This window comes from Glutamicibacter sp. ZJUTW, from assembly GCF_008370855.1.
GTDB classification, from domain to species: domain Bacteria; phylum Actinomycetota; class Actinomycetes; order Actinomycetales; family Micrococcaceae; genus Glutamicibacter; species Glutamicibacter nicotianae.
Genome location: NZ_CP043624.1, coordinates 2291458 through 2347900, shown reverse-complemented (window position 1 = coordinate 2347900; position 56443 = coordinate 2291458). Strand labels below are relative to the sequence as shown.

At 62.1% G+C, this 56443-nt stretch carries 60 protein-coding genes and 1 riboswitch (2 of these 61 running past the window's edge); of the genes, 35 read left to right on the top strand and 25 right to left on the bottom strand.

Annotated elements, in window-relative coordinates; all coding sequences use genetic code 11:
- Together F0M17_RS11020 and F0M17_RS11015 are read left to right on the top strand one after the other, a co-directional pair.
- Positions 1-152, top strand: the final stretch of a protein-coding gene (locus F0M17_RS11020; RefSeq protein ID WP_149597116.1) for a tellurite resistance/C4-dicarboxylate transporter family protein. The gene continues 928 nt to the left of window position 1, outside the view; the window shows 152 of its 1080 coding nt (coding positions 929-1080); the start codon falls outside the window, past its left edge; its stop codon occupies positions 150-152.
- 334 nt (positions 153-486) lie between these two features.
- Positions 487-1191 carry a hypothetical protein gene (locus F0M17_RS11015; RefSeq protein ID WP_149597115.1) on the top strand — a complete coding sequence of 235 codons (705 nt, stop codon included), beginning with the start codon at positions 487-489 and terminating at the stop codon, positions 1189-1191.
- On the opposite strand, the gene F0M17_RS11010 is transcribed toward F0M17_RS11015, so the two are convergent.
- Together F0M17_RS11010 and F0M17_RS17465 are read right to left on the bottom strand one after the other, a co-directional pair.
- Positions 1188-1682: a DinB family protein gene (locus F0M17_RS11010; RefSeq protein ID WP_149597114.1), complete on the bottom strand. Its 495-nt coding sequence runs from the start codon at positions 1680-1682 to the stop codon at positions 1188-1190. The two genes, F0M17_RS11015 and F0M17_RS11010, sit on opposite strands and share 4 nt — an antisense overlap.
- The gene (locus tag F0M17_RS17465; RefSeq protein WP_168202007.1) at positions 1679-3778 is read right to left on the bottom strand and encodes a GNAT family N-acetyltransferase; all 2100 of its coding nucleotides are present in this window, start codon (positions 3776-3778) and stop codon (positions 1679-1681) included. The genes F0M17_RS11010 and F0M17_RS17465 overlap by 4 nt, the downstream gene beginning before the upstream one ends.
- A gap of 325 nt (positions 3779-4103) precedes the next feature.
- Here F0M17_RS17465 and F0M17_RS17460 point away from each other — a divergent pair, with 325 nt between their 5' ends.
- The 6 genes from F0M17_RS17460 to F0M17_RS10975 all read left to right on the top strand — a co-directional run bounded on the left by F0M17_RS17460 (position 4104) and on the right by F0M17_RS10975 (position 8888).
- On the top strand, positions 4104-4793 hold the full coding sequence (locus F0M17_RS17460; protein WP_168202006.1) for a VOC family protein: 690 nt from the start codon (positions 4104-4106) through the stop codon (positions 4791-4793).
- A gap of 55 nt (positions 4794-4848) precedes the next feature.
- Entirely contained in the window at positions 4849-5568 is a 720-nt protein-coding gene (locus tag F0M17_RS10995) for a lysoplasmalogenase (RefSeq protein WP_158024639.1), read from the top strand.
- Positions 5559-6353, top strand: coding sequence for an alpha/beta fold hydrolase (locus F0M17_RS10990; protein ID WP_073705952.1), 795 nt, complete (start codon positions 5559-5561; stop codon positions 6351-6353). Before F0M17_RS10995 ends, F0M17_RS10990 begins: the two co-directional genes overlap by 10 nt.
- Before the next feature lie 5 nt (positions 6354-6358).
- Complete coding sequence (locus tag F0M17_RS10985; protein ID WP_246857187.1) at positions 6359-6937, top strand: GNAT family N-acetyltransferase; 579 nt, start codon at positions 6359-6361, stop codon at positions 6935-6937.
- 4 nt (positions 6938-6941) lie between these two features.
- Positions 6942-7379: an OsmC family protein gene (locus F0M17_RS10980; protein ID WP_066140532.1), complete on the top strand. Its 438-nt coding sequence runs from the start codon at positions 6942-6944 to the stop codon at positions 7377-7379.
- Between the two features lie 288 nt (positions 7380-7667).
- Entirely contained in the window at positions 7668-8888 is a 1221-nt protein-coding gene (locus F0M17_RS10975) for a mechanosensitive ion channel (protein ID WP_073705954.1), read from the top strand.
- Positions 8889-8969: 81 nt separating this feature from the next.
- Here F0M17_RS10975 and F0M17_RS10970 read toward each other — a convergent pair whose 3' ends face one another.
- The gene (locus F0M17_RS10970) at positions 8970-9929 is read right to left on the bottom strand and encodes a GNAT family N-acetyltransferase (protein ID WP_168202005.1); all 960 of its coding nucleotides are present in this window, start codon (positions 9927-9929) and stop codon (positions 8970-8972) included.
- A 79-nt stretch (positions 9930-10008) separates the two neighbouring features.
- A riboswitch (TPP riboswitch) is annotated at positions 10009-10113 on the top strand.
- Here F0M17_RS10970 and thiO point away from each other — a divergent pair.
- From thiO to F0M17_RS10935, 7 genes are all read left to right on the top strand, one after another.
- Positions 10111-11238, top strand: coding sequence for a glycine oxidase ThiO (gene thiO, locus F0M17_RS10965; RefSeq protein WP_168202004.1), 1128 nt, complete (start codon positions 10111-10113; stop codon positions 11236-11238). (Overlaps the previous riboswitch by 3 nt.)
- Entirely contained in the window at positions 11235-11480 is a 246-nt protein-coding gene (gene thiS, locus F0M17_RS10960; protein ID WP_052253651.1) for a sulfur carrier protein ThiS, read from the top strand. The genes thiO and thiS overlap by 4 nt, the downstream gene beginning before the upstream one ends.
- A 2-nt stretch (positions 11481-11482) precedes the next feature.
- Entirely contained in the window at positions 11483-12304 is an 822-nt protein-coding gene (locus F0M17_RS10955; protein WP_073705957.1) for a thiazole synthase, read from the top strand.
- Positions 12301-13446, top strand: coding sequence for a ThiF family adenylyltransferase (locus F0M17_RS10950; RefSeq protein WP_149597108.1), 1146 nt, complete (start codon positions 12301-12303; stop codon positions 13444-13446). Before F0M17_RS10955 ends, F0M17_RS10950 begins: the two co-directional genes overlap by 4 nt.
- 93 nt (positions 13447-13539) lie before the next feature.
- Positions 13540-14049, top strand: a complete 510-nt coding sequence (locus tag F0M17_RS10945) for a GNAT family N-acetyltransferase (protein WP_210416635.1) — start codon at positions 13540-13542, stop codon at positions 14047-14049.
- Between the two features lie 147 nt (positions 14050-14196).
- Positions 14197-16104 (top strand): translational GTPase TypA, encoded by a 1908-nt coding sequence (gene typA, locus F0M17_RS10940; RefSeq protein ID WP_066140514.1) that lies wholly within the window; start codon positions 14197-14199, stop codon positions 16102-16104.
- The gene (locus F0M17_RS10935) at positions 16085-16522 is read left to right on the top strand and encodes a hypothetical protein (protein WP_038990620.1); all 438 of its coding nucleotides are present in this window, start codon (positions 16085-16087) and stop codon (positions 16520-16522) included. Before typA ends, F0M17_RS10935 begins: the two co-directional genes overlap by 20 nt.
- Positions 16523-16598: 76 nt before the next feature.
- On the opposite strand, the gene F0M17_RS10930 is transcribed toward F0M17_RS10935, so the two are convergent.
- A complete protein-coding gene (locus F0M17_RS10930) occupies positions 16599-17108 on the bottom strand; it encodes a helix-turn-helix domain-containing protein (protein ID WP_073705959.1) in 510 nt (169 codons plus the stop codon).
- 126 nt (positions 17109-17234) lie between these two features.
- On the bottom strand, positions 17235-17477 hold the full coding sequence (locus F0M17_RS10925; RefSeq protein ID WP_066140506.1) for a hypothetical protein: 243 nt from the start codon (positions 17475-17477) through the stop codon (positions 17235-17237).
- Positions 17478-17691: 214 nt separating this feature from the next.
- Here F0M17_RS10925 and fdxA point away from each other — a divergent pair, with 214 nt between their 5' ends.
- The 4 genes from fdxA (at position 17692) to F0M17_RS10905 (ending at position 21277) form a co-directional block, all read left to right on the top strand.
- A complete protein-coding gene (gene fdxA, locus F0M17_RS10920) occupies positions 17692-18015 on the top strand; it encodes a ferredoxin (protein WP_013349521.1) in 324 nt (107 codons plus the stop codon).
- A gap of 12 nt (positions 18016-18027) precedes the next feature.
- Positions 18028-19143, top strand: a complete 1116-nt coding sequence (gene dapC / locus F0M17_RS10915; protein ID WP_038990616.1) for a succinyldiaminopimelate transaminase — start codon at positions 18028-18030, stop codon at positions 19141-19143.
- A gap of 98 nt (positions 19144-19241) precedes the next feature.
- On the top strand, positions 19242-20528 hold the full coding sequence (locus F0M17_RS10910; protein ID WP_038990615.1) for a citrate synthase: 1287 nt from the start codon (positions 19242-19244) through the stop codon (positions 20526-20528).
- Between the two features lie 140 nt (positions 20529-20668).
- The gene (locus tag F0M17_RS10905) at positions 20669-21277 is read left to right on the top strand and encodes a hypothetical protein (protein WP_149597107.1); all 609 of its coding nucleotides are present in this window, start codon (positions 20669-20671) and stop codon (positions 21275-21277) included.
- A 76-nt stretch (positions 21278-21353) separates the two neighbouring features.
- On the opposite strand, the gene dapD is transcribed toward F0M17_RS10905, so the two are convergent.
- The gene (gene dapD, locus F0M17_RS10900; protein WP_038990612.1) at positions 21354-22307 is read right to left on the bottom strand and encodes a 2,3,4,5-tetrahydropyridine-2,6-dicarboxylate N-succinyltransferase; all 954 of its coding nucleotides are present in this window, start codon (positions 22305-22307) and stop codon (positions 21354-21356) included.
- A gap of 82 nt (positions 22308-22389) precedes the next feature.
- On the opposite strand from dapD, the gene dapE reads away from it, so the two are divergent.
- The gene (gene dapE, locus F0M17_RS10895) at positions 22390-23466 is read left to right on the top strand and encodes a succinyl-diaminopimelate desuccinylase (protein WP_149597106.1); all 1077 of its coding nucleotides are present in this window, start codon (positions 22390-22392) and stop codon (positions 23464-23466) included.
- 96 nt (positions 23467-23562) lie between these two features.
- On the opposite strand, the gene F0M17_RS10890 is transcribed toward dapE, so the two are convergent.
- From F0M17_RS10890 to F0M17_RS10875, 4 genes are all read right to left on the bottom strand, one after another.
- The gene (locus F0M17_RS10890) at positions 23563-24471 is read right to left on the bottom strand and encodes an amino acid ABC transporter permease (RefSeq protein ID WP_141356692.1); all 909 of its coding nucleotides are present in this window, start codon (positions 24469-24471) and stop codon (positions 23563-23565) included.
- Complete coding sequence (locus tag F0M17_RS10885; RefSeq protein WP_038990609.1) at positions 24468-25145, bottom strand: amino acid ABC transporter permease; 678 nt, start codon at positions 25143-25145, stop codon at positions 24468-24470. The genes F0M17_RS10890 and F0M17_RS10885 overlap by 4 nt, the downstream gene beginning before the upstream one ends.
- A 140-nt stretch (positions 25146-25285) precedes the next feature.
- Positions 25286-26116 (bottom strand): glutamate ABC transporter substrate-binding protein, encoded by an 831-nt coding sequence (locus tag F0M17_RS10880; protein WP_149597105.1) that lies wholly within the window; start codon positions 26114-26116, stop codon positions 25286-25288.
- 31 nt (positions 26117-26147) lie between these two features.
- Positions 26148-26879 carry an amino acid ABC transporter ATP-binding protein gene (locus F0M17_RS10875; protein ID WP_190265201.1) on the bottom strand — a complete coding sequence of 244 codons (732 nt, stop codon included), beginning with the start codon at positions 26877-26879 and terminating at the stop codon, positions 26148-26150.
- Positions 26880-27056: 177 nt separating this feature from the next.
- Between F0M17_RS10875 and F0M17_RS10870 the strand changes: the two genes are divergently transcribed.
- The 3 genes from F0M17_RS10870 (at position 27057) to F0M17_RS10860 (ending at position 28481) form a co-directional block, all read left to right on the top strand.
- A complete protein-coding gene (locus tag F0M17_RS10870) occupies positions 27057-27842 on the top strand; it encodes a TIGR00730 family Rossman fold protein (protein WP_128469961.1) in 786 nt (261 codons plus the stop codon).
- A 3-nt stretch (positions 27843-27845) separates the two neighbouring features.
- Positions 27846-28190 (top strand): DivIVA domain-containing protein, encoded by a 345-nt coding sequence (locus tag F0M17_RS10865; protein WP_038990606.1) that lies wholly within the window; start codon positions 27846-27848, stop codon positions 28188-28190.
- A gap of 123 nt (positions 28191-28313) precedes the next feature.
- Complete coding sequence (locus F0M17_RS10860) at positions 28314-28481, top strand: DUF3117 domain-containing protein (protein WP_149597103.1); 168 nt, start codon at positions 28314-28316, stop codon at positions 28479-28481.
- Positions 28482-28576: 95 nt separating this feature from the next.
- On the opposite strand, the gene F0M17_RS10855 is transcribed toward F0M17_RS10860, so the two are convergent.
- The gene (locus F0M17_RS10855; RefSeq protein ID WP_149597102.1) at positions 28577-29242 is read right to left on the bottom strand and encodes an O-methyltransferase; all 666 of its coding nucleotides are present in this window, start codon (positions 29240-29242) and stop codon (positions 28577-28579) included.
- Between the two features lie 138 nt (positions 29243-29380).
- On the opposite strand from F0M17_RS10855, the gene sigE reads away from it, so the two are divergent.
- The gene (sigE, locus tag F0M17_RS10850; protein ID WP_038990605.1) at positions 29381-29998 is read left to right on the top strand and encodes an RNA polymerase sigma factor SigE; all 618 of its coding nucleotides are present in this window, start codon (positions 29381-29383) and stop codon (positions 29996-29998) included.
- 77 nt (positions 29999-30075) lie between these two features.
- A complete protein-coding gene (locus F0M17_RS10845) occupies positions 30076-30477 on the top strand; it encodes a sec-independent translocase (RefSeq protein WP_038990604.1) in 402 nt (133 codons plus the stop codon).
- 14 nt (positions 30478-30491) lie between these two features.
- Here the strand turns inward: F0M17_RS10845 and F0M17_RS10840 are convergent, their stop codons facing one another.
- Genes F0M17_RS10840 through F0M17_RS10830 form a run of 3 tightly spaced genes read right to left on the bottom strand, consistent with a single transcriptional unit; the run spans position 30492 to position 33500 of the window.
- A complete protein-coding gene (locus tag F0M17_RS10840; protein ID WP_121867065.1) occupies positions 30492-31595 on the bottom strand; it encodes an Mrp/NBP35 family ATP-binding protein in 1104 nt (367 codons plus the stop codon).
- 3 nt (positions 31596-31598) lie between these two features.
- Complete coding sequence (locus tag F0M17_RS10835) at positions 31599-32207, bottom strand: DUF1003 domain-containing protein (RefSeq protein ID WP_073705968.1); 609 nt, start codon at positions 32205-32207, stop codon at positions 31599-31601.
- 42 nt (positions 32208-32249) lie between these two features.
- On the bottom strand, positions 32250-33500 hold the full coding sequence (locus F0M17_RS10830) for a magnesium transporter MgtE N-terminal domain-containing protein (protein WP_038990601.1): 1251 nt from the start codon (positions 33498-33500) through the stop codon (positions 32250-32252).
- Between the two features lie 117 nt (positions 33501-33617).
- Between F0M17_RS10830 and F0M17_RS10825 the strand changes: the two genes are divergently transcribed.
- A complete protein-coding gene (locus tag F0M17_RS10825; RefSeq protein ID WP_208644098.1) occupies positions 33618-34496 on the top strand; it encodes a general stress protein in 879 nt (292 codons plus the stop codon).
- An 85-nt stretch (positions 34497-34581) separates the two neighbouring features.
- On the opposite strand, the gene F0M17_RS10820 is transcribed toward F0M17_RS10825, so the two are convergent.
- The gene (locus tag F0M17_RS10820) at positions 34582-36129 is read right to left on the bottom strand and encodes an aminopeptidase P family protein (RefSeq protein WP_121867064.1); all 1548 of its coding nucleotides are present in this window, start codon (positions 36127-36129) and stop codon (positions 34582-34584) included.
- Between the two features lie 65 nt (positions 36130-36194).
- Here F0M17_RS10820 and F0M17_RS10815 point away from each other — a divergent pair, with 65 nt between their 5' ends.
- Positions 36195-37040 (top strand): PHP domain-containing protein, encoded by an 846-nt coding sequence (locus tag F0M17_RS10815; RefSeq protein WP_149597101.1) that lies wholly within the window; start codon positions 36195-36197, stop codon positions 37038-37040.
- Here the strand turns inward: F0M17_RS10815 and F0M17_RS10810 are convergent.
- From F0M17_RS10810 to F0M17_RS10785, 6 genes are all read right to left on the bottom strand, one after another.
- Positions 37025-37909: a site-specific DNA-methyltransferase gene (locus tag F0M17_RS10810; RefSeq protein WP_052253645.1), complete on the bottom strand. Its 885-nt coding sequence runs from the start codon at positions 37907-37909 to the stop codon at positions 37025-37027. The genes F0M17_RS10815 and F0M17_RS10810 overlap by 16 nt on opposite strands.
- 77 nt (positions 37910-37986) lie before the next feature.
- Positions 37987-39612, bottom strand: coding sequence for a DEAD/DEAH box helicase (locus F0M17_RS10805; protein WP_038990597.1), 1626 nt, complete (start codon positions 39610-39612; stop codon positions 37987-37989).
- Positions 39613-39868: 256 nt separating this feature from the next.
- On the bottom strand, positions 39869-41323 hold the full coding sequence (locus F0M17_RS10800) for an RNB domain-containing ribonuclease (RefSeq protein ID WP_149597100.1): 1455 nt from the start codon (positions 41321-41323) through the stop codon (positions 39869-39871).
- A gap of 121 nt (positions 41324-41444) precedes the next feature.
- A complete protein-coding gene (locus tag F0M17_RS10795) occupies positions 41445-41666 on the bottom strand; it encodes a DUF3107 domain-containing protein (protein ID WP_038990596.1) in 222 nt (73 codons plus the stop codon).
- A gap of 64 nt (positions 41667-41730) precedes the next feature.
- Entirely contained in the window at positions 41731-42354 is a 624-nt protein-coding gene (locus F0M17_RS10790; RefSeq protein ID WP_052253668.1) for a TetR/AcrR family transcriptional regulator, read from the bottom strand.
- 138 nt (positions 42355-42492) lie between these two features.
- Positions 42493-43812 (bottom strand): glutamyl-tRNA reductase, encoded by a 1320-nt coding sequence (locus F0M17_RS10785; protein ID WP_073705973.1) that lies wholly within the window; start codon positions 43810-43812, stop codon positions 42493-42495.
- Between the two features lie 148 nt (positions 43813-43960).
- Here F0M17_RS10785 and hemE point away from each other — a divergent pair, with 148 nt between their 5' ends.
- The 8 genes from hemE (at position 43961) to hemL (ending at position 52827) form a co-directional block, all read left to right on the top strand.
- The gene (gene hemE / locus F0M17_RS10780) at positions 43961-45016 is read left to right on the top strand and encodes a uroporphyrinogen decarboxylase (RefSeq protein ID WP_073705974.1); all 1056 of its coding nucleotides are present in this window, start codon (positions 43961-43963) and stop codon (positions 45014-45016) included.
- An 82-nt stretch (positions 45017-45098) separates the two neighbouring features.
- Positions 45099-46715 carry a protoporphyrinogen oxidase gene (hemG, locus tag F0M17_RS10775; protein ID WP_371737245.1) on the top strand — a complete coding sequence of 539 codons (1617 nt, stop codon included), beginning with the start codon at positions 45099-45101 and terminating at the stop codon, positions 46713-46715.
- 92 nt (positions 46716-46807) lie between these two features.
- Positions 46808-47494, top strand: a complete 687-nt coding sequence (gene hemQ / locus F0M17_RS10770; RefSeq protein ID WP_073706427.1) for a hydrogen peroxide-dependent heme synthase — start codon at positions 46808-46810, stop codon at positions 47492-47494.
- The gene (locus F0M17_RS10765) at positions 47491-48696 is read left to right on the top strand and encodes a ferrochelatase (RefSeq protein WP_083586585.1); all 1206 of its coding nucleotides are present in this window, start codon (positions 47491-47493) and stop codon (positions 48694-48696) included. The genes hemQ and F0M17_RS10765 overlap by 4 nt, the downstream gene beginning before the upstream one ends.
- Positions 48693-49667 carry a hydroxymethylbilane synthase gene (hemC, locus tag F0M17_RS10760; protein ID WP_149597099.1) on the top strand — a complete coding sequence of 325 codons (975 nt, stop codon included), beginning with the start codon at positions 48693-48695 and terminating at the stop codon, positions 49665-49667. The genes F0M17_RS10765 and hemC overlap by 4 nt, the downstream gene beginning before the upstream one ends.
- A 9-nt stretch (positions 49668-49676) precedes the next feature.
- Positions 49677-50501 (top strand): uroporphyrinogen-III synthase, encoded by an 825-nt coding sequence (locus tag F0M17_RS10755; RefSeq protein ID WP_073705976.1) that lies wholly within the window; start codon positions 49677-49679, stop codon positions 50499-50501.
- 31 nt (positions 50502-50532) lie between these two features.
- A complete protein-coding gene (gene hemB, locus F0M17_RS10750) occupies positions 50533-51516 on the top strand; it encodes a porphobilinogen synthase (protein WP_038990587.1) in 984 nt (327 codons plus the stop codon).
- Positions 51517-51519: 3 nt separating this feature from the next.
- Positions 51520-52827 carry a glutamate-1-semialdehyde 2,1-aminomutase gene (gene hemL, locus F0M17_RS10745; protein ID WP_038990586.1) on the top strand — a complete coding sequence of 436 codons (1308 nt, stop codon included), beginning with the start codon at positions 51520-51522 and terminating at the stop codon, positions 52825-52827.
- A gap of 185 nt (positions 52828-53012) precedes the next feature.
- Here the strand turns inward: hemL and F0M17_RS10740 are convergent, their stop codons facing one another.
- The 4 genes from F0M17_RS10740 to F0M17_RS10725 form a co-directional block, all read right to left on the bottom strand.
- A complete protein-coding gene (locus F0M17_RS10740; RefSeq protein WP_038990585.1) occupies positions 53013-53861 on the bottom strand; it encodes a MetQ/NlpA family ABC transporter substrate-binding protein in 849 nt (282 codons plus the stop codon).
- A 102-nt stretch (positions 53862-53963) separates the two neighbouring features.
- Positions 53964-54629: a methionine ABC transporter permease gene (locus F0M17_RS10735; RefSeq protein WP_073705979.1), complete on the bottom strand. Its 666-nt coding sequence runs from the start codon at positions 54627-54629 to the stop codon at positions 53964-53966.
- Positions 54630-54632: 3 nt separating this feature from the next.
- Positions 54633-55625, bottom strand: a complete 993-nt coding sequence (locus F0M17_RS10730; protein ID WP_038990582.1) for a methionine ABC transporter ATP-binding protein — start codon at positions 55623-55625, stop codon at positions 54633-54635.
- Between the two features lie 246 nt (positions 55626-55871).
- Positions 55872-56443: the 3' portion of a 3'-5' exonuclease gene (locus tag F0M17_RS10725; protein WP_038990580.1), read on the bottom strand. 112 nt of this gene lie beyond the right edge of the window; the window shows 572 of its 684 coding nt (coding positions 113-684); the start codon falls outside the window, past its right edge; it ends in the stop codon at positions 55872-55874.

Genomic DNA, 56443 nt, shown 5'->3' with positions numbered 1-56443 from the left:
CGATCAACCTTGGACGGGTCGACTCGTTGCCGGTGGTGGAAAGCATCGGCCACGGGTCGCTGATCGCCGCGGTGCTGGTGTGGGCTGTGGTCTTCGTTGCGATGATCCGCCACTATGTGCTGCTCGCGTGGCGCAGCCGCACCCGCAGCTAATTACTGATTCCTTAGGCCTTGCCGATGCTCTGGGTGTCCTCAATGGTTGCAGCATGAACGCGGACAGATCGGCACGCGGTATGGTTCCGCCCAACCGGCCGGGTTCGCCATGCCGTGTGCGACCGTTTCGCGGCCGCTGCTGGGGCAGCGGGGATCGAACCGAGCAGCTGCCCCGACAGGCCGAAAATCATTCTCCGCATTCCCCGTACCCGTTAAGCATTATTCATGGTCGGCGAGTTGATGAAATGCTAACTTAGGCCACAGGCGGCTATATCAACCCAAAGCACCGAGGCGCGTCATAATGAATGATTTTCCTGCTCAATCTCCATCTGGCATGAAGCAACGTCGAAGAGCATTCGCGTGGCAACCCGAATCCGATACGCTCATTGCTCTGGCCACCTTGCTGGCGTTTTCCCTGTGCTACTCCGCGGGAACCTCGATCAACAGCCTTTTCCTCTGGCTTGGCATTCTGGTCTTCGGCACCGCCATCCCACTGTGGACGGTGCTGTGCCAGCGGCGTGAAACCTTGGCCGGGGTGGGGATCACGAGAAAATTCCTGCTGACGTCCCTGGCTGTCTCTCTGGTTCTGGGTGCCGGATCCGCCTACCAATTGTTTGCCTTGTCCAATGCCATGGGTGCCGATTTTGCAAGCCACCTGGTGGCGAACTTCCTGGTCCTGTGGGAACCATTCTTCGTCTTCGGCTGGCTGTATCTGCGGTGGGAACGCGCCTTCGGATGGTTGCCCGCTATTGTGCTGACCGGACTTGGCTTCATGATCCAGCACCTCGGATCGGTCCAGTTGGAAGCGGCAGCAGGCTTCGGTGTTTTCGCAATCATGTTCGCGATTGCTTTCTCCCTGGTGCGCAATCTGGCCGTGCTGTGGCCGCTGTTCTATCCTGTAGCCAGCGGGATCGGGACCTTGCAGGCGGGGTTCGTGATGGGATGGGGCGATGCCGGCATTTCGGCCATTGTCCTGGTGCTCCAGCTAGCGATTTTCTGGTGGATCAACAAGAAGGCCAAGAGTCTGCCTGCGGCTTAGATCATCGTGCCGGCAGCGTAGGCTGCCTGCCCGACATGCACGGACGCATCGTCCATGATCGATACCAAGCGCACCGCACGCGTTACTGCTGGATTCCAGCTGCGATCGATGATTTCGTCCAGTTCTTCTTCGCCCAGCGTGGCGGCGTAGCCGCTGAGCGCGGACAGGCACGCGGCCAAGTAGTCCACGAGCAGCTGCTGGTCGCTCACGGTAATCTGGCGGGCCTGTTCGGCACTATGCCCGTAGCCCATCGAATCACCGAGCTCGCCTAGGTTGAAGCGTGCACGGAACTGCGCCCAGAGTTCGGGTTGGCCGCTCAGCGCCGAGAGCTGGGTATCGGCTTCGCGTCCGGCATGCCACAGCAGCCAGGCAATCGAGTTGGGATGGTTTCCCGGATGGGCATTGAGCTGTTCGGCGCTCAGCTGCGGCAGGGCCTGCGCCGCGTCAATTGGGCGCTGGGCCAGATCGGCCAGAATCTCGGAGGCGTTCATGATTCCACCGGTTCCTCTTCCCCGCGATGCCAGTCGCGGTCTTCGGTATCGGCAACGAACCCGGCGGCGAGATAGGTGGCAACGGCTGCGCGGTTCTCGCTGGGCGTGCACACCAAGGCACTGGACGCACCCATTGACCGCAGCTCTGCGGCGGCGGCCAGGCTGATCGCCGTGCCGAACCCCTGGCCGCGAAAAGCCGGGTGCACCGCAATGGGTTCCAGCAGTCCTGGCCGCCCGGAACCAGCGGACCAGACCCCTGCGACGGCCAGCGGGTTCATCTCCCCGTCGTAGGCGGTGAGGCATTGGCCCTGATCATAGATGGGAGTGCTGGCCATGGTGTGCCAGCGCTGCAGCGCCCGGGCCAGATCCTCCTGCGTGAAATCGCTGCCGCGAAAGGCGTTGAGGTGCACTTCCATCCACTGGCCGGCCAGGGAAGCATCAATCCGCCGGAAGGCCAGTTCAGGCAGCTGCACCGGAGCATCCAGGGCACGGCGCAGGGGAGTCCAGGCTTCACCGGGCATCCAGCCATGGTCCTGCAGGATCTTGCCCAGTGCCGTTGCGCCGCGGGCTTCGATGCTGGCGCTTTCGGCCGGGAAGATCTGGTTTTCCGCAGAGCTGAGGTCGGCATGGATCTGCTCGGCCAGGGGCTGGATGTCGACAAAGTCGGGATGCAGCGCCATGCGAATCAGGTTCGGTCCATCGAGCAGGCCGATGGCATAGATGGATTCGCGGTCCGCCCAGGCCCGCAGGCCTTGTGCGGCGGCTTCCATGCCCCGCATGGCGTACCAGCCCACATCGCCTGGATGAAGTTGCACCGGCAGGCCGTCACGTTGCCAGCTGGCGAGCTCGTCAACGAGGTCGGCAACCTGCGCCGCGGCTGGAGTATGCATTCGAAGGCCCATTGGCCAATTCAAGCACTGGGCCTGCCCGGCGGACAAGGGTACGCAAAGGGCAGCGGGATGGCAGCTTCCCCAGGATGCTGCGCTCCCGCTGCCCATGCGTGCGAGTGCCTCCGGCCTACAGTTCGACGGTGGCTTCCCAGGCCGAGTGGATGGCGCCGTGGATGTGCCCTCGCGCAGCTTGTTCGGCAGTTCCGGGTCGGCCAGCAGCTGGCGGCCCATGGCGGCGAAGTCGACCTTGTTCTCGGCAATGGCCTTCTCCGAGATTTCCGGAAGCATGCGGCCCACGGCGATGACCGGGATGGAGACGTGCTTCTTGATTTCGGCGGCGTTTTCCAGGTAGGCGCCGACCTTGTTTGGCAGCGGGCCGTCGGTGAAGTTGTCGAACGGGTTGCGGCCCCAGCCGGTGACATGGATGGCATCCGCGCCGGCGGCTTCGAACAGCTTGGAAGCTTCGATGGACTCCTGCAGGCTCAACGCGCCTTCCTGGCCGTATTCCTCGCCGGCCACGCGCACCAAAATCGCCAGCTTGTCGCCGACGCGTTCCTTGACCGCGGAAATGACTTGGCAGGCCAGGCGGGCGCGGTTCTCCAGCGATCCGCCGTATTCGTCGGTGCGCAGGTTGTCGCGCTGGTTCAGGAACACACTCAGGATGTAGCCGTGGGCCACTTGGATCTCGATGGCGTCGGCCCCGCCCTTGGCCACGCGCTCGGCGGCGTCGGCCCAAGAGGTGATCAGCCAGTCGATGTCTTCCTTGGTCATCGTGTGGTAGGTGGTCTGCTTGCCCGCGGTGGCGGCGCCCATCTTGGCGAGCTCTTCCGGGGTGCAATCGGCCAGTGCGTCCATCGAGTAGCGGTAGTCCGGCTCATTCGGGGCGAGGACCGGGCGGTCATTGGCGGTGTCGACTCGGGCCACCTTGCCGTGGTGGGTCGACTGGATGCACAGTTTGGAGCCGGCAGCGTGGATGGCGTCGGCCAGTGCCTTGATGCCGGGGATGAACTTGTCGTCAGACAGTCCCGGTTCCTTCATCGACGCGGCGCCGTAGGGGACGGCGATGGCGCAGGCGCCGGTGATGATCAGGCCGGCGCCGCCAGCGGCGCGAGCGGCGTAGTGATCGATTTCGGACTGCTCAATCTCGCCGCCTTCGGACACATTCATGTCCATCGCCGGAAGCACGATGCGGTTCGGGGTGCTCATGGGCCCGATCCGGCCTTCTGACATTAGATGGGAAATTCCTTGTTGCTCATGACAACATGGTACCGGTGGAAAACACTCCGATTTGCGTGAGGGTACCAGATTGACTGCGATAAAAGCAGGTAAAATTAATGACTAGCGTAAATACAATCAGTCCACCTAAGTAATCTAATCTTTGGTTCGATCTACTATCGACAGAGAATTACTGAAAAGAATTCTATTTATATTGCCTAAGTCAACGATAATTAATTTCCATATGCGGAGATTAAATGTGCGCACCAATCCCATTGCAAAGTGATGGGCATCACTGTCGCGGTAGGCCTGAAGCATGTACTGGGAAAATATCGTCTTCGATGCCGAGAACCCGCGGCGGCATGGGGAATTCTGGGAGGCTGCACTCAAATGCCAGATGCTCACCGATAACCAAGGGGGCTACGAAACACGCTTGCAGTTGCCTGGGGAGCGTTACCTGGATCTGTGTTTCCCAATCGTCCGTGATCCGGATCGTGCCCGGCAGCGCGCGCACCTGATCCTCCGCAGCGGCGCCCCTCCTGCCGAAGACCTTGGTGCGGAGCTGCTGGATGCTCTGGAAACCCGGCTCGACGCCGCAGGAAACGAGTATCTGCTCCGAGCCGACGGCAAGCCGGCAAGTGGCTTGGTGCTCGAAGCCTTCCAACTTGCCTGCGCTGACCCGGCAGGTGATGCAGAATTCTGGAAGCAGCTGCTTGGCTGGGAAATCGTAGCGCGATCCCCGATGGTGCTGGCCGACCCAACCGGCGTGGGCCCGCGTCTGGTTCTCGTCCGCGAAGCGTCGCCCAAGACAGCGGCGAAGAATGCGATCCACCTTGATTTGCGTCTTGAGCAGGCGGAGAGCATGGATGACGCGCTTGCTGCGATCTGCGCATCGGGTGGAGCTGAGCTGGATGGGCCGTGGGAGGGATTGCCATGGCGGGTATTCCAGGACCGCTCAGGAAACGAATTCTGCGTCTTGGCGCCGTCGGCTTCCTCTGATGACTGATCCGGAGACGTCCGGGGTGGCCAGCCGGAAGCATCGATTCTACGCAAGGAAAAACGTGCAGCTGCATCTCGGTACAGAGCACTCCCACGCAATGGTCCCAGGACGGCCACGTCGTGGAATCGTGGTGCTGGCGCTGCTGCTGGCCACTTTGGCTCATTTGCTGGCCCAGCTGTTCTGGCCTTCCGGGTTGCTGGCCAATGCCACGCAGATCCTGCTGATGCCGCTTTTGGCAGGAGCGGTTATCTCCTTCACCACTTCGCCGCGCGGCAGGCTGATCCGGCTGGTGCTGGCAGCGCTGTTCTTCTCCTGGGTCGGTGATGCCCTGCCGCGGTTCATGGATGGAGACCCGGCATTCCTGGCCATGGTGGGCGCGTTCCTGGTCGCGCAGTTCTTCTACATTGGCGCTCTGGCAAGATACTGGAAATCTTCGATACTGCGCCGATGGTGGATGCTGTTTCCCTATCTTGCGGCATTCGCAGTGCTGCTGATCCTTTGCTCACCCGGTGCCGGAGCGCTGCTTGCCCCGGTGATCATCTACGGCTTGGCATTGATGGTGATGGCCATCCTCAGCACTGGGCTGGGACCCGTCGCGGGTTCCGGCGGCGCAATTTTCTTCCTTTCCGATTCCTTGATCGCACTGCGCTCATTTACGGACATTGGCATTCCCGCGATGGGATTCTGGATTATGCTCACCTATGTGGCCGGGCAGGCCATGATCAGCTATGCCGCGAGCCAGCGCGATGCACAGGAGAAAAGCACGACGACATGCAGGTAAACCACCTCAGCAGAATCCCGTTGTTCATGGTGCATGGCAACGGCGTAGACCACCGGATTCTCAAGCCGCTAGAAGCAACGCTGGAGAAAATGCGGATTTTCGACTTGCACTACATCGACTTGCCTGGCTTCGGCACCTGCCCGCCGCTTGAAAATTCCGGTGGCCTGCCAGAACTGGCAAGCTGGTTGGAAGCGCTGATCCGGCAAACCGCGGGCGAGGGAAGATTTGCGCTGCTGGGCAATTCCCTTGGCGCCTTGCTCTGCCAAGAGATGGCCGACAGGTTTCTTGGCCAAGCTCAAGGGCTTTTCCTCCTGGCGCCAGTAGTCTTTCCTGATGCCGCTCGGCGTACCGTGCCAGAGCAGCAGGTGTCAGTAGCAGACCCTCTGCTTCTGGCTGAGCTTGATCCACACCATGCGCAATTATTCTCTGACGTAGCAGTGGTTCAATCACCAGAAGCATGGCGGAAGTTCGCGCAGTGGGTGCTGCCCGGGTTGGACTGCGCGAACTTGCGAGCCATGGCTAAGCTGTCACGGCGGTACTTCCTGGACCCGCTGCCCGTCGAGCGTGGAAACCAGCTGGATATTCCGGTCACGATCGTGTGCGGGAAGCAGGACCATGTCACCGGATACCTGGATCCCGAGCGGCTCGTCCACCGGTATCCCCTGATGAAGCTCTGCGTGCTTGAACCAGCGGGCCATAACGTGCACCTTGAGCAGCCCGAACAGGTCTTGGCCGAATTGCGGGACTGGGCGCAACGTACCGGCGGCCTGCAGGAACGATCTTGATCCGGATGGAAAGGTCCTATCCGATGACGCGCAACGCTCGATTGGGACTTGAGGAAATGCCGGCATCCGGCTACATTTCGAAGCAGCAACTACGGTTTTGCCTGAGCAAGAAAGAACTTGGCATGGACGAAGCTCTCGTGCTGCGCGAGTTGGCGAGCATTGATGAAGTGCCTGACCTATTGGATATCTGGCGCAGTTCGGTGGAACGCCGGAGGGACTTCCTCTCAGCTGCTGACATTGATGCAGTGGCAATCGCCCTGGAAGCAATCTATAGCCAGTCGGTGACCGTCAGAATCGCCCAGCAAGGCCAGCGCATCATGGGCTTCGCAGCCTGGAGCGATACACGCATTGAGCTGCTCTGGGTGCGGCACAGCGATCGCCACAAGGGTGTGGGCCGTGTTCTGCTGGAAGCAATCGTCGCGCACACTCCCGGCATCAGCGTGCATCTGGATTGCCAGCGACAGCCTGCCATTTCATTCTTTGGCGACTGCGGATTCTTGGCAGTCGACGGAGGTCCAGAACTGGTGCCACAACGGATCACGTTGCGCCACACAGAATCTTTGCCCCGAATCGTGGCACCATAGTTCCATGAGTGAAAATAGCCGTGAAATACGGGAAGTCAGCATCAAACGCGTCGAATCACGCAAGTACCAGGCCACCAGCCTGGAATCCGGCGCCAGCCTGGAATTCGGCCAGGGCGAAGGGCTGCTGACGCCGGTGGAGCTTCTGCTGGCTGCCATTGCCGGGTGCTCAGCGATCGATGTTGATGTGGCGACTACCCGCAGAAGCGAGCCTGAGAACTTCGAAGTCAAGGCGAGCGGCTACAAGGTCTCCGAGGACTCGGCTAGCCGAATGGAAGACATCCGCCTTGGCTTTGATTTGAAGTTCCCCGATACCGAGGAGGGGCGCAAAGCGGCCGGCATGGTTGAACGCATCGTCAAGCTATCCCATGACAAGTACTGCACGGTTTCTCGCACCGTTGAGCTAGGTGCCTCAGTGCAGAGCGAAGTCCTCAACCAGGCCTGATGCATTTCGTGCGGATCCCAGATTGCTAATGGCCAATGGCTGACTCCGCAACAGCTTCCAAGGCAATTCACGGATTCGAGCGCGACACGAATTTCCCAACATTGCGTGAATCAGTTGTCGTTATGGCTTGATTGTTCGAAAAACGTTGAATCCAGTGTGAATGAATCATGCATCCGCAATTCGGGGTATGAAAGTCCATCGATTCAAGCTGGCAGTACGGGTCTTTGCCCTAGTCAGCGGAGAACCTTCATCGTAGGGTCAGATTGTCCCTACGTTGAAGGAGCAGCAATGCAGTCTGAGAACGTTTTAGGCAATATCGACTGGGCGTCGATGCTACAAAAGGTTGGCATCGCGCTAATCATCCTCATCATTACGTGGCTTCTCGCGCGCATCGTTCGGTGGGCTGCCGCCAAATTGGTGACCAGGGTGAAGTTCCTGCAGAAGCAGGGCAATGACGGAGAGCAAATAGGCCAATCTCTGGGCAAGGTTGCGGGACTTATCGTCTGGCTGTTCGGCCTCGTGGCAATCCTGCAAGTATTCGCGCTATCTGAAGTGCTATCGCCGGTGCAGGGCCTGCTCGGCGGCGTCATGGCCTTCATCCCCAACCTCATCGGTGCGGGCTTCATCTTCTTCATCGGCTACGTGATCGCCAATATCGTTCGCCAGCTGCTGAAGACCGGTTTGGGAACTGTCGACTTCAGCGGGCTGGTCCGCAAATTGACCCCAGGCGATGAACCGGTTGACGAAGTCCAGTCTCGCGAGTCCCAAGCGAAGATCGTTGACATCATTGCCAATATCGTCTTCGCCTTGATCCTGCTCGTCGTTGCCATTTCGGCACTGCAGGTCTTGGGCATCGCGGCAATTTCGGACCCTGCCCAGCAGATGCTGCAGCTTGTCTTCACCGCAATACCGCAGGTCATCATGGCCTTGGTGCTCTTGGCCGTCGGTATTCTGATTGCCAAGTTCGTCGGCCAGCTGCTTGAATCAACCCTTCACGGGGTGGGCACCGACTCCGTTGTTGCCCAATGGGGTGTTGTTCCCGAAGGCAAGAGCGCTTCGGGAATCATCGCTGGCATCGTCAAGATTGCCATCGTTCTGTTCTTCGGCGTGATGGCGGCCCAGATGCTGAACTTCCCGGCGATCACCAACATCCTCAATGAAATCCTGGCCTTGGGCGGCAAGATTCTCTTCGGCGCAGCAATTATCGCCGCAGGTTTCGTCATCGCCAACGTCATCGGCCGTTTCTTGGGCGACACCACCGCTTCAAAGATCATCCGCTACACGGCAATCGCGTTGTTCGTGGCAATGGGCTTGAAGTACATGGGTATCGCTGATTCGATCATCAATATGGCCTTCGGTGCAATCGTCATTGGCGCGGCTTTGGCCGCGGCGCTGGCCTTTGGACTTGGTGGTCGCGATGCTGCGGCTCGCACGCTGAAAAAGATCGAGGCCAATCAGGCCACCGACGGCCCGGATTCGACGCCGCCGGCATCAACTCCAGGCATCTAGCCAATATCACTAAACCTGAGGGACAGATAAAAAGTCGCGGAACCCGAAACCGGATTCCGCGACTTTTTGTTGCCCGCCAAGCTACGGCTGCGTGCTCCACGGCAACGGCACTACGTCGGGGACCTGATCAGTCCGCAACCGCGCGTAGGCGTACACGTCAACGCGTTCTCCAGCAACCAGGAACTTACCGCGCTCGACACCCTCTCGCAGGAACCCGTTGCATTCGGCAACACGCTTCGATCCAGGATTGTTCGCCCGAAGACCTAGTTCCAAACGGTACAAACCGAGCTCGCCAAACAGGTGGTTCACCAAAGTAGCCACTGCGCGAGTGGCCAGAGACCTCCCGCGGTAGTCCTGGTTCATCCAATACCAAACCCATGCGTTCTGATTGGCTGGATCGACAGTACCGCAGACCAAACCGACCAGCCGGTCTCGATAGGCGACGGCCAAAGCCTGCTGCCGTTCGCCGGCCTCCATCAGGGCACGCACGTACGATGCGGCCTTTTCCGGAGTGTCGGCATCTCCTTGGCGATCCATATCGGCATTGGAGGAAAAGGCTTCGAAAACAGCTTCGGCATCCGATTGGCGCAGCCTGCGAACCGAGAAATCGTCGTCGACTAATGCGGCCTTGTTCGGTTCTGCAAAAGAAAGCTGCCGCGCAGCGGGCGTGCCCTGATGGAAGAACAGCTGCCAGCGATCCTGCTCATGGATCCACAGCGAACTGCGCTCGCTGGCGGATCCCGATAGCAACCTCCAGCGCAGAAGCACCGCTTGATCGGCAACCTGGATTGCCACGGGGCTGCCGACTTCCCGAGATCCGGAATCCCGTTCCGGCTCCTGGGCCAGCTGGGCAATGATCGACTCGCGATCGTAGACACGGCCGCTGGCACCCACTTCGGAGAACTGCGGATGCAAGTACCGTTCCAATTGCCCTCGGCTATGGCGCTGGCTGGTTTCCAAGAGCTCCTGCTCCAACGAAATGATCGTGTTGGACAACGCAGATCCCTGGGGAAGCACGCGGGGGAAGTCATGAGATGCCATGTCAACTAGTACATCACAGAAGATGACGGAGCTGCGGTTGCTCCAGTTCGACTTTATGAGCTGGATCATGCCTATAATCGCAGTACTCCGCGGGAGCCTGAATCGACCAGGCTGAGAGGGCACCGAGCCGACCGCTACACCTGATGCGGGTCATGCCGCCGTAGGAAGGATGCGTGCTCTCGTGCATGTGAATATTGTTGGCGCCGGAATCATCGGCCTGTCAGTTGCGTTCGAACTGGAATCACGGGGACATACTGCCACCCTCATCGATCCAGCACCAGGCCAAGGTGCAAGCTACGCGGCAGCCGGAATGCTGGCCCCGGCAGCTGAAACGGTCTGGGGCCATGGCCCGCTTCACGAGCTGCTTGCCGCCTCGAATGCCGCCTATCCAAAGTTCATTGAGCGCATCGAATCCGTGACCGGGCAACGCCCGGACTACCTGCAGAACTCAACCCTCGTCGTCGCGGCCGAACCGGCTGACCGCGAAGCCCTGCATGAGCTGGCCGAACTGCAAGCTTCCCTCGGCCTGTCAGCGGAAAAGCTCTTGCCCAGCCAAGCCCGCAAACTCGAACCAGCCTTGGCCGCGAATATAGCAGGCGCAGTCCTATGCCAAGATGACCACCAAGTCGACCCACGGTCAGTCGTCAAAATCCTGCTTGATCACCTGCGTGGCCGCCTGATCGAGGAGCGGGCGCAGGCGCTGGTGGGCGACGGGAGCCGAACCAACGCGGTACGCACCGCATCGGGCAAGATCCTCGAAGCGGATCAAACCATCGTGGCCACCGGACTGGGCACCATTGACGGCCTGGACCGGGTGCCGGTGCGCCCCGTATACGGAGATATTCTCCGGATCCAGGGGCCAGCCGGTCCGCCATTGATCACCCGGACCATCCGCGGCATCGTGCACCGGGAGCCGGTGTATCTCGTGCCGAGAAAGGACGGCAGCCTCGTGCTCGGAGCCAGCGTCCGGGAAGACCGCCAGCCTGCAGTGAACATCGGAGCCATGCATTTGCTGCTGGACAATGCGCGAAAGCTCATACCCGGCATCAGCGACTGCACGCTGAACGAGGCAACTGCCCGGGCCCGTCCCGCCACTCCCGATGACCGTCCGCTGCTGGGGCGCATTGACCCGGGCCTGGTGCTTAGCACCGGATACTCCCGGCACGGAGTGCTGCTGGCTCCGCTGGGCGCAACACTCACCGCTGATCTCATTCACGGCCCTGAAACCCATCCGTTGCATCAGGCTGTGAATCCACACCGCTTCGCCACAGCAACCCAGACCACCCACCGAACGGAGCAGCACCCATGAAAAGCATTGGCATCAAGTTCAATTCCCGGGAACTGAACCTGGACGAAGGAATCACCCTTCGCGAATTCATCAGCATGCAGATCGGCAAGGATCTGGATAGCAACTCGGCGGCCGTGGACGGCAGCAAGCTTGGAATAGCCGCCGCGGTCAATGGCGCTGTCATCCCGCGCAGCGCCTGGAACAGCTACACGCTGGCCGAAGGGCACAGCATCGAACTCGTTACCGCAGCCCAGGGAGGCTAGGCGTGGACACGCAAAACATCACCGAACTGGACATCAACAGCGATCCATTCCAGGTTGCAGGACGCACCTTGTCTTCGCGCTTGATCCTCGGCACCGGGGGAGCGAGTTCGCTGACCACCCTGGAAAGCGCATTGCAGGCCTCTGGAACCGAACTGACTACCGTGGCCATCCGACACTTTTCGGCGGCAGGCGAGTCCAACGTGTATGACTTGCTGCAGCGCAACAACGTGATTGCGCTGCCGAATACCGCTGGATGCTTCACCGCCCGCGACGCGATCCTCACCGCGCACCTGGCCCGCGAAGCGCTGGAAACGAACTGGATCAAGCTCGAAGTGATTGCGGACGAGCACACGTTGCTGCCTGATCCGCTGGAGCTGCACGCTGCCACCGAACAGCTGGTCGCCGACGGATTCCAGGTCTTCGCCTACACCAACGATGATCCTGCCCTTGCCCAGCGCCTCCAGGACGCCGGTGTTGCGGCCATCATGCCAGCCGGCGCACCAATCGGATCCGGCCTGGGCATCTTGAACCCGCACAATATTTCCACCATCGTCTCCCGGGCCCAGGTGCCGGTCATCCTGGATGCCGGAGTCGGCACCGCCTCTGACGCCGCCCTGGCCATGGAGCTCGGCTGCGATGCCGTGCTGCTGGCCAGTGCGGTGACCCGGGCGCACAACGCGCCGCTGATGGCGATGGCCATGAAGGATGCGGTGCGTGCAGGACGAGCCGCACGGCTCGCGGGCCGGATCCCGCGCCGCGACACCGCCCTGGCATCCTCGCCCACCGAAGGCATGATGCAGACCCTGGTCGGTGACTTCTCGTGAACCAGTCAGCATTGGTAGCCCCGGGGCCGGAGCTGGCACCGGAAGAATTGGCGCGTTATTCCCGGCATCTGTCGCTTCCCGGCGTCGGCGAAGAAGGGCAACGCAGGATCGCCAATGCCAAGGTGCTGGTAATCGGAGCCGGGGGACTGGGCAGCCCCATTGCCAGCTACCTGGTCGCCGCGGGGATCGGCACCCTCGGGGTCGTGGACCACGACACGGTTGAACTGTCCAACCTGCAACGCCAAACCATGCACAGGCAACAGGACGTAGGCCGCTTGAAGGTGGAATCGGTCCGCCGGATGGCCCACGAGCAGAACCGGAATGTCCGGGTTATCGCCGTGGATGGCAAACTGGATGAGACCGACGCAGTGGCACTTTTCAGCGACTACGACCTGGTCATCGACGGCAGCGACAACTTCGCCACGCGCTACCTGTCCAACGACGCCGCAGAAATCACCGGCACCCCACTGGTCTGGGGGACGCTGTTCCAATTCTCCGGGCAGGTGTCCGTCTTCGACCCGCGCACCGGTCCGATGCTGCGCGATCTTTTCCCTGAAATCCCTGATGCGGACTCCGTGCCCAGCTGCGCCGAGGGCGGGGTCTTTGGCGCCCTGTGCGGCGTCATCGGCTCGGTGATGTGCACCGAGGCCCTGAAGCTCATCACTGGAATCGGCACCACGCTCAGCGGAAAACTTTGGCTCTACGATGCACGGGCAGCCAGTGTGCGAACACTCAATTTTGCCAGGGACCCGCAACGCGAACCGGTGAGCCGGCTGGGCGAGTACCAGCCAGCGTCCTGCGCTGTCGATGGGCATGTTCCGGAAATTTCCGTTGAGCAACTGGCGGACCTTGAAGCGGAGGAACCGGTGCTGCTGGTGGATGTGCGTGAAGCCTGGGAACGCGAGATCATTGCGATCCCGCACAGCCAGCCCCTCCCGCTCGCGCAACTGGAAGAACAAGGACTGGGAGGGCTCGCGCAGGGTGCCTCGGCGGTCGTGTTCGTCTGCAAAACGGGTGTCCGTTCACAGCGGGCGGCGCGGATTGCCAGGCCGGATCTGCAGCCAGCCGTCCAGGTGTACAGCCTCAGCGGCGGCACCGTGGAATGGGCCAGGCAGGTTCAGGGGCAGCAGGTGGCCTACTAGCGCCCGGCCTTGCAGTGCCTGCGCTTCTTGGAGCCGGCCCAGCTCTGGCATACTTGCGCCATGGCTATGGGAATTGCGCTGGAGATCCGTGAATTGGAAATCGGCGACGAACAGCAGGCAATCGATGCCCATCATTTGATGCTTGGCGATGATTTCGAGTTCTTGCCCACCTGGACTTCCGCTGAGGCTTGGGAGGACTATGCCTACCGGATGAAGGCAGGGCGCCGTGGCGAGCACATCCCCGAAGGATGGGTTCGCTCGGCGCTGTTTGCCGCCTTCGACGACGGGGAACTGGTGGGCCGTGTATCTGTGAGGTATGAGCTCAACGAGGGCCTGCTTCATTACGGCGGGCATATCGGCTATGGTGTAGTTCCCGAGTATCGTCGCCGTGGTGTGGCACAGCAACTGTGCAGATTCGGATTGCAGGAACTGCGCGAATCAGGAATTGAGCGCGCTCTGGTTACCTGTGCTTCCGATAACATCGGTTCAAGATCGACCATTGAAAAATGCGGCGGATTGCTGGACGCCAAGCTTCCGGAAATTGAAGCCAGCCATGGCGCCGGCACGCTGCGTTTTTGGATACCTACCCAGTCGATCCGCTGAATTTCTCGCGACCGGTACATGAAATTCCTGTATGTTCTGACACAGATCAACAGACTATTAGTCTCGAGAGCGTAAACTGGATTGTTGGGTCGACTTTGGCCCCGACTCCACAGACCCAAATTCTCGAGCGGAAGTGAGCCTTCACGCATGTCAGCAAACACCATTACTCGCGATGAACTTCGCAATGTAGCCATTGTGGCGCACGTTGACCACGGCAAGACCACCCTGGTCAACGCCATGCTCCAGCAGACCGGCGCATTCGACAGCCATGGTGAAACCGAAGACCGCGTGATGGACTCAGGTGAGCTGGAACGCGAGAAGGGCATCACCATTCTTGCCAAGAACACCACCGTGTTCTACAGCGGCCCAGCGGCCGAGGGCAAGAAGATGACCATGAACATCATCGACACCCCGGGCCACGCCGACTTCGGTGGCGAGGTTGAACGCGGCCTGTCCATGGTCGACGGCGTTGTCCTGCTCGTCGACGCATCCGAGGGTCCGCTGCCGCAGACCCGCTTCGTGCTGCGCAAGGCGCTTGGCGCCAACCTGCCAGTGATCATCGTGGTCAACAAGACCGACCGCGCCGATGCCCGCATCGACGGCGTCGTCTCCGACTCCATGGATCTGCTGCTCGGCCTGGCTTCCGACCTGGCTGACGAAGCTCCGGACCTGGATCTGGATGCCATCTTGAACGTTCCCGTGGTCTTCGCTTCGGGCAAGGCCGGCTACGCATCGATGAACCAGCCAGTTGACGGCACACTGCCTGACAACGAAGATCTTGAGCCGCTGTTCGAGACCATCATCAAGCACGTTCCTGCGCCGACCTATACCGAGGGTGAAGTCCTGCAGGCCCACGTCACCAACCTTGACGCTTCGCCATTCCTCGGCCGTCTTGCACTGCTGCGCATGATCAACGGCACCCTGCGCAAGGGCCAGCAGGTCAACTGGGCACGCCAGGACGGCACCATGAAGCAGGTCAAGATCACCGAACTGCTGGCCACCCAGGGCCTGACCCGCGTTCCAGCTGAAGAAGCCGGACCGGGCGAGATCGTTGCAGTCGCCGGTATCGAAGACATCATGATCGGCGAAACCCTCACCGACCTGGAGAACCCTAAGCCGCTGCCGCTGATCACCGTTGATCCACCTGCGATCTCCATGACCATCGGCATCAACACCTCGCCACTGGCTGGCAAGGTCAAGGGCGCCAAGGTCACCGCACGCCAGGTCAAGGATCGCCTGGACAAGGAACTGATCGGCAACGTTTCGCTGAACATCCTGCCAACCGAGCGTCCAGACGCTTGGGAAGTCCAGGGTCGTGGCGAACTGGCACTGGCCATCCTCGTTGAGCAGATGCGCCGCGAAGGCTTCGAGCTGACCGTTGGCAAGCCGCAGGTTGTCACCAAGATGATCGACGGCAAGGTCCACGAGCCAATGGAGCGCATGACCATTGACGTGCCGGAAGAGTACCTGGGCGCTATCACCCAGCTGATGGCATCGCGCAAGGGCCGCATGACCGACATGGCCAACCACGGTACCGGCTGGGTTCGCATGGAATTCATGGTTCCAGCACGTGGCCTGATCGGCTTCCGCACCCGATTCATGACCGAAACCCGTGGTGCCGGCATTGCCGCTTCGCTGGCCGAAGGCTACGAGCCGTGGGCAGGCGCCATCGAGTACCGCATCAACGGCTCGATCGTGGCCGACCGTGCCGGCGTGGTGACTCCATTCGCGATGATCAACCTGCAGGAACGCATGAGCTTCTTCGTGAAGCCAACCGAAGAGGTCTACGAGGGCATGATCGTGGGCGAGAACTCGCGCGCCGATGACATGGACGTGAATATCACCAAGGAAAAGAAGCTCACCAACATGCGTGCAGCTTCCTCGGATTCCTTCGAGAACCTGACCCCGCCACGCACCCTGACCCTGGAAGAGTCGCTTGAATTCGCTCGCGAAGACGAGTGCGTTGAGGTCACCCCGGAAGCAATCCGCATCCGCAAGGTGCTGCTGAACGCCAACGACCGTGCCAAGGCCAGCCGTGCACGCGCACGCTCCTAATAATCGCAATTCCCTCGGAGGCAACTTCTCCGCGCTGTGGCGCGGTGCGGTTGCCGCCGTGGCTGCAGGATTGTTCGGCACGGCAATCCACGCCTCCATCAGCTATATCGGCAACGATTTCCCGCTGGTTTGGGGCGTGCTTGTTGCCTGGCTCCTGCTCGGAGTACTGGTGTACTGGGCTGCGGTTTCCTCCGCGAAGCTGTGGGCCGGTGCGGTGGCGTTCATCGGATGCTATGTGACTGTTGGCCTGATTTCCTATGTGGGCGACGACCAGCTGATCTTGGGCATGCAGTACTACGAGTACCTGCCCGGACCGGCGTTGGCCTCTGCACTGTGGATGTACGGAATGGTCATTCCATCGGTGATTGCCTTGCTGTGCTCCTTGCGGGTGTTGCGCAAGCAGCAACGGCAGAATTGAAAAACAGTAGGAGTTCTTCCCCAACGGGAGGAACTCCTACTGTTTTTAATAAGGTTTTGGGGAAGCGGTGACCGGCCTACTGGCCGTCACGCGCATTGCCGGTGATATCCAGATGGTGGGCCAAGAACAGCGAGGTGGCCACGCCATCGGGATCCGGGTCGCGTACTGCGTAGTCCTCGATAACCGCCCGCAGCCGGCTCATCAGTTCCTTCTGGTTTTCTTCATTGAGTTTCAGACCCAACCGGATGACCTGTATTTCCTGCGGATCAAGTCCCTCGATTTCCTGCAAGAAGGTGTCCACGAGCATCGGAGCCGCGTCGGGAATGCGGGTGCCCCAGGACTGCTTGGTGCTTCGATAGGGCACTTCTTTGGCACCGCGGTTGCCTCGGCGCGGTTCTTCCGCGGCGAGGTAGCCGTTGCTGACCAGGGTGCGCACGTGATGCAAGGACGTGGCGGGATTCAAATCCAGAATGTCCGCAATTTCCTTGTTCGTGCGTGACTCATGGAGGCACAAGCGCAAGATGCGAAGCCTCAGCGGGGAGCTGAGGGCTCGTGCTCGCGATTGGACAAGTTTATCGGAGGGCATGAAAACAGCATACGCGAAAAGTGTTAAGTGATTGGAAGATTCAAATCGCATGTCTTCCCAAGCCGGATCAAGGCAGCTGCGACCCGGATAAGTGGCATCGTGAAAATCTTGCGGCTTGCTAGGACGCTATTCGCTGCGCGGGACGCGGGGCCTGCGGCGCGCCGGAGCCTGCGGTACCCGCTTGGCGTGGGTGATCGCCGCGCGGGGGATGCGTACCAGCTCGGTGCGGGTCTGGATGCTCACCGATTCCTCGGTCACTTCCCTCAGCTCTCCCAACGCGTCGGAAAAATGTCCGCCGGCCTGGCCCTCGGCCAATCGGTAGCGGACAACTAGCCGTTCACCGGGCGTCACATCACTAAAACTAAGCATTTGGAAGCGTCATCTTTTCGTAAGAAGAATTCATTTGCACCACGGGAAGCTGAAATGTGAATGGTCGATTACGTCACAGCGCGCCGATAGGCGGTTCGATGAATGGTTATACACGACTAGACTGTAGTTTGAGCTGGTAAAGGATTCAAAGAGCATCTACTGAAACCACTAGCTCTGTTGAAACCACCCAGTGCAAGGAAAGGTCTCGGCCCTCGTGACTTACATCATCGCTCAGCCGTGCGTCGACGTGAAAGACAAGGCGTGCGTCGAAGAGTGCCCGGTAGATTGTATCTATGAAGGTGAGCGCTCGCTCTACATTCATCCGGATGAATGTGTTGACTGCGGCGCCTGCGAACCTGTCTGCCCCGTCGAAGCCATCTACTACGAAGATGATGTGCCGGACGAGTGGGCCGACTATTACAAGGCAAACGTCGACTTTTTCGACGAACTTGGATCCCCGGGCGGCGCCGCTAAAATTGGTAACACCGGCACTGACCACCCACTGATCAGCGCCTTGCCACCTCAGAACCAAGGCTAGGTTTTCACTTTCATGCTTGAACTCCCCGATTACCCCTGGAACCAGCTTGCCCCGTATCGCGAGCAAGCGTCCGCACATCCGGGGGGAGTCGTGGACCTGTCGATCGGCACGCCCATCGACAGCACGCCGCAGGTCATCCAGCAGGCGCTGGCCGACGCTGCCAACTCGCACGGCTACCCGACCACGCACGGGACCATTGAGGTCCGCCAAGCCATCGTCGACTGGTTCGCCCGCCGACGCAACGTCACCGGATTGAGCACCGATGATGTCATGCCGACGGTTGGCTCCAAGGAAATGGTGGCGTGGCTGCCGTTGTTCCTGGGCCTGGGCGCTGGCGATATCGTGGTCCGTCCCGAAATCGCCTACCCGACCTATGACATCGGTGCCCAGCTGGTCGGCGCGACCCCTATCGCCACCGACGACCTCTCGGAATTGACTGCTGAGCAGCGCGAGCGCGTGAAGCTGATCTGGGTCAACTCGCCTGGCAACCCGACCGGAAAGGTCCGCGATACCGCCCAGCTGGCAGGCATCGTGGCTCAGGCCCGCGAAATGGGTGCCGTCGTCGCCTCCGACGAGTGCTACGCGGAACTGGGGTGGGATGAATACGAGGGGCAGGTGCCCAGCATCCTGGACCCGGCGGTCAACGGTGGAAACCTCGATGACCTGTTCGCGCTGTATTCGCTGTCGAAGCAGTCCAACCTCGCCGGATACCGCGCCGCCTTCGTTGCCGGTGCTCCCAATCTGATGCCGTCTCTGGTTAATAGCCGCAAGCATGCTGGCATGATCGTTCCCGGTCCAATCCAGCACGCCATGGTGGTGGCCCTGAATGACGACGAGCATGTCGCGGCGCAGCGCGAGCTGTACCGGGCACGCCGTGACATGCTGCGGCCGGCGCTGGAGAATTTCGGCCTGGCCATCGAGGATTCGGTGGCGGGCCTGTACCTGTGGTGCACCGCTGGGCGTCCGAGCTTTGAAACCATCGGGGCGCTGGCGGAACTGGGCATCGTGGCCGGTCCCGGGGCCTTCTACGGCACCGCCGGGGAACGCCACGTGCGCGTGGCGCTGACTGCATCCGACGAACGGATCGCGGCTGCCGTTGAACGGTTGAATTCTTCCGCCAATCGGTGAAGATGACGCCCTAATTAGCTTGAATGGGTCAAATCGCGGTATGTTCTACGGTGACGACTGACCTTTCGGAACTACACGCTTTCCGGTTAGGAGATGCAATGACAGATACTACGTCTGCACAGCTACACTTTGGAGAATCCAGCCTCGAGCTGCCGGTAATTCAGGCAGCAGAGGGCAACGACGGATTCGGCGTAGCCCCACTTTTGAAGACCACCGGGAACGTGACTTACGATCCCGGCTTCATGAATACTGCGGCCACCAAGTCCGCGATTACCTACATCGACGGCGACGCAGGCATCCTGCGCTACCGCGGGTACCCAATCGAGCAGCTGGCCGAGAAGTCCAGCTTCATCGAGGTCACCTACCTGCTGATCTACGGCGAACTGCCAACTGCCGACCAGCTGGCCGAGTTCGACAACTCGTTGCGCCGCCACACCCTGTTGCACGAAGAGCTCAAGGGCTTCTTCGGCGGCTTCCCTCGCGACGCGCACCCGATGCCGGTGCTGTCCTCGGCTGTTTCGGCCCTGTCAACCTGGTACCAGGATTCGCTGGATCCGAAGGATGACGCACAGGTTGAGCGTTCGACCCTGCGCCTGCTGGCAAAGCTTCCGGTCTTGGCCGCGTACGCGCACAAGAAGTCCATTGGCCAGGCGCTGCTGTACCCGGACAACTCGATGAACATGGTCGAGAACTTCCTGCGCCTGTGCTTCGGCACCGCTGCCGAGCCGTACATCGTGGATCCAGACGTGGTCAAGGCTCTTGACCTGCTGCTGATCCTGCACGCTGACCACGAGCAGAACTGCTCGACCTCCACCGTGCGCCTGGTTGGCTCCTCGGAAGCCAACATGTTCGCTTCGGTTTCGGCAGGCATCCACGCGCTGTCCGGCCCGGCCCACGGCGGCGCCAACGAAGCCGTCCTGAAGATGCTCCGTGAAATCCAGTCTTCGGGCATGACCCCTGAAGAGTTCATGACCAAGGTCAAGAACAAGGAGGACGGCGTACGCCTGATGGGCTTCGGCCACCGCGTGTACAAGAACTACGATCCACGCGCCAAGATCATCAAGAAGACCGCTCACGACCTGCTGGCAAAGCAGGGCAAGAACGAGCTGCTTGATATCGCGATGAAGCTGGAAGAAACTGCACTGAACGATGAATACTTCATCTCGCGCAAGCTCTACCCGAACGTGGACTTCTACACCGGCCTGATCTACACCGCCATGGGCTTCCCGGAGAAGATGTTCACCGTGCTGTTCGCCATCGGCCGCCTGCCAGGCTGGATCGCGCAGTGGCGCGAAATGATCAAGGACCCGGAGCTGAAGATCGGCCGTCCACGCCAGCTGTACATGGGTGAAACCGCTCGCAACTACCCGGGCTACCAGGCCTAGGCTAGCTGCCGGATTCCTGCGGCAGGACCTGTCTTCCCACGATAGTGGGGGACAGGTCCTTCCCTGTTTTAAGCGGTATTTCGGGAGTATCCTTTGAGGCAGAGGAAACGACAAGTGTGCCGAAGAATCAGGTGGTATGCATGTACTTACGTCGTGGAAATAATTGGTCGCTGGCCATAAATACCAATCAGAATATGCTGATGGCGTTGTACCTGCGCGAACTCTCAGGCGTCCACCCCGCGGAGGCCGGACCCAATAGCCGGCTTGCTTCCAATATCAAGAACCGCAACACGATTGACGACTCGCACGGACAGCTCAAGCAGGAATGGAGTTCCTGGTGGGATTCGCTGACCGCGGTGGTGCCAGCCAGTGAACCGGAGGCCAGCGATGCACTGATCAAGCGGCTGGAAGACGAGGGCTACCCGGCCCTGGCCCGGCTGGCGCGGGCACACTACGGCCAGGCCACGGTGTTCGCCCAGCAGCATGCCCAGGACTTTGCAGAAAACAGCGGCAAGTACGTGCCGCACCGCATGGATGAGCTGGAGCGGATCCTGATTGACCACGGCGTGGAACACGATATGCAAGCCACTCGGCAGGAGATCCACCTCATTGACGTGCCCTTGGACGAGCCCAGGGCTTGGCTGACTGGCCGGGCAACCATCGTGGCCAGCACGTCGCTGCTGCGCGACTCCAAGGCTTTCCACGGCTTCATCCAGCCGATGGTGACCATCATCTTTCCCGGCGGCTAGCCGAGCAGCAAGAAACTGGGCAATAAAAACTGGCAGACCACTTTCGTGATCTGCCAGTTCGAATGCAACAGGAGAATTAGTTGGCGTGAAGCGCGCTGTTCAGCTCAACGGTCTGGCCTGCGCGCGGCAGGGCCTCAACAGTGCCGGTGATCGAATTGCGGCGGAAGAGCAGGTTTGGCACGCCGGAAAGCTCCAGTGCCTTGACCTGCTTCTCGCCCAGCACCACACGCGTGCCGGCGGTGACGTACAGGCCAGCTTCGACCACCGAGTCATCGCCGATCGAGATGCCCACACCGGCGTTTGCCCCCAGCAGCACGCGTTCGCCGATGACAATGCGTTCCTTGCCGCCACCGGACAAGGTGCCCATGATCGATGCGCCGCCTCCAACGTCCGAGCCATCGCCAACAACGACCGATGCCGAAATGCGGCCTTCCACCATCGAGGTGCCCAAGGTGCCGGCATTGAAATTGACGAACCCTTCGTGCATGACGGTGGTGCCCGAAGCCAGGTGGGCGCCGAGGCGCACACGTCCAGCGTCGGCAATGCGCACGCCGGCCGGAACCACATAGTCGACCATGCGCGGGAACTTGTCCACGCCGTACACGGTGACCGCACCACGAGCGCGCAACTTCAACCGAGTCGTTTCGAAGCCCTCGACCTGGCAAGGACCGAAATTCGTCCATACGACGTTTGCCAGATGGCCGAAGATGCCGTCGAGGTTGATGCTGTTCGGCTGGACCAGGCGGTGCGATAGCAAGTGCAGGCGCAGCCACACATCGGCGGTGTCAGCCGGAGCTACATCAAGATTAATGGTCAGTGAAACTACCTTCTGGGTGGTGCCGCGGGCTGCATCATCCTGCGCGGCGGCAGAGAGTTCACCGGAGAGCTCTTCAGCTTGGGCGAGTTCGCCCAAGACTGGAGCCGGGTACCAAACATCAAGGATCGTTCCATCGGATGCGACCGTTGCAAGGCCATGCGCTGAGGCTAAACGGACAGATGATTCGCTGGATGTCACAGATTCTGAAGTCATACACCGATCGTATCTTTGCTGACCGGAGTAACGTTGATAAATGACAAAAAAGTGAAGCTAGAGACTCAGGATGTAGCCAGCCGTGAACGAATTGGACCTGCAACAAGACGTTGCCCTGCTCACCGAGCAAATCATGAACATTGAATCCGTTTCCGGCAATGAGCAAGAGCTGGCCGACAAGGTGCACCACGCGCTGCAGCAGCTGGCGCATCTTGAGGTCCATCGGGACCAGGACGCCATCGTGGCGCGCACCAGCTTTGGCCGCGAACGCCGCGTCGTGCTGGCCGGGCATCTGGACACCGTGCCGTTGCCACGCACCGAGGGCGCCAAGGGCACCGTCCCCGCACAGGTCATCGGCGGGGTGCTCTATGGCCGCGGTGCGACGGACATGAAAGGCGGGGTTGCCGTACAGCTTGCCCTGGCGGCAGAGCTGACCGAGGCCAAATACGATGTCACCTACGTCTTCTACGACCATGAGGAAGTTGAAGCGGCCAAGTCCGGATTGGGCCGGCTGGCCAAGAACAGCCCGGAACTGCTGGAAGCTGACTTCGCGATCCTGCTGGAACCGACCAACGGCACCGTCGAAGGCGGGTGCAACGGAACCAGCCGCTTCGTCATCCGCACCCGCGGCAAGGCGGCCCATTCGGGACGCGCATGGATGGGGCATAACGCGATCCATGACGCGGGGGAGATCCTGCAGCGGCTGGCTGCCTACCAGCCCCAGAGCATCACCGTCGAAGGCCTGGACTACCGCGAGGGAATGAACGCAGTCCGCATTGCCGGCGGCATCGCGGGCAACGTGATTCCGGATTACTGCGAGGTGGAAGTGAACTACCGATTCGCCCCGGACAAGACGCTGGCCGAGGCTGAGGCCGTTGTCCGCGAGCTTTTCGCTGGCTTCGATATCGAGCGCACCGATGGCGCCGATGGAGCCAAACCGGGATTGGACCAGCAGATTGCCGCGGACCTGATCAAGGTGCTGGGCCAGGAACCCAAGCCGAAGTACGGCTGGACCGACGTGTCGCGCTTCTCGGCCTTGGGAGTTTCGGCAGTGAACTTCGGCCCAGGAGATGCGCTGCTAGCACACAGCGATGATGAGCATGTACCGCAGCAGGCTATCCGTGATTGCCTGCAGAGCCTGCGCGCGTGGCTGCGCTAGCGATCCCCTGTCACTGAGCAATTGTCGTGGCAAGAAAAAATCTCCGTACCGTGTGGTTGATGCCCAAGCGGTACGGAGATTTTTCTGTTGCGGTGGCTAGGCCTTGGGATCTTCGCGATCCTGGCCCGCTTGCGTGCCCAGATCCGCGGGGGCTCCAACCACTGCCGCCGGGTTGGCGGCTGCAGTCTTGTCCTTCTTCACCCGGCTGCTCAAGCGGCGCGAGACGATCACTGCCAGCTTGCTCAGGGTGAAGTTGATGATGATGAAGATCGCCGCCGCCACGATCAGAGCCTGCAGCACATTGCCGTTCGGCGAGGAGTAGGTGCGGGCGAAGAACAGCAGCTCGTTGAAGCTGATGATGTAGCCCAGGGCCGAGTCCTTCAAGATCACCACGAACTGGCCGATCAGCGCTGGCAGCATGGCCACCAGTGCCTGCGGAATCTCGATGTAGCGCAAGGACTTGCCGCGGGTCAGGCCGATCGCGATACCGGCTTCGCGTTGGCCCTTGGGCAGATTGTGCACTCCGGAACGGACCAGCTCCGCAACGACCGAGCCGTTGTAGAAGATCAGTGCCGCGACCACGGCCCACATCGCGGTATCTCCTGGCAGCTGCAACGAGCGGGAGAAGAAGACGTTGAAGAACACGATCATCAGCAGCACTGGAACCGCACGGAAGAATTCGACAATCACGGTGGATACACCGTTGATCAGCTTGTTCTGCGCCAGGCGTCCAACACCGAAGATCAGGCCGAATATCACCGAACCGACAATGCCGAAGATGGCGGCCTTGACGGTGTTCCACAAGCCGGGCAGCAAGTAGTTCTTCCAGGTGCTCGACTCGATGAAGTCATCCCACTGGGAAGCCTGCATCTGGTCCTTGGCGGCGAGGCCCAAAATGATCCAAGCAACGATGCCCAGGGCAATCAGGGCACCGATGATGTTGACAGCCAGGATGCGGCGCCGGGCCTTGGGCCCGGGCGTATCGAAAAGAATCGAGGCGCTCATCGTGCCACCGCCAGTTTCTTCGAAGCCCACGTGGTCAGCAGGCCCACCGGAATAACGATGATCACGAAACCCACCGCGAAGGTCAAGAAGATCGGGATGACGATATCGGCACGGAACTCGATCATGGTCTTCATGACCGAGGAGGATTCGGTGGCTACCGAACCGACCGCCGCGACCGTGGAGTTCTTGATCAAGGCGATCAGGGTGTTGCCCAGCGGCACGATGGCTCCGCGGAAGGCCTGCGGCAAGATCACCATGCGTGCTGCGGGCAAGAAGCTCAAACCGATGGCACGGGCAGCTTCCGCCTGTCCCAGCGGAACCGTGTTCACGCCGGAACGGATGGCTTCGCACACGAACGCCGCGTGGTAGACCGCAAGGCCAAGGACGGCCAAGCGGAAGAAGTTGTTCTGGAAGTCTGAGCTGAGCACGAATCCGAGCTGGCCATAGAGCGCCAGCACGCAGAACAGGATGATGATGGTCAGCGGCGTATTGCGGATCAAGTTGACGTAGCTGGTGCCAATGGCCTGGAAGCTCCCTACGGGGGAGATGCGCAGCAGGGCCAGAATAGTGCCCAGAACGAGGGCGCCAATGGCAGCCCAGAACGTTAGTTGGATATTGACCCAGAAAGCTCCGGGAATGTCGTACTCAGTGAATATGGATAAATAGTTCTCCACTGCAAGCCTCTGTCTCGATGGCCGGAAGACCGGCCAAGTGGCTATGGGTCCGATACCTGCATCAGCCGGTTACCGGAGTAACGCAGATTGCAGATGGGGGCCAAACACGCTGCGTTTGACCCCCATCGCATCAGGTCCTGCTAGGCGCAGGAATCCGAAAGGGTTGGCGGGTTGGTCTCAGCGTTTGGCTTGTAGCCGGTGCCTTCGGTGTTCTTGTCCAGGGCCTTCTGCCATTCGCCGGACTCGATCATCTTGGTGATGGCCGCGTTGATGTCGGCGCACTTGTCGGTGCCATCAGGCAGGCCCACACCGTAGTTCTCTTCCGAGAACGGCGCGCCAACAACCTTGAACTTGCCCTTGTAGGCTGGCTGCGCAGCCAGGCCGGCGAGGATGATGTCATCGGTGGTCACCGCGTCAATGGTGCCGCCGCTCATCTGGGTGGTGCACTCTGCGTAGCCCGGAAGCTCCTGCAGGTTGGTGTTCTGGGCGTAGTTGTCCTTGACCTTCTGGGCCGAGGTGGAACCGGTGACCGAGCAGAGGTTCTTGCCGTCAAGATCCTCCGGGCCGGCAATATCCGAGTCGGCTGGAACCAGCAGGTCCTGGCCGGCGACGAAGTACGGACCGGCGAAGTCGACGACCTTGTTGCGCTCATCGGTGATCGAGTAGGTTGCGAAGATCATGTCGACCTGGTCGTTCTGCAGCATGGTCTCGCGGTTGGCGGACGGTGCCGAAATGAATTCGATCTGATCCTCGGTGTAACCCAATTCGTTGGCTACGTACTTGGCGACGTCCACATCGAAACCGGTGTAGTTATCGCCGTCCTTGAAGCCGAGGCCTGGCTGGTCGAATTTGATGCCGATGCGGATCTTGTCGCCGTCGGCTTCGCTGTCGCCGGAGCCGCCGCATGAAGTCAGGGCCAGGGCCGCGACGGCCGCCATTGCGGCTACTGTACCGAAACGAGTCTTGCGCATTGTTCCTCCTAGTGGATGCGTGATGATGAAATCAGTGGTTGGTAATCAGCTTGCCAAGGAAGTCCTTGGCACGGTCGGATTTGGGATTGGTGAAGAATTCTTCCGGTGCGGCCTGCTCGACGATCTGGCCGTCGGCCATGAAGATCACGCGATCCGCGGCTTTCCGCGCGAAGCCCATCTCATGGGTGACCACGAGCATGGTCATGCCTTCCTTCGCCAGTTCGACCATGGTGTCCAAGACCTCGTTGATCATTTCCGGGTCCAGGGCGCTGGTCGGTTCGTCGAAGAGCATGACCTTCGGCTTCATGGCTAGCGCGCGGGCGATCGCCACGCGCTGCTGCTGGCCGCCGGAAAGCTGTGCCGGCAGCTTGCCGGCCTGGTTGGCCACGCCGACCCGCTCCAGCAACTGCATTGCCAAGTTCTTCGCTTCGTCTTTCTTCATGCCCTTGACCTTGATCGGTCCGAGGGTCACGTTTTCCAAGATCGACTTGTGGGCGAAGAGGTTGAACGACTGGAAGACCATGCCGACATCTGCACGCAGATTGGCCAGCGCCTTGCCTTCTTCGGGAAGGGTCTTGCCGTCAATCTTGATGGTGCCTTCGTCGATGGTTTCAAGCCGGTTGATGGCGCGGCATAACGTCGACTTGCCCGAGCCGGAAGGGCCGAGGATTACAACAACCTCGCCCTTGGTGACTTCGAGATTGATGTCGTTGAGCACATGCAGCGCGCCGTAGTGCTTATTGACCCCAGTCAGCTGGACGATAGGGCCGTCAGAAGAAGCCTGAGCCTGATGATCGCTTTTCATGCTGTAGACATTACTTGATGTGACGTCGACTATGCGAGCCTTCGACCACGTCACACCGAGTTGTTATCAAACTGTTCTTCAATCAGCGGTAGGTCACATCCAAGGATGTGCAGAACTAACCGATAGAGTGAAGGCATGGTTCATCAGCGTAAGAGTGAAGAAAATGCCCGGCTCGGGCAAAAGCGCCACATCGAAGCGAGCTGGCCAGGGAAGCAGCCAGAAGACCAGCTTGACCACTATCTCCTGGACAGTCCGCAGGCAGATGTCACGCACACCGATGTGTGGCGCGTGCTGCGGATCCAATCGGAATTCGTCAGCGGTTTTGGAACCATGGCCGATACCGGACCCGCCATCGCAGTTTTCGGTTCGGCGCGCACCGACCGGAACAGCCCTTACTACGCGATGGCCGAGCGTGTCGGCAGCCGCCTGGCTGAGGAAGGCATCACCACGATCACCGGTGGCGGCCCTGGTGCAATGGAAGCCGCCAACAAGGGTGCCGCGGAGAAGGGCGGGATCTCGGTGGGCCTGGGAATTGAGCTTCCCTTCGAGACCGGACTGAATGCCTCGGTGAACAAGGGCCTGAACTTCCGCTACTTCTTCGTGCGCAAGACGATGTTCGTGAAGTACTCGCAGGGCTTCATTGTGCTGCCTGGCGGTTTCGGCACCCTTGATGAACTCTTCGAAGCTCTGACCCTTGTGCAGACCAAGAAGATCACCAGCTTCCCGATCGTGCTTGTGGGCAGCGAGTACTGGGGAGGCTTGGTCGACTGGATGGCCAGCACGCTCGTTGCCGAAGGCACCATATCGCCGGCTGATATGGATCTGTTCACGATCACCGATGACCCCGATGAAGCGGTGGATCTGGTGCTGCGCGCGCATCAGGAAAACCAGAAGGTCGGCAACTTGGCGAAGGGGCAGTAACCGATGCCAACGCTCCTGATTGCCATTGCGGTATTGCTGGTCGGCGCGGTCGCGCTGCTGCTCTCCAGCCAGCGGAAGAACGTGCCAGCCGGCCGCCACTTCGAATCCACCGGGGAGGCCATCACCGGATTGGTCGAGCACCAGGCATCGCTGCCACCGGTGCTGCTGCCCAAGAATCCGCGCGCCGAGGACGTGGACAAGGTGCGCTTCTCCCTGGGCTTGCGCGGCTACCGTTGCGACCAGGTCGATGATGTGCTCGATGTCCTGGCGGCCGAAATCACCAACCTTGAGAATACGATTCGTGATCTGGAGTCACGGCGTGTGATTAGCGACACGAACGAAAATTAGTAATAATAAGAGATAAGTGTCCCAACTCAGCCGGGATTCCTTGCTGAGGATGGACTAGGCATTCGGTTGCATGCGTGGCACGCGCCAACGCATGCGTTAGCCACAGACGAAGGGAACAGCTTAATGGCTGCTATGAAGCCACGCACCGGTGACGGGCCAATGGAAGTCGCTAAGGAAGGGCGCAGCCTCATCTTGCGCCTGCCAATCGACGGAGGCGGACGACTGGTGGTCGAGTTGAGCAACGACGAGGCAACCGAATTGCGCGAGTGCCTGCTCAAGGTCACCGAGTAGGGTTGCTCAAGTTACAGCTTGGCCGCACGAGGTGCTCGTGCGGCAAATGAGGACCGGCAGAAATGTCGGTCCTTCGTTTTGCCTGAAAATGGCTGCTAGCGCCGCGTGGCCGGCTTGGCAGGCAGGACAGTTGCCACGAACAATCCCTGCTCGGTGGGGAGAAGGTGCGTTTGCAGCCGCGGATCCTCTCGCATCATGCGCAGTGCATCTCGGGTCGTGACGGTGGAAGTCCATCGCACCGCGGGCTTGGCCAGGCGGTGCTCGTCGAAGGCATTGTTCACGATGATCACGCCGCCGGTTCCCACCAGCCGCTTGGCTTCTGCTACATATTCGAGCAGCAGTTCGGCGCCGGCATCGATGAGCACCAGGTCGTAGGCGTGGTCCGCCAAGCGCGAGAGGACGTTCTCCGCGCGCTCATTGATGATGCGGGCGCGGGCCGAAGGGATTGACGAGTCGCGCAGGCCCTGACGCATCGCATTGGCGTGTTCCAGATCCGGTTCGATCGCGGTCAGCGTCATGACGCTGCCCATGGCTTCCAGCATTGCCAAGGACGCGACACCCACGCCGGAACCGATTTCCACGACGTTGCGCGGCTGGCGCAGGGTGCACAGCAGCTGCAGCATTGAGCGGCCCGCCGGGTCAATGCACCGCACGCCCAGGTCTTCCGCGCGCTCGCGAACCGCGGCGACATGCTCCGGCTCGTTGACGTGGGTCTGGGCGTAGGTCCAGCTCGCAAAGAGTTCTGGATTCATCGAAGGCATCTGCGGTGGTCCTCAAAAGTTGAATTGGCGTGGCCAGTATCAATCGTACCTACGCCGTTACCCGAAATTGTTGAACTTGCAGGTTCTCGCGCAGAGGATTCTTAGCTTCAGCTCAGCTTCCCATTTCATACTTGGAGTGTGAACAATGCACGAAGTGAATCTGTTTCTGCCGCTGCGACTGGCGAAACCGCGACCCCGACCTGGGACCAGATGGTCCAGGAGCATGGGCAGCGGGTTTTCCGTTTGGCCTACCGGTTGACTGGCAACCGCCAGGATGCCGAGGACCTTTCCCAAGAGGCATTTGTTCGCGCGTTCAAGGCACTGGAGAACTACACCCCGGGAACCATGGGCGGGTGGCTGCACCGCATCACCACCAATCTGTTCCTGGACCAGGCGCGGCGCAAGAGCAAAATCCGCTTCGACCGTTTCGCCGAGGGAAGCGAAGACCGGATGCCCGGTACCGCGGTGACCCCGGAACGCTATTTCGAATTCAACAACCTGGATGTCGACGTGCAAGAGGCCTTGCGCGCCCTGTCCCCGGAGTTCCGTGCGGCGATTGTCCTGTGCGATATGGAAGGCTTCTCCTACGAGGAAGTCTCGCGCATATTGGACGTGAAGCTAGGCACGGTGCGCTCGCGGATCCACCGTGGCCGAGCCATGCTGCGAGACGCGCTGGCTCACCGCAATCCGGCAAATCGCCCAGCCAAGACCATGTCGTTGCCACGCATCCCGCGAGGCCTGCGCGCCGCAAGCTAACCCCGTTCACCGGGTGTTCACCGTTGGCATGGCGCGGTGACTTCGTCAGTGGCTCTGGAACAAGGTAATCTTCTTACGTGGATCTTTTTGGTATTAATGGTGGCGAGTTTGTCGTTCTCGCCGTGCTTGCGGTCGTCATTCTGGGCCCCGAAAAGCTTCCCGAGTACGCCAAGAAGCTAGCGAACCTGGTCAAGGAAGTGCGGCGCATGGCCAATGGGGCCAAGGAGCAGCTGCGCGAGGAAGTCGGCGACGAAGTTGCCGATATCGACTGGAAGAAGCTGGACCCGCGCCAGTATGATCCTCGCCGAATCATCAAGGAAGCGCTTATCGATGAATTCGATGACGCCGTGAATGTTGCCAAGGGCGCCCCCGCCAAGACGGTGGCACCGGCTCCGGTGCGAACCGCGGTCCCTTCCATCACCACGCAGCAGCAGCTGGGCGCCAATGAACCGGCTCCGTTCGACTCCGAAGCAACCTAAGCCTGCAACCCACCTTAGAAAGTCATTGGCAGCGATCGCCCGGCAAGTCCGCGCGGTCGCTGTTCCAGTTTTCCTGCAAGCTCCCGCATCGCCGCGGCGGCAGGAGCATCCGGGGTGCTGAGCACCACCGGCTGGCCTTGATCCGAGCCCACGCGTACGGATTCTTCCAATGGAATCTGGGCCAGCAGCTCCACCGGATATCCCAGTTGCTGGCTCAGCGAGTCGCTGAGCTTGGCGCCGCCGCCGGAACCGAAGACCTCCATGCGCGTGCCGTCGGGCAGCTGCAGGAAGCTCATGTTCTCCACCACGCCGATCACCTTCTGCTTGGTCTGCAAGGCGATGGTGCCGGCGCGTTCGGCAACCTCTGTCGCAGTGGACTGCGGGGTGGTGATCACCAGGAGCTCGCTATTGGGCAGCAGCTGGGAAACTGAGATCGCCATGTCCCCGGTGCCGGGCGGCAGGTCGAGGAACAGGTAGTCCAGGTCGCCGAAGTAGACATCCGAAAGGAACTGTTCCAAGGCGCGGTGCAGCATCGGTCCACGCCAGATCACCGGCTGGTTGGAATCCAGGAACATGCCAATGGAAATAACCTTCACCCCGTGCGCTACCGGAGGCAAGATCATCTCATCCACCCGGGTGGGGTTCTGCGAGATTCCCATCAACGAGGGAATGGAGAAGCCGTGCACATCGGCGTCGATCAGTCCGACCTTCAGCCCCTGGGCTGCCAGCTGGCAGGCAAGATTCGCGGTCAGCGACGACTTGCCGACTCCGCCCTTGCCGCTGGCCACCGCGATCACCCGGGTCAAGGACGCAGGGTCGGAGAACGGCGTGCGGCGGCTGGCCAGGGACTCGCGCAACGCTGCCCGCTGGTGCGGATCCATGACACCCAGCTGCACCTCGACGTGCTGCACGCCGGCGACGGCCAGCAGGGCCGCGGTGGCGTCCTGCTCGATGGTGGAGCGCATCGGGCAACCGGCGATGGTCAGCAAGATTTTCACCGTGGCCGTGCCATCGGCCAATTCAGCGGATTCCACCATGCCCAATTCGGTGATGGGCCGGCGAAGCTCCGGGTCGTTGACTTGTGCGAGGGCGGCGAGGAGTTCTGGGGTGTTGCTCAATGCTCAGTGGTTCTTCCGGTGCTGGCTCTGCTGGGGCTTGACGGTTTCGATCATCCCGGTTTGCGGCTGGGAGTTCTTGTTGCCGCCTTTTTTCTTGGCGCGCAGGTGCAGCTCTTCGCCGTCGGTGGTTTCCAGCAGCTCTTCAAGGACATTGCGCAATTCTGAACGGACGTAGTCGCGGGTGGCGACATCGCGCAGGGCCAGACGCAGGGAAGCCAGCTCGCGGGTCAGGTACTCGGTGTCGTACAGGTTGCGTTCTGCACGGGCGCGGTCCTCGGACAGCGAGACGCGGTCGCGGTCATCCTGGCGGTTCTGCGCCAGCAGCAGCAGCGGAGCCGCGTAGGAAGCCTGCAGGGAAAGCATCAGCGTCAGCGCGGTGAAGCCGATGGTGGCATCGTCGAAACGCCAATTGATGGGCGCGACCGAATTCCAGATCAGCCAGAAGGCGCAGAATACCGTCATGTACAGCAGGAACTGCGGGGTGCCCATGAAGCGGGCGAACTTCTCCGTGGCCGAACCGAAGAGGTCGGGGTTCGGGGAGAACCTCGGCCAGAAGCGTTGCCGTGCTGCAAGCGGGGTATCCAGGCCATTACTCTTGCGCTGCTCAGCCATAGCTGGAACTCCTTTGCTGCTGATGGGTAGTTGGGGCGTTGGCTAGTCCTGGGAACGCCAGTCATCCGGAAGGATGTGGTCCAGCACGTCATCCACGGTGATGGCGCCGACCAGCCGGCCCTCCTTGTTGGTCACGCCTACGCTGGTGAGGTTGTAGGTGGCCAAATGGCGAACCACTTCGGTGATATTGGCCAGATCCGACATCGGTTCCAGCTCGGTATCTAGGATATCGCCCAGCGGTTCCGGGGGAGCGGCACGCAGCAGCGCCTGGATGTGAACTTGGCCCAGATAGCGTCCGGTGGGGGTTTCCAGAGGCGGGCGCACCACATACACGGTGGAAGCCAGCGCGGGGCTCAACTCCTCCAGACGCACCGAGGCCAAAGCTTCCGCGACCGTGGATTCCGGGGTGAGGATGACCGGAACAGGGGTCATGATCGATCCGGCGGTGCCTTCGGGGTAGGCGAGCAGGCGGCGGACGTCCTTGGCCTCTTCCTCGTTCATCAGATCCAGCAGCTGGTGCTTGGTCTCTTCGCTGACTTCGGCCAGGAGGTCGGCCGCGTCATCCGGGTCCATTTCCTCAAGCACGTCCGCGGCGCGTTCGAGCCCCAGTGCGGAGAGGATTTCCACCTGCTCGCGGTCCGGGAGCTCCTGGAGCACGTCAGCCAAGCGCTCATCTTGCAGATGGGCGGCAATTTCCAGGCGTCGCTTCTCATTCATTTCGTGCAGGGCGTCGGCGAAGTCTGCGGGCTTCATCTCGTCGTGGGCTGCCACGAAGGTGTCAGCGGACTGCGGTTCGCTCTTCGAACCGTGGCTGACCTCGTCCCAGGAGACCAGCACCTTGTTGCGGCGGCGCGAACGCAGGCCCAGCAGATTGGCGGTCGGTTCGCCGCGCTGGACATAGTATTCGTTGATTTCCCAGTCGCCGCGACGGGTCTGCGCAAGGCCGATATCCTCGATGACGCCGCGGCCGGACCCGTCAGTGAAGGTGATGGTGCGGTCGAACATTTCGGCGGCCACCAGAATTTCCTGGCCGCGCTGCTGGAATCGGCGCATGTTCACCAGGCCGTTGCAGATCACCTGGTTGGCTTCCATGGACTGGATGCGGGTCATCGGAACGAAGACCCGCCGCTTGCCGGGGACCTCGACGACCAGGCCCACGCAGGCGGCGGGTTTCTTGGGGCCGCGGGAGACCACCACGACATCGCGTAAACGGCCTAGGCGGTCGCCCAAGGGGTCAAAGACATCAAGCCCGAGCAGCCGGGCGACGAAGATTTTAGACACTTGTGCGCTCACCTTCCTAGACTATCGCGTTCACGGCCTGTTCCCGGTGTGCCAAGCCACAGGCGACGCCCTGTTTCTTTCACCCACAGCGATAGTTGCTTCACAACTATGCAGGCTCACAGTAAACCCGTGCACAATATAGATATGACCTCGCCTCATGGAGTAAATTCGATTAGCACCAGCGGCCTGCCTCGTGGAGAACTGCTTGGACGTTACACCAGCTATCTCGATGCCCAGAAGCTCGTGGATTACCTGGCCGATAATGATTTCCCGGTTGCTGCGGTAAGCATCGTCGGCAACGACGTGCGCACCGTGGAGCGGGTCACCGCGAAGCTTTCCTACCCGCGCGTGGCGCTGGCCGGTGCGGCCCAGGGTGGCATGATGGGCCTGTTCGTCGGCCTGCTGCTGACGCTCTTCGGGGGCGGCGGAAACGGGCTGTACCAGATTCTCTCCGCTATCGGCCTGGGCATGGCTATCTGGATGATCGCTGGCGTGATCAGCTATTCGACCCGTCGTGGCAAGCGCGACTTCGCGTCTTCCAGCCAGTTCGTGGCCACCAGCTTCGACGTAGTGGTTGATTTCGAGCATGCGCAGGCTGCCCGCACCCTGGCCTCCAAGTTGCCTATGCGCCCGCAGCAGGCCCCGGCGCACCCAGCTTCCCAGGCCCCGCAGCAGCAGGCGCCTGCCGTCCCCGCCACGCCTCCAGCACAGCCTGCCGCGGCCGCACCGGCCAGTGGTGCGCAGCCCGCAACGGGCGCGGAGCGCAGCTCGCAGTTCCCCGACCTGCCAGATGGCCGCCCGCGCTATGGCGTGCGAGTGAACGAGGCCCAGCCAGCAGCCCCAGCGGCACAGCCGGCCAAGGAGGAAGCCCAAGCACCGGCATCCGAGGCCAAGGAAGCGCAGGACCTGTCGGAAGTCGAGCCGAAGGTTGATACCTCGCAGCAGCCGCAAGCCCAAGCCGAAGAACCTGACCAGGACTCGGCATCCCGCAAGGATTCGGAAGGCTAGGCGACAGCCGGGCACAAGCAAGGCCTGGGTGCAGTTACCACGGTAACCGCACCCAGGCCTTCGCCGTTTAACGCTGCCGGAGGATTCAGCCGCGCAGCTTAGCCATCCACGCTTCGACCTCGTCAGGCTTGCGCGGCAGGGCAACGCTCAGGTTCTCGGCGCCATCGGCGGTGACCAGAATGTCATCCTCGATGCGCACGCCCAAGCCGCGGTATTCTTCGGGGATCGCCAAATCCTCGTCCTTGAAATACAGGCCAGGTTCGATGGTGAAGACCATGCCTTCTTCCAGCTTGGCATCCAGGTACAGGTCGGCGCGTGCCTGCGCGCAATCGTGCACGTCCAGGCCCAGGTGGTGGCTGGTGCCATGCGGCATCCAGCGGCGGTGATGCTGGCCTTCTGGATCCATTGCTTCTTCCACGGAGACCGGCAACAGGCCCCACTCGGATAGGCGCTCGGCCAGGACGCGGGTAGCGATCTGGTGCAGGTCGCGGAACTTCAGCCCCGGCTTGGCCGCGGCGAACGCGGCATCGGCGGCATCCAGTACGGCCTGGTAGACCTTGCGCTGTACCTCGGTGTACTTGCCTGACACCGGCAGCGAACGGGTGATGTCCGCGGTGTACAGCGATTCGGCCTCGACACCGGCGTCCAGCAGCAGCACCTCGCCCGGCTTGACGGATCCGGTGTTGCGAATCCAGTGCAAGATGGTGGCGTTGTTGCCCGAGGCGGCGATGGTGTCATAGCCCAGCTCGTTGCCCTCAAGGCGGGCACGGGCGAAGAAGGCGCCTTCGACAACGCGTTCGCCGCGTTCGTGGGCGACGGCCTTGTCCAAGTTGCGCACCACATCTTCGAAACCGTTGATGGTTGCGGCAACCGACTTGCGCAGCTCCGCGATTTCGTATTCGTCCTTGATGAGGCGAAGCTCGGAAACGAACTCGGACAGCTCGGTATCCAGGGCGTCGCTGGCTTCCAAGTCCTGCCCGGTGTTGATGCGCGAGGTGTCCACCAGCGCCTCGATGTTCAGGTCGACTTCGCGCACCAGGCGGATGCGGATGCCGCCCAGGGCCTGCGGGCCGGAGTTCTTGGTGATCGCCATTTCCAGCTGTTCCAGCGAGTCGGTAGGCATCCCGGTGCGTGCCGACAGCGAGGAGAGGGTAGGGCGCGGGCCGACCCAGAATTCGCCGGACCGCGAGTTCAGGTAGAAGTCGGTGGTGTCGCGGCCGGCCATCGGCGCGAAGTACAGGGTGGAGACGTGGTTGGAGCCGTGCTCGCCTGCGCCGTCATCGGTTGGTTCCATGACCAGTACTGCGTCGGGCTCGTGGTCGACGCCCAGGCCGGTGAGGTGGGCGAAGGCCGAATGCGGGCGGAAGCGGTAGTCGGTGTCGTTGGAACGGACCTTGAGCGGGCCGGCCGGGATTACGATGCGTTCGCCTGTGAAGTTTTCCGAGAGCTTGGCACGACGGGCCGCCGCGTAGCTGGCAGCGGCATCCTGCTCTGGCAAGTCCGAGGTGTCCTGGGCCCACGAGGAGGCCATGAATTCCTGGAATGCCTTGGACGTTGGACGCTGGGAACGGTTGTTCACGCGGTCTTCCAACGGCTGATCAGTGCTTGGTGCAGTTGAATCTTGATTGGTCATGCTCCAAGTGTGTCACCATCAGCTGTATCCCAGCAAAGAATCAGCGCAGGGGATAACCTAGGCATATGCGAATTGACCTGCACACCCACTCCAATGTGTCCGACGGAACTGAAACTCCGTCCGAGCTGATGCGCGCAGCGTCGGCTGCCGGCCTGGATGTCGTGGCGTTGACAGATCATGACCAGACCAGCGGTTGGGGCGAAGCCGCGGCGCAGGCGCGGAAGCTGGGACTGGGGTTCGTTCCGGGCATGGAAATCACCTGCCAGGATGCCCACGGCATCAGCGTGCACCTGCTCAGCTACCTGCACGACCCCACCTACCAGCCACTGCTCGATGAGCTGGACCGCGCGCTGAACTCGCGGATCATCCGCGCCCGCCGCATTGTCGATCTGCTGGCCGAGGACTATCCGATCAGCTGGGATCTGGTGGGGGAGCATTGCCTTCCGGGCTCCACCGTTGGCCGCCCGCATATTGCCGATGCGCTGGTGACCGCGGGGGTGGTGGAGAACCGCAACGAGGCGTTCGCCAACATCCTGTCCTCGCGTTCGCGCTATTACGTGTCGCATCCAGCGGTGAATCCGGCCACTGCCGTGCAATTGGTACGGGAAGCTGGCGGCGTTCCGGTGTTCGCGCATCCCAAAGCCTCAGCCCGGGGACGGGTGGTTCCCGACTCGACCTTCTACGAGATGATCGATGCCGGTCTGGCCGGGGTTGAAGTGCACCACCGGGACAATACCGCAGAGGGGAAATCCTGGCTGCTCGAGCTGGCCGCCGAGCACGATCTGATCGTTACCGGCTCGTCGGACTACCACGGGACCGGAAAGCTGAACCGGCTCGGTGAGAATCTCACCGAGCCGGACATGCTGCAAAGAATAATCGCCGAGGGGACTGGGACTCAGGCCTCGATGTAAGTGGTGCCTTCAGGCAATCGGGCCTTCATCACCTCGATGGCTTCGACGTTCTGGTCAATCAGCACATACTGGCGTCCCAGCTTCGCCGCCACCGCACCGGTGGTACCGGAACCGGCGAAGAAGTCCAGCACCCAATCGCCGGGGCGCGAGGACGCGGCCACGATCCTGCGCAGCACGCCTTCGGGCTTCTGCGTCGGATAGCCGGTCTTTTCCTTGCCGGTAGGCGAGACGATGGTGTGCCACCAGACATCCGTGGGAAGCTTGCCCAGGGCGCGCTTCTCCGGGGTCACCAGTCCGGGAGCCATATACGGTTCGCGATCCACCTCGGCCGAATTGAAGTGGTACTTCTTCGGATCCTTCACATAGACCAGGATGGTGTCGTGCTTGGCCGGCCAGCGGCTCTTGGCACGAGCCCCATAGTCGTAAGCCCAGATCAGTTCGTTCAGGAAGCACTCCCGGCCGAAAATCCCGTCGAGCAGCACCTTCACATAATGCACCTCGCGGTAATCCAGGTGCACGTAGAGCGTGCCGTCCTCGGCCAGCAGGCGGTGGGCCTCGCGCAGCCGCGGCTCGATGAAGCTGAGGTAGTCGTCAAAGGCATCGTGATACGACCGGGCGATCCCCAGCTCGGTGTTGTACTCGCGCCCCTTGAATCCGGTGCGGTCGCCTTCGCCTTCGGCAGCGCGGACCATGGTGCGCTGGGCGCGGGTCTGCTTGCGTCCGGTGTTGAATGGCGGGTCCACGTAGATCAGGGTGAAGCTCTGATCGGGCAGGGCGCCGAGGATGGAGAGGTTGTCGCCGTGGTACACGGTATTGCCCGAGGCTGGAACGCCGGACGCGTGGGCGTCTGGTGTTCCAGCATCAGGCAAAGCTGGTTCTTCGGGTAGAGCGAGCACCGCTGGTGTGAGTTCCTTTCGGAAAAGTTGACTGGCCGATTGGACTGGGATCAGTCCTGGCCGCCTGCTTCGGTGCTGCGGGTGCGGCGGCGCGGACGGCGGCGGCGTGCCGGTGCTGCGCCCTCGGCCGCTGCCTGTTCCTCGCCGGCCACATGGGTTTCGCGGTGGCGCTCGTTTTCGCGTGCCGGACGATCCTGTTTGCCCTTGGAATGGCCGTGGCGTGCGCCGTCCTGCTCGGCACCGGAGCCCTGCCCGCCGCGCTGGCGCGTCTGCACGCCGTTCACGGTGCGGGTGCGGGTGCGCGAATTGCTGCGGCGGCGCGGGGTGCGCGCTGATTCCTCGCGGCGCGGCGAACCATCGCCCTCGGCGGCGGCAGTCTTCTTGGCACGCTGCAGCCGGCCTTTGGTGCCCTTGGGGATATCCAGGTCGGTGAAGAAGTGCGGCGACGAGGAGTAGGTTTCCACCGGCTCGGGAACGTTCAGGCCCAGCGCCTTGTTGATCAGCGACCAGCGCGGCACCGAGTCCCAGTCCACGAAGGTCACCGCGGTGCCGGTGTTGCCGGCACGTCCGGTGCGGCCCACACGGTGCAGGTAGGTGTTCTCGTCATCCGGGCACTGCAGGTTGACCACGTGGGTGACGTCATCCACGTCGATGCCGCGGGCCGCGACGTCGGTGGCGACCAGGATGTCGACCTTGCCCGAGCGGAAGGCCTTCAACGCCTGCTCGCGGGCGCCCTGGCCCAGATCGCCGTGCAGCGAACCGGCATTGAAGCCGCGGTCCACCAGCTCATCGGACAGCTTGGCAGCCGAGCGCTTGGTCTGGGTGAAGATGATGGTCTTGCCGCGGCCTTCGGCCTGCAGCAGGCGAGCGACCATCTCGTCCTTGTCCATGTTGTGCGCACGGTAGACCAGCTGGCGGATGTTGCGTTTGGTCAACGAATCGTCATCGCCCGGGTCCTGGGCGCGGATGTGCGTAGGTCGGGTCATGTAGCGGCGGGCCATGGTGATCACGGCGCCGGGCATGGTGGCCGAGAAGAGCATCGCCTGGCGTACCGGCGGCAGTGCGGCCAGGATGCGCTCGACATCCGGCAGGAAGCCGAGGTCCAGCATCTCGTCAGCCTCGTCCAGCACCACGGTGCGCACCTGCTTGAGGTTCAGCACGCGCTGGCGGTTCAGGTCGATCAGGCGGCCCGGGGTGCCCACAACCACGTCGGTGCCGGCCTTCAGCGCGGCAATCTGCTCCTCGTAGGGGCGCCCGCCGTAGATGGTGGTGATCGAGATGTTCGAGTGCTTCGAAGCCTGGGCCAGGTCGGCGCCGACCTGGATGGCCAGCTCGCGGGTCGGTGCGACGATCAAGGCCTGCGGGGCACCGGGGAATTCAAGATCCCCGTAGCCCTTGTCGCCCTCGCGGATCACGCGCTGCAGGGCAGGAATGCCGAAGCCCAGGGTCTTTCCGGTACCGGTCTTGGCCTGGCCGATGATGTCGTTGCCGCCCAGGGCAACTGGCAGGGTCAGCGCCTGGATCGGGAAGGGGTACTCGATCCCGGCTTCCGAGAGCGAAGCAACAATGTCTTCGCGAACGTTCAGATCGGCAAAACTCTGCTTGGCCGGTTCTGCGGGGGTTGGCTCGTTGTCTTGTGGTTCGGCAGCTGCGGCCGAAAGCGTCGTGTCAGTCACGATGTCCGTGTTCTCGTTTCATGCGGGCACGGCACCTGTTCCCTTCCGGCTTGCAAGAAGCCGGGAGCATGCAGGGTGCCGTACGAATCCAGCGGAGCCGATCGCTGCTTTCACGCTCGGTAGCTTGGTCAAGCACCTGCGGGATGGCGACCGCTGGGAAGTCGCCATAAAACTGTTTCATCTATCAGCCCATTGCGATCGGGCATCCTAATTGCTAATAGGCCAAGCATAGCCGGTTTTGACCGGAAACCCGGGCTTAGGAGTCCGAAGCCACGATTTCGAAGCTGATCTTGCGCACTTCGGGATCGGCCTGCACCAGCTTCACGCGCACCAGGGTGCCTGGCTGGGCGGATCCGGTAAAGGATCCGGTAATCGGTTCATCTGCCAGCTGGAGGACACCGGGACGAATCTTGCCGTCCTCTTTCTGCTCAGCGGACTTCAGCACGATGGCCTGGAATTCTTCCCCGACCCGTGTTTTGAGCACATAGGCTTCGAGCAGGTCAACGGCCGCATTGTTCACCCGGTTGGCGGCAGTGCTGCTACTGCGCATCAGCCCGGGCAGATCCTCCAACGCCGAGCTGAGCTGTGCCGGGAGCGGCTGGCCGGTGGACAGCAGGTTGCAAGTGAGCAGCACGAAGCGGTCCACGAGACGGCGCAGCGGCGCGGTGGTGTGCGCGTAGGGCGCTGCCAGTGCCGCCTGGATGAGTTCTTCCTCGGGCTGCCCATTGATGACCTGGTAGTCCGCGCCGCGGAACAGGGCGGCGGCGCGATGCATGATGACCAGCTGCTTCGGGTCGCTGACATCCAATGCATGCAGGTACTGCCCGTAGCTGAGCGATTCATCCCACGGAGTGCCGAGCAGCTGTGTTTGGGTACGGAATTCGCGCTGGTCTGCGTCGTCCGGGGCAGGCATGGTGCGCAAGATGCCCACGCCGGCTTTGAGCATGATGCGGGCCGCGGCAATGCCGGTGAGCAGGGAAATCTGCGCGTTGTGGCCTTCCAGCGGCAGGGGAGTGCGGCTGACCAGCTTGTAGCCCTCGCCTGTTTCTTCAATTTCCTGATCCGGCAAGTTCAAGGAGGCGCCGCCGCGCAGTTGCTCTTGGCGCAGGCGGGCCGCGCCGATTTCGGCGAGCAGCTCGAGCTGCTCATCGGGTTCTCCCGAATCCAGCCGGGCCTGGGCCGAGGCGTAGTCCAGCTGCGCCCTGGAACGGATGCGCGCGCGGTTCAGTTCGACCTTGCCGAGGGCGCCATCGGCGTCCAGGGAAATTTTCCAGTGGAATGCCGGTCGTTCCTTGCCCGGCAGCAGCGAGCCCTGGTCCTCGGAGATCAGCGGCGGGTGCAAGGTGATCTTGCGGTGCGGCAGATAGTAGGTCTGGCCGCGTTGGCGGGCCACCGCATCAAGCTGGCCGCCCAGGGCAACGAAGGCTGGCACGTCGGCGATGGCGTAGTGCACTGTGTAGCCGTCGCCGTGCCGTTCAAGGAACATCGCCTGGTCGAGATCGGTGGCGCCGGGTGGATCAATGGTGAAGAAGGGGATGCCGGTCGCGTCCTGGTCGGGGAGCTGCAATTGGGCTACCGCCTGCTCTGCGGCTTCCAAAGTCTGCTCGTCGAAAGGTGCCGGCACCTCGAACTCCGCTTCCAGGCCGAGCAGCAGCTGGGCCAGCGAGTTGGCGGGAACCGGGCGGGGGCTTCGGATTCTTCGTTCAGTCACACCCAAGGAATATCACGACTCGGTGACTCGAATCACTATTTGGGCAAAGAAATAGCCGGTTTCGCATTCGGGCGAAACCGGCCACCAGCTGCCAAGGCGGGGCCTTGGCGAGCTGCAAGCGCTACTGTGCGAAGCCGACGCGGCGCACTTCTTCCGGGCCAACCTCAACGTAGGCGATGCCAGCGGAAGGCACCAATACCTCGCGGCCCTTTGGATCCTTCAGTGCCAGAACGGTTCCGTCGGCGATAGCCTTCGCTACCAGCTCGTTGACTTCGGCGTTGCTCAGCTCGGAGTCAAGCACTACTTCGCGGGCTACATTCTGAATGCCAATGCGGATTTCCATGTTTGTCGCAGATCCTCTCGAACGAAATAGGTGTCCCGTGTGGGGCCTCTGGTCACTAATTTAGCTAGTTTTCCTTCGGGAACTGCGAAATTCCGCGCCAAGCTAAACGGGAGATCAGCTCGACTGCTGCCTCCTGGTCCACCGAGGACTCGCTGGTGGCCCAATAGCGAGCCGAAACCTGCGAGAGCCCGGCCAGTGCGCGGCCTGCCAGCAGGCCTTCGTCCTCGCTCATATCGGTATCCTCGACGACGACGCGGGCGATGGAGGAAGCCAGCGAGCTGTTAAACTGCTCGATGCGATGGGCGATCAGCGGATCGGAGAGGACATCGGATTCGAAGATCAGGCGGTAGGCCTGGGATTCGCCCTTGATGTAGCTGTAGTACGTGTTGATGGTGGCGAAGACACGTTCGCGGTTGTCATTCGTGGAGCGGATCGCTTCATCGAGCTGCCGGCTGAAGTCGGCCAGGTGGGAATCGAGCAAGGCGAGATACAGTTCGCGCTTGCCGGGGAAGTGCTGGTAGAGGACCGGCTTGGAGACCAAGGCGACTTCAGCAATTTCGTCCATCGACGCGCCATGATAGCCGTGGGCCACGAAAACCTGGTGCGCTGCCTGCAGCAACTGGCGCCGACGCGCTTCACGTGGCATCCGTTGGGGGCGGGTGCCTTTGATATTTTCGAGTTCCGTCATGTCGAATGGGGCCTTTCCAGCTGCAGAGTGATCAGCTCCCAAGTCATCGAAGGAATTGTCGGGAGAGTAATCTACTTGGAAGTAGTATTCCATGCTTCTGTGCGGAAAGTGGAAAAAACCGACGGGAAATCAGATTTTCTACGCTGATTTGACTTCAGGCGCGGCAGGGCAGTTGCCCTGGGCCTGCAGTGGTTCCGATTTCTCGGCAACGGGCTGGTCAAGTTCCAAGCCGTAGAGGGTTTCCAAGGCCGCGACATACTCGCTGGTGCGGCCTTCGCCTGCCAGCTCGCGGGCGCGCATGGTCGGCACGTGCAGCAGCTGGCGCACCATGCGGCGCATGGCGAGTTCCACTTCCTCGGCGGCGGCGCTGCAGCCGTGCTGTGCGCGGACCTTGGCGATTTCCGCATCCAATACGGTCTTGGTGTGCTGGCGCAGGGCGACAATCGCGAAGTCGGCTTCGCGTTCCCGCTGGGCTGCGGCGAACTCAGCGGTGGCCTTCTTGACGATCCGGCTCGCCGCGTGGACGGCCATCGCCTGTTCGGTCGGGGCAGCCATGCGCACCGATTCCAAGGTAATCAGCTCGACATCCGGCAGTTCCACCAGGGTCGGGTCGAAGTCGTGGGTGAGCGCCATGTCGATGGCGATCAGCGGGTGGTTCTTCACCCGCAGGGCTTCGAGCTCTTCGCGGGCCAGCTGGTGCCCGCCTCCGGAGCAGCCCACGATGATGTCGGCTTCGCGAAGGGCCTGCGGCAGCAATTCGTCGTTCAACGGGAATCCGCCGCGCTTGGCGGTGAAATCTGCGGCGCGTCCCGAATGCGAGTAGACCGAGATGCGCTGGACCCCGCGTTCCTTGAGCAACGCCATCGTGGCGCCAGCGTAGGAACCGGTGCCAAAGAGCACGACGTCCTGTTCGGACCAGTCGCTGGCTTCATCGCGTAGCTCTTCGGCCAGATCGAGGGCTACCGAAACCACGGACTTGCCCTGGGTGCCGAGGTTGGTGTTCGAACCGACATCCTTGGCTGCGCGGGTGGCGTTCTGGAACAGCCGGGTGAGGTTGCTGGTCGTGGTCTTCTCCTGCTGCGCCTGGGTCAGGGCGCGACGCACCTGCCCAGCGATTTCGCGTTCGCCGACCACGGCAGAGTCCAGGCCGGCGCCGACGGAGAAGAGGTGCTCGATGACCGGGTCGCCTTCCAGCGTGGTCAGGCGGCGGGACAGGAATTCGGGGGAGAGGCCTGCGTTGGCGGCCAGCTCGTTGACCAGATGTTCCGCTGCATCCTCCGCATGGTCCACGTCTGCGTAGACCTCGAAGCGGTTGCACGTAGCAAGCACGACGGCACCATTGATAACTGCCGATCCGTTAACGGAGGCAGCTGCCAGCCCATCGGCCGAAGCACTGATCTGTGCCACGGTCTCCAGATCGAGCTGCGAATGCGATGCGACAAGAGATAAGAAAACCACAGTGACCCCAGAATAGGCCGGAAAATACCGGCAGACAACGCAGGTGTGCCTAATATGGCATGGTTCCGTGGGGTTAGTTTGCTCACCTTCACCTGCGGGCGAACGCCGTAAATGGGCTTTTAATCCCAAGACTTGGCAGAATTGGGGCATGACCCTGTCGCAGAACCATCCGATGCTTGATGGACGTACCCAAGATTCCGCTTTGATCCAAGCCTTGACCGGCAAGAAGCCTTCGCATCACCCGGTGTGGTTCATGCGCCAGGCCGGCCGCTCGCTGCCTGAGTACCTGAAGCTGCGCGAAGGGGTGAGCATGCTCGACTCCTGCCTGGATCCAGCCATGGCCAGCGAGATCACCCTGCAGCCGGTGCGCCGCCACAAGGTGGACGCTGGCATCTTCTTCTCGGACATCGTCATCCCGCTGCGCCTGGCAGGCATCGGCGTGGACATCGTGCCAGGAGTCGGCCCGGTGCTGGACACCCCGATCCGCACCATGGAACAGGTCGCGGCGCTTCCCGAGCTGACCGACGAGTCGCTGGAACCGATCCGCGAAGCGGTGCGCCTGACCGTAGCAGAGCTGGGCAAGACCCCGCTGATCGGTTTCGCCGGTGCCCCGTTCACCGTGGCCGCCTACATGGTCGAGGGCAAGCCGAGCCGCGACCACCTGGGCCCGCGCACCATGATGCACACCGATGCGGAGGTCTGGGACGGGCTGATGACCTGGGCAGCTAACGCCTCGGGCCAGTTCCTGCGCGCGCAGGTCGAGGCCGGCGCCTCGGCCGCCCAGCTCTTCGACTCGTGGGCCGGGTCGCTGTCGCTGCCGGACTACCAGAAGCATGTCGCCCCGTACTCGGTGAAGTCCCTGGACTACGTCCGCGATCTGGGCGTGCCGCTGATCCACTTCGGCACCGGCACCGGCGAGCTGCTGACCGCGATGCGCGATGCCGGCGTGGATACAGTCGGCGTGGATTACCGCATCCCGCTTGCAACGGCGATCGAGCGTTTGGGCCAGGACGTTTCGGTACAGGGCAATATCGACCCGGCACTGCTGGCAGCCCCATGGGAAGTCCTCGAAGCGCACGTGCGCGAGGTGGTTGCGGCCGGCAAGAAGGCCCGCGGCCACGTGGTGAACCTGGGCCACGGTGTTCCCCCGACCACCGACCCAACCGTGCTGACCCGTGTGGTCGAGCTCATTCACTCGCTGTAATTCAACAGGTCTAAGCTAGGTTTAACGCCGTGTCCCACTGGCCCTCGACGCCACGGCCAGCGGGACAGGGCCTCGGCATATCGTGAAGGTGGAAGGTGCAAGGCACGTGAGCAAGGAACAACGCAATGTGCGCGCAGGGGAATCAGCGCAAGCCACCGGTGCATCCAAGCCGCGACGGGATATTGCCAACGATGCCGCGGCGCACGCCTTGCGCCTGCTGGAAAAGGTGCGCAGCGCCAGCGAAGCACGCCTAGCGAAAACCGGATCAGCGGACCAGGCTGAGAAGCCATCGGCACCGCATGCGGTAGTGGTCGGCGGCGGCATCGCCGGGCTGGTCGCTGCCCGTGAGCTTCGCCAGACCGGACACGAAGTAACCGTGCTGGAAGCAACCGGTACCTTCGGCGGCTGCGTGCGCACGACCGAAGTCGCCGGGCTGGCCATCGATGCCGGCGCGGAATCCTTCGCGCTGCGCGGAGGCATTGTTGCCTCCTACCTCGACGAGCTGGAGTTGGGCGGGCAGATTGCCAAGACCTCAGGTGCGCGGGCCTGGCTCGTCCAGGGCGAGGAGCAGGACATCCTGGCCCACCCGATGCCTGAAACCGCCTTGCTGGGCATCCCGGGCAATGTGCGCACCGACGAGGTGCGCTCGATCATCGGCCGGCCCGCCACCGTGCGCGCCGCGGCGGACCTGATCACTCCGATGAACAAGAAGTGGGCTACCGAGCCGCTGTCCATTGCCGAGGTGGTCCGTTCCCGCATGGGCCAGGCGGTGCTGGACCAGCTGGTGGCCCCGGTCGTCAACGGGGTCTATTCCACCGACCCCGCCAAGATTTCCATTGACGCCGCTGCCCCTGGCCTGCGCCAAGCGATGCTGGAGACCGGTTCGCTGGCTCGCGCCGTCACCAAGCTGCAGGAATCGGCGCCGGCAGGCTCCCGGGTCGCCGGCCTGAACGGCGGCATGTACACCATGGTCGAAGCCCTGGTTTCCCAGCTGGGGGAGGCAGGCGTGGCGCTGGTGCGCAATTCGCCGGTCACCGCGGTGCGCCACGACGGGCAGTCGCCAACCCCGTACACGGTGAGCACCCTGGGCCAGGAACTGCACGCGGACCGGCTCGTCCTGGCAACGCCCGCGGCGTCGGCACTTGCGCTGCTGAACCCGCTGCTGGCACCCGAAGACCAGCTGGCCAGCGAAGGCGGCGACAACGCCATCGCCTTGGCGATCCTGGTGGTCGACAAGCCCGAACTCGACGACGCCCCGCGCGGTTCCGGCGTGCTGGTCTCCAAGGGAGCCCCGCTGACTGCCAAGGCGCTGACCCACTCCACGGCCAAGTGGCCATGGCTGGCGGACGAGGCAGGGCCCGGCACCCACGTGCTGCGCCTGTCCTTCGGGCGCATCGGCGAACATGATGCACTGGTCGAATCCGGGGATGACTCGGCTCTCATCGAACAGGCAATCAAAGACGCTTCAAAGATTCTCGGTGTTCAATTGCATCTTGATGATGTCTTGGGAAGCACCGTTTCACGCTTCAGCGACATGGTTCCGCTGCAAGGCCAAGCCGCTGCCGCGCGCCGTGGCCAGCTGCAGCGCAGCCTGTCGGACTTCGAAGGGCTCGATGTGGTTGGCGCATGGATCGCCGGCACCGGATTGGCACGAGTGATCAGCCAAGCCCGCAGTGCCGTCGCGATCAGCGCCCGCTAACCGCGCCCGGGACAACCAACCTGGACTTTTGTCCGAAACCAGATCAAGGAGAATATCAAGTGAGCAACGCACCGGAGCATAATTCCCCAGTTATTCGCGAACGCGAAAACGCAGGAGAAAACCCGACGTTCTTCTACACTCTCTGGACCATTTTCAAGCGTTCCGACATCGTTGAGCGTTCCGAGGCGGCTGCCGCTGAATTCGATGCACTGGTCTCCGAGCTGGCCGCCGAAGGCGCCACCGTCCGCGGCATCTACGACGTATCGGCCATGCGCGAAGACGCCGACCTGATGGTCTGGGTGCACGGGCCATCGGCCCAGCTGCTCCAGGCTTCGATGCGCAAGATCCGCCGTTCGGCCCTGCTAGAAGGCACCGAGATCGTGTACTCCACCATGGCCGTGCACCGCGAAGCTGAATTCGCCAAGGACCACTCGCCCGCGTTCGCCCGCGGGGTGGCCGCCAAGGAATGGATGACCGTCTACCCGTTCGTCCGCTCCACCGAGTGGTACACCCTGGACCCGGCGGCCCGCGGCAAGATGCTGCGCGACCACGGCATCCTGGGCCGCGAATTCCCCAACGTGCTGGCCAACACCGTGGCCGCGTTCTCCTTCGGCGACTACGAATGGCAGATCTGCCTGGAAGCTGATGACATGATCGACCTGGTCGACATGATGCGCCACCTGCGCTACACCGAGGCCCGCCACCACGTGCGTGAGGAGACTCCGTTCTACACCGGCCGCCGCATTTCGGCAGCCGAAGCGCTCGAGGTGCTGAAGTGAGCCAGGCCTTCGATCCCCGCGAGGGATATGACAGCAACGGCCAGATGATTCCCAAGGCCTACGAGGCCATCCTGCTGGCATCCTTCGGCGGCCCGGAGGGGCAGGATGATGTCATCCCGTTCCTGCGCAAGGTCACCGCGGGCCGCGGCATCCCGGATGAGCGGCTGGAAGAAGTGGCGGTGCACTACCGCAAGAATGGCGGCGTCTCGCCCATCAACGCGCAGAACCGCGCGCTGAAGGCAGCGCTGGAAGCCGAATTGGCCGACCGCGGCATCGACCTGCCGATCTACTGGGGCAACCGCAACTGGCATCCGTTCATCGACGACACGCTCAAGCAGCTGGCAGCCGACGGCCACCGCAAGGTGCTGCTCATGGGCACCGGCGCATACTCCGGCTACTCGGCCTGCCGCCAGTACCGCGAGGATGCCGGCATGGGCCTGGTCAACACCGGCCTGGACGGCGTGGTGGAAGTGGACAAGCTGCGCCAGTTCTTCGACACCCCTGCCTTCATTGCTCCTTTTGTGGATTCCTTGCGCACCTCGCTGGCCAACGTGCGCGCCCAGCTGGCCGAAACAGGCAAGGAAGACGGGGCGATCAAGATCGTCTTCGTCACCCACTCCATTCCGATGTCCGATGCCGAGGCCGCTGGGCCCGAAGGCATCCGGGGCGAGGGATACGAGAATCTCTACACCCGCCAGCACCAGGCCGTAGCCAACGGCATCCTGTCCCAGGTGGAAGAAGCCCAGGGACTGGAGCACAGCCTTGTCTACCAGTCCCGCTCCGGGGCACCGCATGTGCCATGGCTGGAACCGGATATCAACGACGCGCTGGAAGAAGATGCCGCAGCCGGCATCGCCGGTGTCGTGGTGGTGCCCATCGGCTTCATCTCCGATCACATGGAAGTCATGTGGGATCTGGATACCGAAGCCAAGGACACCTGCGCGGAACTGGGCCTGGCCTTTGACCGCGTCGCCACCCCGGGCACCCACCCCGGGTTCATCTCCGGCCTGGTCGACTTGGTCGAAGAACGCCTCGCCGGTCCCGACGGCAAGGCCTTGCGCGCAGGACGCGCCTCGGTGGTCGAGGGCGGCCCATGGTTCGACGTCTGCCGTCCAGGCTGCTGCGAAAAGCGCGCGCTGGATGGAACCCTGCGCCCGACCATCGGCGCCGTCGACTCGGAAGTAGGTGTGCCGGCACCATGAGCGAAGCATTCCGCGTAGGAACCCGCGGCAGCGCGCTGGCAACCACCCAGACCGGGTGGGCCGCCCAGCAGCTGGCCGAGATCTCGGGCCTGGAGGTGCAGACCGTGCTGGTCAAGACCGAAGGCGATGTGGTGACCGGTTCGCTGGCCACCCTCGGCGGCACCGGGGTCTTCGCCGCCGCGTTGCGCCAGCACCTCCTGGATTCCGGGTGCGACCTGGCCGTGCACTCGCTCAAGGACCTGCCCACCGCGCAGCCCGAGGGCCTGGTGCTGGCCGCCATCCCGCCGCGCGAGGACGTGCGCGATGCGTTGTGCTCGCGCGACTCGCTGGGCTTGGACCAGCTGCCGCAGGGCGCGAAGGTCGGTACGGGTTCGCCGCGCCGCGCCGCCCAGCTGCTGGCCTACCGCAGCGATTTGCAGATTGTCGATATCCGCGGCAATGTCCCCACCCGCTTGGGACGAGTCAAGGGTGTCGGGGAGACCTTGGATGACGGCAGCGTGGGACGCAGCACCCAGGGCGACCTGGACGCGGTGATCCTGGCGGCAGCCGGCATGCGCCGGTTGGGCTTGGAGAAGCACATCACCGAGTACCTGGATCCTGCCATCATGCTGCCGGCCCCGGGGCAGGGCGCGTTGGCGCTGGAAACCCGTACCGCCGGCTCCGGCCACAAGTCACTGGATGCGGCGTTGACGCAGTTCGACGATGCCGCCACCCGCATGCAGGTCGAGGCCGAACGCGCGCTGCTGGCTGAACTGGAAGCCGGGTGCGCCGCCCCGATTGGCGCCTTGGCGCATATCGAGGGCGATGAGCTGGTCCTCGAAGCTGTGGCCTGCAACCCCGATGGCTCGCAGACCATGCGCCGCAGCGCCCGCACCGCGGCCAGCTCTGTTCAATCGGCGCAGCAGCTGGGCCGTTCGCTGGCGCAGTCGATGATCGCTGACGGCGCGGCCGTCGTCGCCGGACTGGCCTAGTCCCAGCTGATGGCCTACCAAGCACTGATCCTGCGCAACCCGGCACGCGCCGCGGCCACCGTGCAGGAATTCGAGCAGCTGGGTATCACCTCAAGGTGTGCCCAGCTGATCGATACCGTCTGGCCCGAGGACCGCAGCCAGCTGCACCGCATGGGCGAAGAACTGGTGGCCGGCCGCTTCAGCTGGCTGGTGTTCACCTCGGTGAATACGGTCCATGTTGTTGCACAGGTGCTGGATGGCCGGCAGCTTCCCGCAGATCTGCGGATTGCCTCGGTAGGCCAGAAGACCACCGGCGCAATTGCCCGGCTGCTGGGCCGGTCGGTGCACTTCCAGCCGGCCGAGCAGTCTGCGGCCGGGATGGTGGCCGAATGGCGCCTGGAAGCAGGGGCGCGGATCTGCTATCCGCATGGGGACCTGGCCAGTTCCACGCTGGCTGACGGGCTGGCCGAGCATCCGGTCGAGGTCAGCGAATGCATCGCCTATGAAACCGTTGATGCCGGCCGTGGCGGCCAGCCGGTCACCGAAGCAGTGGCCGCCCCGGGGATCAAGATCCTTCCGGCGGAGCAGATCGGTGCCACACTGGAAGAGCTGGACCTGGTGGTCTTTTCGGCCCCGAGCGTGGTTCGCCGCTTCATCCAGCTGGCAGGCAGCCGCTTGCCGTCCCGGACGCAGGCCATCGCCATCGGCAAGCCGACGGCCGCGGCCATGGAACGCGCCGGGCTGCCCGTGCATGCGATTTCCGCGCAGCCCACGCCGCAGGGCCTGGCCCGTGCGGCCCAAGATTTGCTCCGGCGCACCGGTCCTTCCGGTGCCGCGGAGCGTACCGCAGAATAAGAAGTTATTGAGAACTGGAGAAAGAGGAGCCATGGGTTTCCCCCAGCATCGCCCGCGCCGGTTGCGGCAGAATCCTGCGATCCGCCGTCTGGTGGCCGAAAACGAGCTTTCGGCCCGGCAGCTGATCCTACCCGCCTTCGTGCGCGAAGGGCTGAGCCAGCCCAACGAGATCACTTCCATGCCTGGGGTCTACCAGCACACCATGGATTCGCTGAAGGCGGCCGCCAGCAACGCGGCCGAACTCGGGCTGGGCGGCATCATGCTCTTCGGCATCCCCGAGGAACGCGATGAGAACGGCTCGGCCGGAATCGACCCGCAGGGCATCCTGAACCAGGGCATCGCCGCGGTGCGCGCCGAAGTGGGGGACGAACTGGTGGTCATGTCCGACGTGTGCCTGGATGAATTCACCTCGCACGGCCACTGCGGCGTGCTCGACGAGCACGGCATCGTGGACAATGACGCCACCCTTGAAATCTATGGCCAGATGGCCGTGGCGCAGGCCGAGGCCGGCGCCCACATGCTGGGTCCCTCGGGCATGATGGACGGCCAGATCGGCGTCATCCGCCAGGCCCTGGACACTGCCGGACGCCAGGACGTCTCGATTCTCGCCTACAGCGCCAAGTACGCCAGCGCCTTCTACGGCCCCTTCCGCGAAGCCGTGGACTCCCAGCTGGTGGGGGACCGCCGGACCTACCAGATGGATTCGGCCAACCGGAGCGAAGCAGTGCTGGAAGCAGAGCTCGATATTGCCGAGGGAGCCGACATGATCATGGTCAAGCCGGCCATGAGCTACCTGGACATCGTGCGCGACATTGCCGATATCTCCCCGGTTCCCGTTTCCGCCTACCAGATTTCCGGCGAGTACTCGATGATCGAGGCCGCCGCGGCCAACGGCTGGATCGACCGCAAGGCCTCCGTGCTCGAATCGCTGCTGTCGATCAGGCGCGCCGGTGCCCAGCAGATCCTCACCTACTACGCAGCCGAAGTTGCCGGCTGGCTCAAGGAAGGCAAGTAATAAATGTCGAACTCTGAAAAGCTCTTCGCCGAGGCCCGCGAGGTCATGCCCGGCGGCGTGAATTCCCCGGTGCGTGCCTTCGGCTCGGTCGGCGGCGTTCCACCGTTCATGGTCGGCGCCAAGGGCGCCTACCTGAGAGACGCCGACGGCAAGGAATATGTCGACCTGGTCTGCTCGTGGGGTCCGGCACTGCTGGGCCACGCCCACCCGGAAATCCAGGCAGCCGTGCACGCGGCCGTGGACCGCGGCCTGTCCTTCGGCGCATCCACCCCGGATGAGGCCAAGCTCGGCGCGCTGATCAAGTCCCGCATGGGCGGGGTGGACCGCGTACGCATGGTCTCCACCGGCACCGAAGCCACCATGACCGCGGTGCGCCTGGCCCGTGGCTACACCGGCCGCGACCTGGTCATCAAGTTCTCCGGCTGCTACCACGGCCACCTCGACGGCCTGCTGGCCGACGCCGGCTCAGGTGTTGCCACCCTGGCCCTGCCGGGTTCCGCCGGGGTCACCGCAGCCACGGCGGCAGAAACCCTGGTCCTGCCCTACAACGACCGATCGGCCATCGAGGCGGCCTTCGCGGAGCACGGTGCGAACATCGCCGCGGTGATCACCGAATCGGCTCCGTGCAACATGGGAGTTGTCGTTCCCGAAGACGGCTTCAACAAGTTCCTGAAGGAAACCACCGCCAAGCACGGCGCGCTGCTGATCCTCGACGAGGTGCTTACCGGCTTCCGCGCATCTTCCTCGGGCTACTGGGGTTTGACCGGAAAGGAAGAGGGCTGGAACGCAGACCTCTACACCTTCGGCAAGGTCATCGGTGGCGGCCTGCCTACCGCTGCCTTAGGCGGACGTGCCGAGGTCATGGACTACCTCGCTCCGCTGGGCCCGGTCTACCAGGCAGGCACCCTGTCGGGCAACCCGGTGGCCATGGCAGCCGGCATCGCCCAGCTGACCCACGCCACCGAGGACGTCTACGCGCACCTGACCAAGCAGTCCGAGGCGCTGCAGACCGCGATCACCGAGTCCTTCAACGCCGCAGGCCTGGATCACTCGATCCAGCGCGCAGGCACCTTGTTCTCGGTAGCCTTCGGCACCTCTGAAAAGGGCGTGCACAACTACGCCGATGCGCAGGGACAGGAAGCGTTCCGCTACGCACCGTTCTTCCACTCGATGCTGGACTCCGGTATCTACCTGCCGCCCAGCGTCTTCGAGGCATGGTTCGTCTCGGCAGCCCATGATGATGCAGCGATGGAGAAGATCTTCGCTGCCCTTCCAGCAGCGGCCCAAGCTGCTGCGGCCGCTACGGCTTGATCGCAGTCACTGGAACAAAAGGCTAGGCCTGGCAGGCACCGCACGGTGCTTGCCAGGCCTAGCTTTTTGATTACTGCTGTTCCATCCCGGACAACGGCGGGAAACGCGACTGCCCGAGCTCCTTGCAAGGAACTCGGGCAGTCGCGGATCACGCAGGGGCTACGCCCCGTGGCTGGAAAACCGGATTAGAAAGCGGCGATAACGCTGCCGTCGGTCCAGGTCTTCTCGATGTAGTCGCGGACCTCATCGGAGTGCAGCAGCTCTTCGAGCTTCGCAATTGCAGGAGTTTCTTCGCCGTCGCGCCAGGTCAGGAAGTTGGCGTTCGGATTGTTCTCGCCGGATTCCTGGGCAAGAATTTCGTCCTTGTTCAGCTTCGCCTGGACGATGTAGTTGCCGTTGATAACTGCCAGGCCGATGGAGTCATCGGACTTGTAATACTGGACGACCTGCTCTGCGTTGGCGTCAGTGATTTCCAAGTTCAGCGGGTTCTTGTCCTTGTTGCCATTCACGGTCAGCAGGGAGTCGTCATCGCTGAGGTTCTGCAGCAGGCCAGCTTCTTCCAGTACACGCATGCCGCGGATCTGGTTCACCGGGTCGTTGTTCAGCAGCACCTTGGTGCCCTCGGCGACATCCTTCGGGTCCTGGAACTTCTTCGAGAAGACGGTCATCGGTTCCACGTGCACGCCCGCGCCGTGCGCGAACTCGTAGCCCTTTTCCTTCATTTCGGTAGCCAGGTAGGCCTCGGTCTGGAAGTAGTTGGCATCCAGCGAGCCGTCGGCAAGTCCGGTGTTCGGCGTGACGTAGTCGTCGATTTCCATGACGTCCAGGTCGATGCCGGCATCCTTGGCCAAATTCTCATCGATGAAGTTCAGGATGTCTGCCTGCGGGACCGGGCTGGCGCCCACCTTGATCACCGTAGGGTTTGCTGGATCCAAGGTAGCTGCGGTGTCTGCAGTTGGTTCGCTGCTGCCGCAAGCGGCCAGGGCGAATGCAGTGGCAACACCGGTGATGGCGAGTGCGAGTTTCTTGCGCATAACTTGTCTTTCCTTAGGTAGAGCCGTGAGGCACAATGCGAGTGGTTGGCCGTGTCCTCAGCGATTCGACGGCTCCGCCGGATCAACCGGCGGAAGTTCTAATTAGCGGTGATCAACCTTGCGGGCAATGGCATCGCCGATTACTTGCACCAGCTGGACCATGATCACGATAATCACGATGGTCGCAAGCATGATGGGCATGTTGTAGCGGACGTAGCCGTAGTTGTAGGCCAGACGGCCCAAGCCGCCGCCGCCTACGAGGCCGGCCATGGCGGAGTAGCCGATCAGGGTCACCATGGTGGTGGTGACCGCCGAGATGATGCCGGGCATGGCTTCCGGAACCAGGACCTTGCGAATGGTTTGCAGCTTCGTTGAGCCCATGACCAGGGCAGCATCGACCTTGCCGCTATTGACATCGCGCAGGGCGGTTTCCACCAGGCGGGCAAAGAACGGGATGGTGCCGATAGTCAATGACACGGAGGCGGCGATCGGGCCCAGCGCGGTGCCGATGAGCATCGCGGCGAATGGGATCAGGGCAACCATCAGGATGGCGAACGGGATGGAACGGGTGATGTTCACGATCACCGTGGAGAGAATCGCGTTCAACCAGCGCACGGGCGCCAGTCCGCCCTTGCCGGTCACATGCAGCAAAATGCCCAGCAGCAGACCGATGACGACGGTGATCACACCAGAAATCACGACCATCTGCAGGGTTTCGACGGTCGCTTGGCCAACGGCCTTGAGCACGGTGGGGGTGAAGAAATCCATTGCTTACTTGGCTCCCTTCACGGTAACGGCGATGCCGCTGGACTTCAAGTAGTTCACGATTGCCTCCAGGTCCGCGTCGGGAGCCAGTTGCAGGCGCAAGTGCGCGTACTGCTGCTGGCCGAGCTGCTCAACGGATCCAGCCAAGACATTGACATCGGTGTTGAACATGCGCGAAATGGAAGAGATGACTGGTTGGGTCGCCTGGTCGCCGGTGTAGAGCAGATCGAGGATCGGGCCCTCACCGTCCACGCGTGGTGCATCGCCCGGAAGCGGGAGCAAAGTGGAAGCCAGGCTTCCTGCGGCGTTGGTAATGACCTGCTCGATGTTGCCGTGCTCCACGATCTTGCCGGCTTCAAGCAGCGAGACGGAATCGCAGGCCTGCTTCACGACATGCATTTCGTGGGTAATGATCAGCACGGTGATGTTCAACCGATCGCGCAGCTTCTTGACCAAATCGAGAATTTCGTCGGTGGTCTTCGGATCCAGTGCACTGGTCGGCTCATCGCAGAGCAGGACATCCGGATCGGTTGCCAGCGCCCGGGCGATGCCCACGCGCTGGCGCTGGCCACCGGATAGCTGGGATGGGTAGCCCTTGGCGAACTTGGACAGTCCCACGAGCTCCAGCAGTTCGGCGACCTTTGCGTCGATTTCCGCCTTGGGCGTGCCGACAAGCTCTAGCGGGTAGGCCACGTTCTGCTCGGTGGTGCGCGAATCGAAGAGGTTCGCGTGCTGGAACACCATGCCAATTCGACGCCGCGCGTTCCGCAACTCGTCGGGGCTGACGTTGGTCAGCTCCTTGCCGTTCACGGCGACGGTCCCGGAGGTGGGCTGGTCGAGCAAGGTCAAGCAGCGGACGAGAGTGGATTTACCCGCTCCGGAATGTCCGACAATGCCATGAATTTTCCCGGTAGGGACTTCAAGGCTGACACCATCAAGGGCAACAACATCTTTGCCGTCTTGCTGGTAGACCTTGCGCAGGTCACTAACTGTGATCACTAGGCGTGTTCCTTCAGATTCTCATAGGGTGTAGAGAGTACCCTCTATTGAATCACTATCGAACAAAATCGCCCGAATCAAGGGAAAACCGCGGTCAAGATTCTTAGTATGAGGACTTAGTAGGCAAGCCTTCGAATATAATTTGCTGAATTATGACAGAAAATGAACGATTGACTTCCGCATAGTGGTCCTCGCGCCCAGCGTGACCTATGTGAAATGGCGCACAGGAAGCAGGATCTCTCGAGGTTACGATTCCGTGATGGGCCACGCACCATCGACGACAGCTTCGGGCTTCGTCTTGCGCAGGTACTTCTGGAAACTTTCGGCCTGCTCTTTCGCCCAGCCAATCTGCCAGCCGTGCAGCACCATCGGATCCACTTGCAGCTGCGGGTAGCGTTCTCCCAATTGGCGGGCAACCTCCACGCAGGCGATGGCATCAGCCAGAGACGTGTGCGCGTTTTCAAGGACTACACCGTAGAACTCGCACGCCGCGGCCAGGGTGCGCTTGCCCTTGCGGAATTTGTCGACCTGCTTGTCAATGATGAACGGATCGATGACATTGCCCGGGAAGAACGGTTCAAGGTCGTAGCGAACGGCTTCGCTATAGAGGACCGAAAAATCATAGGAAGCGTTGAATGCAACAATCGGCGCTTGCTCAGAGGCGAACTTCAGCAAATTCAAGATCTCCTGCACCGACTGTTTCGCCGGAGAGCCTTCAGCACGAGCTTTCTCGGTAGAGATTCCGTGAACCGCCGCTGCAGCCTCCGGGATCTCGACCCCGGGGTTCACCAGCCACTCGCGGTTGTTCACCACCTTGC

Coding starts and splice junctions, on each gene's coding strand:
- hemC (WP_149597099.1), top strand. CDS start 48,693: ATGAGCGAAGCATTCCGCGTAGGAACCCGCGGCAGCGCGCTGGCAACC.
- F0M17_RS10795 (WP_038990596.1), bottom strand. CDS start 41,666: ATGGAAATCCGCATTGGCATTCAGAATGTAGCCCGCGAAGTAGTGCTT.
- F0M17_RS10855 (WP_149597102.1), bottom strand. CDS start 29,242: ATGCCTTCGATGAATCCAGAACTCTTTGCGAGCTGGACCTACGCCCAG.
- F0M17_RS10865 (WP_038990606.1), top strand. CDS start 27,846: ATGCCAACGCTCCTGATTGCCATTGCGGTATTGCTGGTCGGCGCGGTC.
- F0M17_RS10890 (WP_141356692.1), bottom strand. CDS start 24,471: ATGAGCGCCTCGATTCTTTTCGATACGCCCGGGCCCAAGGCCCGGCGC.
- F0M17_RS10985 (WP_246857187.1), top strand. CDS start 6,359: ATGGAAAGGTCCTATCCGATGACGCGCAACGCTCGATTGGGACTTGAG.
- F0M17_RS10980 (WP_066140532.1), top strand. CDS start 6,942: ATGAGTGAAAATAGCCGTGAAATACGGGAAGTCAGCATCAAACGCGTC.
- F0M17_RS10740 (WP_038990585.1), bottom strand. CDS start 53,861: ATGCGCAAGAAACTCGCACTCGCCATCACCGGTGTTGCCACTGCATTC.
- F0M17_RS10905 (WP_149597107.1), top strand. CDS start 20,669: ATGTACTTACGTCGTGGAAATAATTGGTCGCTGGCCATAAATACCAAT.
- F0M17_RS10930 (WP_073705959.1), bottom strand. CDS start 17,108: ATGCCCTCCGATAAACTTGTCCAATCGCGAGCACGAGCCCTCAGCTCC.
- F0M17_RS10735 (WP_073705979.1), bottom strand. CDS start 54,629: ATGGATTTCTTCACCCCCACCGTGCTCAAGGCCGTTGGCCAAGCGACC.
- F0M17_RS10975 (WP_073705954.1), top strand. CDS start 7,668: ATGCAGTCTGAGAACGTTTTAGGCAATATCGACTGGGCGTCGATGCTA.
- typA (WP_066140514.1), top strand. CDS start 14,197: ATGTCAGCAAACACCATTACTCGCGATGAACTTCGCAATGTAGCCATT.
- F0M17_RS10870 (WP_128469961.1), top strand. CDS start 27,057: ATGGTTCATCAGCGTAAGAGTGAAGAAAATGCCCGGCTCGGGCAAAAG.
- F0M17_RS10860 (WP_149597103.1), top strand. CDS start 28,314: ATGGCTGCTATGAAGCCACGCACCGGTGACGGGCCAATGGAAGTCGCT.
- F0M17_RS10820 (WP_121867064.1), bottom strand. CDS start 36,129: ATGACCAATCAAGATTCAACTGCACCAAGCACTGATCAGCCGTTGGAA.
- hemE (WP_073705974.1), top strand. CDS start 43,961: ATGACCCTGTCGCAGAACCATCCGATGCTTGATGGACGTACCCAAGAT.
- F0M17_RS10790 (WP_052253668.1), bottom strand. CDS start 42,354: ATGACGGAACTCGAAAATATCAAAGGCACCCGCCCCCAACGGATGCCA.
- F0M17_RS10880 (WP_149597105.1), bottom strand. CDS start 26,116: ATGCGCAAGACTCGTTTCGGTACAGTAGCCGCAATGGCGGCCGTCGCG.
- F0M17_RS11015 (WP_149597115.1), top strand. CDS start 487: ATGAAGCAACGTCGAAGAGCATTCGCGTGGCAACCCGAATCCGATACG.
- hemB (WP_038990587.1), top strand. CDS start 50,533: ATGGGTTTCCCCCAGCATCGCCCGCGCCGGTTGCGGCAGAATCCTGCG.
- hemL (WP_038990586.1), top strand. CDS start 51,520: ATGTCGAACTCTGAAAAGCTCTTCGCCGAGGCCCGCGAGGTCATGCCC.
- F0M17_RS10910 (WP_038990615.1), top strand. CDS start 19,242: ATGACAGATACTACGTCTGCACAGCTACACTTTGGAGAATCCAGCCTC.
- F0M17_RS10970 (WP_168202005.1), bottom strand. CDS start 9,929: ATGGCATCTCATGACTTCCCCCGCGTGCTTCCCCAGGGATCTGCGTTG.
- F0M17_RS17460 (WP_168202006.1), top strand. CDS start 4,104: ATGTACTGGGAAAATATCGTCTTCGATGCCGAGAACCCGCGGCGGCAT.
- F0M17_RS10755 (WP_073705976.1), top strand. CDS start 49,677: ATGGCCTACCAAGCACTGATCCTGCGCAACCCGGCACGCGCCGCGGCC.
- F0M17_RS10990 (WP_073705952.1), top strand. CDS start 5,559: ATGCAGGTAAACCACCTCAGCAGAATCCCGTTGTTCATGGTGCATGGC.
- thiS (WP_052253651.1), top strand. CDS start 11,235: ATGAAAAGCATTGGCATCAAGTTCAATTCCCGGGAACTGAACCTGGAC.
- F0M17_RS10925 (WP_066140506.1), bottom strand. CDS start 17,477: ATGCTTAGTTTTAGTGATGTGACGCCCGGTGAACGGCTAGTTGTCCGC.
- F0M17_RS17465 (WP_168202007.1), bottom strand. CDS start 3,778: ATGAGCACCCCGAACCGCATCGTGCTTCCGGCGATGGACATGAATGTG.
- F0M17_RS10815 (WP_149597101.1), top strand. CDS start 36,195: ATGCGAATTGACCTGCACACCCACTCCAATGTGTCCGACGGAACTGAA.
- F0M17_RS10835 (WP_073705968.1), bottom strand. CDS start 32,207: ATGGCTGAGCAGCGCAAGAGTAATGGCCTGGATACCCCGCTTGCAGCA.
- dapC (WP_038990616.1), top strand. CDS start 18,028: ATGCTTGAACTCCCCGATTACCCCTGGAACCAGCTTGCCCCGTATCGC.
- F0M17_RS11010 (WP_149597114.1), bottom strand. CDS start 1,682: ATGAACGCCTCCGAGATTCTGGCCGATCTGGCCCAGCGCCCAATTGAC.
- dapD (WP_038990612.1), bottom strand. CDS start 22,307: ATGACTTCAGAATCTGTGACATCCAGCGAATCATCTGTCCGTTTAGCC.